The organism is Paraburkholderia sp. PREW-6R (assembly GCF_039621805.1).
In the GTDB taxonomy this organism is placed as follows: Bacteria; Pseudomonadota; Gammaproteobacteria; order Burkholderiales; family Burkholderiaceae; genus Paraburkholderia.
Map to the genome: position 1 here is coordinate 1,148,842 of NZ_CP155074.1, position 57,671 is coordinate 1,206,512.

43 protein-coding genes, 2 tRNA genes, 3 rRNA genes and 2 riboswitches (2 of these 50 only partly in view) are annotated in these 57,671 nt (G+C 63.2%); of the genes, 19 read left to right on the plus strand and 29 right to left on the minus strand.

The window, feature by feature from the left end:
• Window positions 1–1,645, plus strand: the 3' portion of a protein-coding gene (locus AAGS40_RS20290; protein WP_345814559.1) for an acyl-CoA dehydrogenase. Its footprint begins 161 nt before the window's first position; 1,645 of the gene's 1,806 nt are visible here — the last part of the coding sequence; its start codon lies beyond the left edge, outside the window; the stop codon is at window positions 1,643–1,645.
• A gap of 207 nt (window positions 1,646–1,852) precedes the next feature.
• Complete coding sequence (locus AAGS40_RS20295) at window positions 1,853–2,212, plus strand: BON domain-containing protein (RefSeq protein WP_345814560.1); 360 nt, start codon at window positions 1,853–1,855, stop codon at window positions 2,210–2,212.
• Between the two features lie 143 nt (window positions 2,213–2,355).
• On the opposite strand, the gene AAGS40_RS20300 is transcribed toward AAGS40_RS20295, so the two are convergent.
• From AAGS40_RS20300 to AAGS40_RS20330, 7 genes are all read right to left on the minus strand, one after another.
• Window positions 2,356–2,622, minus strand: coding sequence for a hypothetical protein (locus AAGS40_RS20300; RefSeq protein WP_345814561.1), 267 nt, complete (start codon window positions 2,620–2,622; stop codon window positions 2,356–2,358).
• Between the two features lie 119 nt (window positions 2,623–2,741).
• The gene (locus tag AAGS40_RS20305; RefSeq protein ID WP_345814562.1) at window positions 2,742–3,890 is read right to left on the minus strand and encodes a DUF1501 domain-containing protein; all 1,149 of its coding nucleotides are present in this window, start codon (window positions 3,888–3,890) and stop codon (window positions 2,742–2,744) included.
• A 5-nt stretch (window positions 3,891–3,895) separates the two neighbouring features.
• Window positions 3,896–5,497, minus strand: a complete 1,602-nt coding sequence (locus AAGS40_RS20310; protein ID WP_345814563.1) for a DUF1800 domain-containing protein — start codon at window positions 5,495–5,497, stop codon at window positions 3,896–3,898.
• Between the two features lie 73 nt (window positions 5,498–5,570).
• The gene (locus AAGS40_RS20315) at window positions 5,571–6,158 is read right to left on the minus strand and encodes a periplasmic heavy metal sensor (protein WP_345814564.1); all 588 of its coding nucleotides are present in this window, start codon (window positions 6,156–6,158) and stop codon (window positions 5,571–5,573) included.
• Window positions 6,155–6,574, minus strand: coding sequence for a hypothetical protein (locus AAGS40_RS20320; RefSeq protein WP_345814565.1), 420 nt, complete (start codon window positions 6,572–6,574; stop codon window positions 6,155–6,157). The genes AAGS40_RS20315 and AAGS40_RS20320 overlap by 4 nt, the downstream gene beginning before the upstream one ends.
• Window positions 6,571–7,131: an RNA polymerase sigma factor gene (locus AAGS40_RS20325; RefSeq protein WP_345816525.1), complete on the minus strand. Its 561-nt coding sequence runs from the start codon at window positions 7,129–7,131 to the stop codon at window positions 6,571–6,573. The genes AAGS40_RS20320 and AAGS40_RS20325 overlap by 4 nt, the downstream gene beginning before the upstream one ends.
• A 411-nt stretch (window positions 7,132–7,542) precedes the next feature.
• Complete coding sequence (locus tag AAGS40_RS20330) at window positions 7,543–7,863, minus strand: YXWGXW repeat-containing protein (RefSeq protein ID WP_345814566.1); 321 nt, start codon at window positions 7,861–7,863, stop codon at window positions 7,543–7,545.
• Window positions 7,864–8,186: 323 nt separating this feature from the next.
• On the opposite strand from AAGS40_RS20330, the gene AAGS40_RS20335 reads away from it, so the two are divergent.
• From AAGS40_RS20335 to AAGS40_RS20345, 3 genes are all read left to right on the plus strand, one after another.
• Window positions 8,187–9,983 (plus strand): alkaline phosphatase family protein, encoded by a 1,797-nt coding sequence (locus AAGS40_RS20335; RefSeq protein WP_345814567.1) that lies wholly within the window; start codon window positions 8,187–8,189, stop codon window positions 9,981–9,983.
• A gap of 121 nt (window positions 9,984–10,104) precedes the next feature.
• Window positions 10,105–11,553, plus strand: coding sequence for a cytochrome c peroxidase (locus AAGS40_RS20340; protein WP_345814568.1), 1,449 nt, complete (start codon window positions 10,105–10,107; stop codon window positions 11,551–11,553).
• A 145-nt stretch (window positions 11,554–11,698) separates the two neighbouring features.
• Complete coding sequence (locus AAGS40_RS20345; RefSeq protein ID WP_345814569.1) at window positions 11,699–12,391, plus strand: HAD family phosphatase; 693 nt, start codon at window positions 11,699–11,701, stop codon at window positions 12,389–12,391.
• Window positions 12,392–12,503: 112 nt separating this feature from the next.
• On the opposite strand, the gene AAGS40_RS20350 is transcribed toward AAGS40_RS20345, so the two are convergent.
• From AAGS40_RS20350 to AAGS40_RS20375, 6 genes are all read right to left on the minus strand, one after another.
• A complete protein-coding gene (locus tag AAGS40_RS20350) occupies window positions 12,504–13,934 on the minus strand; it encodes a mannose-1-phosphate guanylyltransferase/mannose-6-phosphate isomerase (RefSeq protein WP_345814570.1) in 1,431 nt (476 codons plus the stop codon).
• 371 nt (window positions 13,935–14,305) lie between these two features.
• On the minus strand, window positions 14,306–14,638 hold the full coding sequence (gene cyoD, locus AAGS40_RS20355) for a cytochrome o ubiquinol oxidase subunit IV (RefSeq protein ID WP_345814571.1): 333 nt from the start codon (window positions 14,636–14,638) through the stop codon (window positions 14,306–14,308).
• Complete coding sequence (gene cyoC / locus AAGS40_RS20360; protein WP_345814572.1) at window positions 14,639–15,256, minus strand: cytochrome o ubiquinol oxidase subunit III; 618 nt, start codon at window positions 15,254–15,256, stop codon at window positions 14,639–14,641.
• Window positions 15,256–17,241: a cytochrome o ubiquinol oxidase subunit I gene (cyoB, locus tag AAGS40_RS20365; protein WP_345814573.1), complete on the minus strand. Its 1,986-nt coding sequence runs from the start codon at window positions 17,239–17,241 to the stop codon at window positions 15,256–15,258. Before cyoB ends, cyoC begins: the two co-directional genes overlap by 1 nt.
• Window positions 17,242–17,244: 3 nt before the next feature.
• The gene (gene cyoA, locus AAGS40_RS20370) at window positions 17,245–18,144 is read right to left on the minus strand and encodes a ubiquinol oxidase subunit II (protein ID WP_345814574.1); all 900 of its coding nucleotides are present in this window, start codon (window positions 18,142–18,144) and stop codon (window positions 17,245–17,247) included.
• 401 nt (window positions 18,145–18,545) lie between these two features.
• A complete protein-coding gene (locus AAGS40_RS20375; RefSeq protein WP_345814575.1) occupies window positions 18,546–20,105 on the minus strand; it encodes an NADH-quinone oxidoreductase subunit M in 1,560 nt (519 codons plus the stop codon).
• A gap of 680 nt (window positions 20,106–20,785) precedes the next feature.
• Here AAGS40_RS20375 and AAGS40_RS20380 point away from each other — a divergent pair.
• From AAGS40_RS20380 to AAGS40_RS20390, 3 genes are read left to right on the plus strand one after another with little or no spacing between them, the layout of a single operon-like run.
• Window positions 20,786–21,535 (plus strand): ABC transporter ATP-binding protein, encoded by a 750-nt coding sequence (locus AAGS40_RS20380; RefSeq protein ID WP_345814576.1) that lies wholly within the window; start codon window positions 20,786–20,788, stop codon window positions 21,533–21,535.
• Window positions 21,522–24,089: an FtsX-like permease family protein gene (locus AAGS40_RS20385; protein WP_345814577.1), complete on the plus strand. Its 2,568-nt coding sequence runs from the start codon at window positions 21,522–21,524 to the stop codon at window positions 24,087–24,089. Before AAGS40_RS20380 ends, AAGS40_RS20385 begins: the two co-directional genes overlap by 14 nt.
• Window positions 24,089–25,222, plus strand: a complete 1,134-nt coding sequence (locus tag AAGS40_RS20390; RefSeq protein ID WP_345814578.1) for a carotenoid 1,2-hydratase — start codon at window positions 24,089–24,091, stop codon at window positions 25,220–25,222. Before AAGS40_RS20385 ends, AAGS40_RS20390 begins: the two co-directional genes overlap by 1 nt.
• A 73-nt stretch (window positions 25,223–25,295) precedes the next feature.
• On the opposite strand, the gene rrf is transcribed toward AAGS40_RS20390, so the two are convergent.
• The 5 genes from rrf to AAGS40_RS20415 form a co-directional block, all read right to left on the minus strand.
• Window positions 25,296–25,409, minus strand: a 5S ribosomal RNA gene (rrf, locus tag AAGS40_RS20395).
• Between the two features lie 218 nt (window positions 25,410–25,627).
• Window positions 25,628–28,511 (minus strand): 23S ribosomal RNA (locus AAGS40_RS20400).
• Between the two features lie 291 nt (window positions 28,512–28,802).
• Window positions 28,803–28,878, minus strand: a tRNA-Ala gene (locus AAGS40_RS20405).
• Between the two features lie 69 nt (window positions 28,879–28,947).
• Window positions 28,948–29,024 (minus strand) — tRNA-Ile (locus tag AAGS40_RS20410).
• A 95-nt stretch (window positions 29,025–29,119) separates the two neighbouring features.
• Window positions 29,120–30,652 (minus strand): 16S ribosomal RNA (locus AAGS40_RS20415).
• The 16S, 23S and 5S rRNA genes sit together here with 2 tRNA genes alongside, the layout of an rRNA operon.
• A gap of 618 nt (window positions 30,653–31,270) precedes the next feature.
• Here AAGS40_RS20415 and AAGS40_RS20420 point away from each other — a divergent pair.
• Entirely contained in the window at window positions 31,271–32,209 is a 939-nt protein-coding gene (locus tag AAGS40_RS20420) for a flagellar brake protein (protein ID WP_345814579.1), read from the plus strand.
• Window positions 32,210–32,312: 103 nt separating this feature from the next.
• On the opposite strand, the gene AAGS40_RS20425 is transcribed toward AAGS40_RS20420, so the two are convergent.
• From AAGS40_RS20425 to cobW, 4 genes are all read right to left on the minus strand, one after another.
• Window positions 32,313–32,861: a VWA domain-containing protein gene (locus AAGS40_RS20425; protein WP_345816526.1), complete on the minus strand. Its 549-nt coding sequence runs from the start codon at window positions 32,859–32,861 to the stop codon at window positions 32,313–32,315.
• A 122-nt stretch (window positions 32,862–32,983) separates the two neighbouring features.
• Window positions 32,984–34,039: an ATP-binding protein gene (locus AAGS40_RS20430; protein WP_345814581.1), complete on the minus strand. Its 1,056-nt coding sequence runs from the start codon at window positions 34,037–34,039 to the stop codon at window positions 32,984–32,986.
• Window positions 34,036–37,845, minus strand: a complete 3,810-nt coding sequence (gene cobN / locus AAGS40_RS20435) for a cobaltochelatase subunit CobN (RefSeq protein WP_345814582.1) — start codon at window positions 37,843–37,845, stop codon at window positions 34,036–34,038. The genes AAGS40_RS20430 and cobN overlap by 4 nt, the downstream gene beginning before the upstream one ends.
• A gap of 21 nt (window positions 37,846–37,866) precedes the next feature.
• A complete protein-coding gene (gene cobW, locus AAGS40_RS20440; protein ID WP_345814583.1) occupies window positions 37,867–38,967 on the minus strand; it encodes a cobalamin biosynthesis protein CobW in 1,101 nt (366 codons plus the stop codon).
• A gap of 110 nt (window positions 38,968–39,077) precedes the next feature.
• Window positions 39,078–39,357, minus strand: a riboswitch (cobalamin riboswitch).
• Between the two features lie 68 nt (window positions 39,358–39,425).
• A riboswitch (cobalamin riboswitch) is annotated at window positions 39,426–39,676 on the plus strand.
• Between the two features lie 288 nt (window positions 39,677–39,964).
• Between cobW and cobA the strand changes: the two genes are divergently transcribed.
• From cobA to AAGS40_RS20470, 6 genes are all read left to right on the plus strand, one after another.
• Complete coding sequence (cobA, locus tag AAGS40_RS20445; protein ID WP_345816527.1) at window positions 39,965–40,768, plus strand: uroporphyrinogen-III C-methyltransferase; 804 nt, start codon at window positions 39,965–39,967, stop codon at window positions 40,766–40,768.
• Window positions 40,765–41,205, plus strand: a complete 441-nt coding sequence (locus AAGS40_RS20450; protein ID WP_345814585.1) for a cobalamin biosynthesis protein — start codon at window positions 40,765–40,767, stop codon at window positions 41,203–41,205. Before cobA ends, AAGS40_RS20450 begins: the two co-directional genes overlap by 4 nt.
• A complete protein-coding gene (gene cobO, locus AAGS40_RS20455; protein WP_345814586.1) occupies window positions 41,202–41,804 on the plus strand; it encodes a cob(I)yrinic acid a,c-diamide adenosyltransferase in 603 nt (200 codons plus the stop codon). Before AAGS40_RS20450 ends, cobO begins: the two co-directional genes overlap by 4 nt.
• A 3-nt stretch (window positions 41,805–41,807) precedes the next feature.
• Complete coding sequence (locus tag AAGS40_RS20460; RefSeq protein ID WP_345814587.1) at window positions 41,808–43,130, plus strand: cobyrinate a,c-diamide synthase; 1,323 nt, start codon at window positions 41,808–41,810, stop codon at window positions 43,128–43,130.
• Window positions 43,114–43,779 (plus strand): 5,6-dimethylbenzimidazole synthase, encoded by a 666-nt coding sequence (bluB, locus tag AAGS40_RS20465; RefSeq protein WP_345814588.1) that lies wholly within the window; start codon window positions 43,114–43,116, stop codon window positions 43,777–43,779. The genes AAGS40_RS20460 and bluB overlap by 17 nt, the downstream gene beginning before the upstream one ends.
• A gap of 106 nt (window positions 43,780–43,885) precedes the next feature.
• On the plus strand, window positions 43,886–44,197 hold the full coding sequence (locus tag AAGS40_RS20470) for a hypothetical protein (protein WP_345814589.1): 312 nt from the start codon (window positions 43,886–43,888) through the stop codon (window positions 44,195–44,197).
• A gap of 68 nt (window positions 44,198–44,265) precedes the next feature.
• Here the strand turns inward: AAGS40_RS20470 and AAGS40_RS20475 are convergent, their stop codons facing one another.
• The 3 genes from AAGS40_RS20475 to AAGS40_RS20485 form a co-directional block, all read right to left on the minus strand.
• Complete coding sequence (locus tag AAGS40_RS20475) at window positions 44,266–44,826, minus strand: septal ring lytic transglycosylase RlpA family protein (protein WP_345814591.1); 561 nt, start codon at window positions 44,824–44,826, stop codon at window positions 44,266–44,268.
• Window positions 44,827–45,184: 358 nt separating this feature from the next.
• Window positions 45,185–48,694 (minus strand): DEAD/DEAH box helicase, encoded by a 3,510-nt coding sequence (locus AAGS40_RS20480; RefSeq protein ID WP_345814592.1) that lies wholly within the window; start codon window positions 48,692–48,694, stop codon window positions 45,185–45,187.
• A gap of 189 nt (window positions 48,695–48,883) precedes the next feature.
• Window positions 48,884–49,666, minus strand: coding sequence for a DeoR/GlpR family DNA-binding transcription regulator (locus AAGS40_RS20485; RefSeq protein WP_345814593.1), 783 nt, complete (start codon window positions 49,664–49,666; stop codon window positions 48,884–48,886).
• Between the two features lie 255 nt (window positions 49,667–49,921).
• On the opposite strand from AAGS40_RS20485, the gene AAGS40_RS20490 reads away from it, so the two are divergent.
• Entirely contained in the window at window positions 49,922–52,408 is a 2,487-nt protein-coding gene (locus AAGS40_RS20490) for an FAD-dependent oxidoreductase (RefSeq protein ID WP_345814594.1), read from the plus strand.
• Window positions 52,409–52,452: 44 nt separating this feature from the next.
• On the opposite strand, the gene AAGS40_RS20495 is transcribed toward AAGS40_RS20490, so the two are convergent.
• The 3 genes from AAGS40_RS20495 to AAGS40_RS20505 form a co-directional block, all read right to left on the minus strand.
• Window positions 52,453–52,995, minus strand: a complete 543-nt coding sequence (locus AAGS40_RS20495; RefSeq protein ID WP_345814595.1) for a cytochrome b — start codon at window positions 52,993–52,995, stop codon at window positions 52,453–52,455.
• The gene (locus AAGS40_RS20500) at window positions 52,992–54,068 is read right to left on the minus strand and encodes a catalase family peroxidase (protein WP_345814596.1); all 1,077 of its coding nucleotides are present in this window, start codon (window positions 54,066–54,068) and stop codon (window positions 52,992–52,994) included. The genes AAGS40_RS20495 and AAGS40_RS20500 overlap by 4 nt, the downstream gene beginning before the upstream one ends.
• Window positions 54,069–54,215: 147 nt before the next feature.
• A complete protein-coding gene (locus AAGS40_RS20505) occupies window positions 54,216–54,521 on the minus strand; it encodes a DUF4148 domain-containing protein (RefSeq protein WP_345814597.1) in 306 nt (101 codons plus the stop codon).
• Between the two features lie 267 nt (window positions 54,522–54,788).
• Here AAGS40_RS20505 and AAGS40_RS20510 point away from each other — a divergent pair, with 267 nt between their 5' ends.
• The 3 genes from AAGS40_RS20510 to AAGS40_RS20520 all read left to right on the plus strand — a co-directional run bounded on the left by AAGS40_RS20510 (window position 54,789) and on the right by AAGS40_RS20520 (window position 57,144).
• Window positions 54,789–55,532 carry a transcriptional regulator gene (locus AAGS40_RS20510; RefSeq protein ID WP_345814598.1) on the plus strand — a complete coding sequence of 248 codons (744 nt, stop codon included), beginning with the start codon at window positions 54,789–54,791 and terminating at the stop codon, window positions 55,530–55,532.
• A gap of 260 nt (window positions 55,533–55,792) precedes the next feature.
• Window positions 55,793–56,311, plus strand: coding sequence for an RNA polymerase sigma factor (locus tag AAGS40_RS20515; RefSeq protein ID WP_345814599.1), 519 nt, complete (start codon window positions 55,793–55,795; stop codon window positions 56,309–56,311).
• A complete protein-coding gene (locus AAGS40_RS20520; RefSeq protein WP_345814600.1) occupies window positions 56,308–57,144 on the plus strand; it encodes an anti-sigma factor in 837 nt (278 codons plus the stop codon). Before AAGS40_RS20515 ends, AAGS40_RS20520 begins: the two co-directional genes overlap by 4 nt.
• 135 nt (window positions 57,145–57,279) lie before the next feature.
• Here AAGS40_RS20520 and ribA read toward each other — a convergent pair whose 3' ends face one another.
• Window positions 57,280–57,671 carry the 3' portion of a GTP cyclohydrolase II gene (ribA, locus tag AAGS40_RS20525; protein ID WP_345816528.1) on the minus strand. Its footprint extends 259 nt past the window's final position, so only the last 392 of its 651 coding nucleotides appear in the window; its start codon lies off the right edge, out of view; it ends in the stop codon at window positions 57,280–57,282.

Consider the following 57,671-nt stretch of genomic DNA (forward strand, 5'->3'; position numbering starts at 1 on the left):
CGCCACGCACAACCGCTTGCTCGACGAAAACGAACCGCAGTTCGACGGCGAGCGTGTGATCCTGCCCGCGCAGGTGAAAGAGGCGCTCGACGCGTTGCGTGCTACCGGCTTTCTCGCCGCCGGCAAGGACTACGAATGGGGCGGCATGCAGTTGCCGTCGGTGATTGCGTTTGCGTGCCTGTCGCTGTTCAAGAGCGCGAACATGGCAACTGCGTCATACGCAATGTTGACCACGGCGAACGCCAATGTGATCGAACGTTTCGGCAGCGTTACGCAAAAGCGTAAGTACCTGCAGGCTTTATTCGAAGGCCGCGCATTCGGCACCATGGCGCTCACCGAACCACAGGCGGGTTCCAGTCTGTCCGATCTCGTCACCACGGCCACGCCGAATGAAGACGGCACCTACTCCATTCGCGGCAACAAGATTTTTATTTCGGGCGGCGACCATGAACTGAGCGAGAACATTGTCCACCTCGTGCTTGCGCGCATACCAGGCGGACCGGCTGGCGTGAAAGGCATCTCGCTTTTCACGGTGCCGAAGTTTCATGTCAACGAAGACGGCAGCCGCGGCGCGCGCAACGACGTCGCACTCGCGGGCCTGATTCACAAGATGGGCTGGCGCGGCACCACGTCCACCATGCTGTCGTTTGGCGAGCACGGCAAATGCATCGGCGAACTGGTGGGTGAACCGCATCAGGGCCTCGCCTACATGTTCCATATGATGAACGAGGCACGCATCGGCGTGGGTCTGGGCGCAGTGATGCTGGGCTATCGCGGATACCTGGCGTCGCTCGATTACGCACGCGAACGGCCTCAGGGGCGCCGGCCGGACAACAAGCGCCCGCTCGATCCGCAACTTCGCCTGATCGAGCATGCGGACGTGCGCCGGATGCTGCTCGCGCAGAAAGCGTACGTGGAAGGCGCCTATGCGCTTTGCCTATACGCCGCGCGTCTCGTCGACGAGCAGAACACCGGCGAAACCGAAGCCGCCCGCGCCAATGCAGGCCTGCTGCTCGACCTCCTGACGCCGGTCGTCAAGTCCTGGCCTTCGCAATGGTGTCTGGAAGCGAATAGCCTCGCCATCCAGATTCACGGCGGCTACGGCTACACGCGCGAATATCCGGTCGAACAGTTCTATCGCGACAACCGGCTGAACATGATCCACGAAGGCACACACGGTATTCAGGCGATCGACCTGCTTGGGCGCAAGGTCGCGATGAAACAGGGCGCTGCGCTGAAGCTGCTGGCGGGCGAAATGCAACACAGTATCGACAAGGCGCGTGCCGATCCCGCGTTGCATGTGTATGCGGACGCGCTCGGCGCCGCATGGCAGGACGTAGCGGCCACGGTCGAAGCGTTGCTGCCAACGCTCGCCGCCGAACCCGAACGCGCGCTCGCCAACGCGAACGCGTTTCTCGAAGCGTTCGGCCATCTCGTGCTTGCATGGACATGGCTGCGCCAGGCAAACGTGGCGAGCGCCGCGTTGCCACGCGCGAAGAGCGATGAGGATGCCGACTTCTATCGCGGCAAACTGCACGCTTGCCAGTGGTTCTTCCGTTGGGAACTGCCGCGCATCACGCAGATGCTGGCAAGCTTGCGCAAGCTCGACGACACCACCCTGACAATGAAGCCTCAATGGTTCTGACGCGCTGGCCTGCCGCATCTTTATGCGCGCCGCACCCTACTTTTTGAGCGCTCCGGCGTTTGCTGGAGTATTGTTTAAGCGCGCCGGGAGCCTCACAACGTCACTCTTCTACAAGACAGGGGCTCCTCGTGGGCGGCAACACGCTCGCAAGCGCGTGGTTTTTGCATGCAACGAAGCGACATCAACTTTTCGAGGAATGGAGAAAACGTGAAAACAGTCAATCTATTGAAGGCGCTCGGCATAGCATTGTGCGTGGCAACAGCGTCCAGTGCCTACGCCCAGTCGAGCGACGCAATGGCGTCCGCCCCGGCAGCGCCGAGCGCAAAGTCCATGAAGCAGGCCGACCGCAAGCTCGGCCTGAGCGTGCGCAAGGCGTTGTCAAGAGCACAAGGGTTCGACGTGTCCAACGTATTCGTGCGTGCGCGTGGCGGCGTGGTGACGTTGTCCGGCACGGTGCCGGACGGCGCGCAGATTCCGCAAGCTGAAGACGTGGCGAAGAATGTGGCGGGCGTGAAGTCCGTGAATAACAAGCTCACGATTGGCACACAAGGCGGCGGCGGAGGCTAAGCGCTCACGCGCTGCCAGAACCTGATCACTGGCGATGGGTGCCGCCGTTCGCAACACGTGAGCGGCGGCACCCAATTTTTTTTGCCCGCGGCTTTTCCCGTTATTTGAACAGCGCGGCGCCCTGCGGGATGATCGAACGAAGATCAGCCGGCCCAGTGACCCGGCACCCACGCCCAATGATTGCCTTCCCAACGGTAATGGCCTTTGACCCAGTGATAACCCGGGGCGGGCGAGGCGGGCACGACTTCGACGAGCGGCGCCGGTTGCGGCGGCCGCGCGGGTTCGACCACACAGGCGCACAGAAGCGCGGCGACGAGGCCGGCGGTAAATATCGCTCGCAGCGTCGACGCAGATCCCGGGTGCGTCGTCAGGGTTGATCCGGTGGTCGTCGTTTCTGTCTTGTTGGTCATTTCCTCTCCTTGAAGTTTTCTGGTTTGACCGGTTGATGAACCAAACCGGTTCTGTCGATGAAAGCGTGGCTGTTCGGACTGGCGCTTCACCTCCGTTCCTTGGGCTCTTTCGTTGACGGCTAGGCTCGCACGATGCCCGACAGCGGCCGGCTCGTGCCCGCCGCGCCGAACAACGCGGCAGCCGTGCGCTGCGGATCGAGCCCGAGGCTTTCACTCGCGGTGCCGCAGATCAGCGCGTCGAGCGAGGTCGTGGGTTTCAGGTCACGCGACTGATAAAGCTGGCCCGGCTTAAGCCCCGGCCAATCGGCCATGACGCGGCCACCCGCGACTGAACCGCCCAGTACCATCGCCACCGACCCCGTGCCGTGATCCGTGCCGCCCGTGCCGTTAGCGGCAGCGGTGCGGCCGAACTCGGTGGCGACGAGCACCGTGGTCTTGCTCCACGTCGCGCCCATTCCATCGCGCAACGCCGCGAGCATCGTATCGAGCGCCTTCAGCTGGTTGGCAAGGCGCGCGTTCTGCGCGCTATGCGTGTCCCAGCCGCCGGTTTCGATCATCGCGATGCGCGGACCGTCGTCGCGTGACAGAAAGCCCGCGGCAAGCTTGCCGAGGCTCGCCGGATCCTGGCGCGCGCCGGCGTCGCCAGCGAGGCCCCGCGCGGTCATTGCCGACTCCCATAGCGGACGCAACTGCGCGTCGCCGTCGTACAGTTGTGTGACGCGCGTGAGCAGATCGTCGGGCGCCTGCGGCAACGCCGACGGCGCATAGGATGTGACCGCCGCGTTCCCGCGCAGCGCCATCGGCACGGTGGGTGCGAACGCGATTGCGTTTTCGCGCGTGGCGGGCAACTGCGCGACCAGCCGGTTGAGCCAGCCGTCCCTTACCTGATACGGCGACGTGCCGCCCGTTTCGAGCACGTTCTGCCCGTCGAAATGCGAGCGGTCTCGATACGGTGACGCCACCGCGTGCACGAACAGCGCCTGGCGGTCGACGTACATGGCCGCTGTCTGTCTGAGCGACGGATGCAACGCGAAGGTGCCGTCCAGCTTCACGGCGCTCGACGTGTCGATCGCCAGCTCACCGCGCAGGCCGGCGTAAGCCGGATCGGCATAGGGCACGACGATGTTCAGTCCATCGGCAGCGCCGCGCTGGATCACGAAGACGAAACGATGGTCGCTCGCGACGCTCGCGAACGCGATGCGGGGCGACACGAGCATCGCGCCCGCGCCGGCGGCGGCGACGCTCAGGAACTGGCGGCGTGTGAACATGGCATTCATCTCCGTTGAAAATCGGGTGAAACGAGCAGCAGCGCAATCGCGGTGGACGCACTTTCCGCACGTGAGACGGCCGTGGCCGTCGGCGCGCTGAGCGACCCGGCGAACAGGCTCTGGCCGAGCGAGCGCGCGTCGAGCCGGTCGCCCACGCGTGAAGCGAAACGCTGCGCCATCTCGACCCGGCGCACTAGCGCATCGGGCGCGGCCCAGCTTGCGGCGATGTCGTCATAGCCGGCGGGCGAACCGGGTCGCCACACGGGCTGACCCAGTTGCGTGAGGATCGGCGCGCTCTGCAGGTTGCCGAGGTCTTGCCAGCCGAGCCCGCGCATCGACGAGATGGTCCATTCCCATGGCGTCTTGAACTTCGCGGGTGTGGGCGACCACGCTTGCGGCATGTCGATCAGCGCGCGGTACACGGTGGGCAGATCGCCGCCGCTGCGCTGGAACACGCTGGCAAGGCGCTCGCTGACGCCAGTCGGCGGGTTGTCGCCGACGAAGTGACGCGCGAGTTTGCCGCCAATGTGCTGCGCCGTAGCGGGCGAGCCGGCCAGATCATGCAGCACGGCGAGCGCCTGATCTTCGCCCGGCTGATCGTAAGTGCGTCCCATGATGGTTCGCGCGCCCGGCTCATGAAGCGCCGCGCGGAACACGAAACTGCCGGGCGCGGCGTTCGCCTGCAGGCCGGCGCGCGCCGCACCGCCACCATTGAGCGGGTTCGCCGCGAGACTCCAGCCGGTGAGCGCACGGGCGAATTCGGTGACGTCGTCCTGCGTGTAGCCGCTGCGTACGCCAAGCGTATGCAACTCCATGATCTCGCGCGCGAGGTTCTCGTTCAGGCCGCGTTTGCGCTCCGGATCGCGCTGCGAGGCGCGCATTGCGGCCACGCTGTCGGGACCGACCGAACGCGGCTGATCGAGAAAGAGTTGCATGGCCGGGTGACGCTCCACGGCCACCAGCATGTCCTCGAAACGGCCGAGCACATGCGGGCGGATCGCTTCGGCTTCGAACGAACCGGCAAGCGCCGCGACACCGGGCTTTTCCGTCGACACCGCGAAATGGTTGGCCCAGAAATGCACCAGCCGTTCGATGAATGGCGTCGGCGTGGTCAACGCGCTGGCGACGCGCGCGTTGACCGCCGAGCGGTATATGTCGAGAATCTCGCCGCGCATCGCTTTGCGCTCGGCCTGCTTCGCGGTTTGTGCGGCGCCGGGCGGCGGGGATGACTGCCCAAGTTGCTGCGCGGTTTGCGGCGTGCCTCGCTGTGCAACCTGCTGTGCGCGTTGCCCGGCGTTCAGTGCCTGCGCCGCGTTCTGATCGCCCGGCTGGTTGGCATTGCTAACGTTCGCGCGATCGCCAGCCTGCCCCGCTGCGGCGCTGTCTCTGTTCTGCTGCTTGAACTGCATGCGCTGCTGCAGCAGTTCGGTGGACAGTGCCACGGAATCCGGCTGGCCGGCCCACGCCGAGGGTCGCGGCTGGTACTGATCGAATTGCGCGAGCAGCCACGCCTTTGGATCGGCGGGCGGCGCCTCGTCGGCGCGCGCGCCCAGGCCGAAGCGGTTCAGCGCAATTGCCGCGGCGTTCAGGTTCGGTGAGTTAGCCATAGGGTCCTCGTCGGCCGGTATACAGTTCAAACGCACATCCCACGCAAATCCGTCGCATAGACTCGACTATTTTTTATTCGGCCGAAGACCCGCTCGACGCGTGTCCCCCGCTCGCATTCGCATCGGCTGCATTCGCATTGGCTGCATTCCCGTCTGCCGTATTTCCGTCTGCATTCCCAGGCTTTTGCGCATTCGCGGCCGGCGCAGGCTCGCGCCACTGGCCGCGCAACTTCAGGCTGTCGGCGAACTTGACGCGCTCCTCCGGTGTGAGCGTCGCCGCGAAATCGGCCACACTGCTTTCCACCAGCGCGCGCAGACTGCTGTCGGCGGCGCGCGTGCGAGCGAGCGCGGCGTCGAGCGCGCCGCGGTCGAATTGCGGCGCCGCCAGCAATCGCAGCACGTCGCGGCGCCCTTCGCGAGCCTCCCGCGCGAACTGCCGCCCTTCGCGGCGCGCGTTCTTCAGGCCGTCGACGAAAGCTTTCTGCTGCTGTGCCGACAACGGCTGCGCCGCGAATCGCAGCGCGCGTTGCTGTGCGAGCAACGGCACCGTGATGCCGCGCGCCGAGAACCATTGATAAGCACCGCCGACTATCGCACCCACCAGAAACACGTTGAGCACGAGCGACGCCGCCAGCACGAATTTCCACGACCTGCCGTTCATTCGTCGCTCCAATCGGCGGACGCGCCGCCGAAGCTCGATGTCAGGTATGAGGACTCGTGCGCAGGCGGCACGCTCCCCGTCAGTACAAAGAACGACACGGCGAGCGCGCCGGCCACACCGCCGAGCAAGCCGACGCCCGCCACTGCCGCGCCGGACCACCACAGCCGCCTGCGCGGCGCCGCCGGCTGCCGCAACGGCGCGCCCGCGATAATGCGTTGCTGCAACGCCGCGCCCGGCGGCTCGACCTTGTCGGCGGCAAGCAGCGCGTCGATGCCTGCCGCCTGCGCGAGCCAGCTGTCCGCTTCCGTGCGATGTGCGCGGGCCCACGCTTCGCCCGCCGCGCGCTCGTGCTGCGGCCAGCGGCGCGGGTCGGCGCCATAGGCTTGTACGATCTGATGGAATCTTTCGGGCGTCATGATGTGTCCTTGCTCAGGCCGCTGCCGGCCAGTTGTGCGCGCAGATTGCGGCGCGCGCGGGCCAGCAGGCTTTCCAGCGCATCGACCGTGATGCCCATCAGGGCAGCGGCGTCGATGTTCGACATCTCCTGGTAATAGTTCAGCACCAGCGCCTCGCGCTGCCGCGCCGGCAAGGCCGCGAGCGCTGCGCGTACCTGCTCGTGCTGGGCACGCGCTTCGAGACGGGCCTCCGGCGGCGCGGCGGGATCGATCTCGTCGGGCAGCTCGTCGCGCGGATCCTCGCGACGGCCACGCAGCCGGTCGTAACAGAGATTGAGCGCCACGCGATGCACCCACGTGTCGAGCTTCGCTTCGCCTTCGCGCCAGCGCGGCGCCTGCTTCCAGATACGGACGAAGACTTCCTGCGCGACGTCTTCGGCTTCCATGCGGTCGCCCAGCATGCGCGTGGCGAGCGCAAGCAGCCGCGGCAGTTTGCGCGCGACGAGCGAACGCACGGCGGCGGGCTCCGCGCGGCCCACCTGCGCGATCAGCTCCGCGTCGGGATCGCGATCGCTCAACGCGGGACGCTCCGGCAGCCGCGCCGCGCGCGGCGCGTCGCGCATTGCGCGAGCTGCGTCCAGGATCTGCACGCACTGACGTCTGTCACTTGCCCCCACTCCCTCTGACACCACTCATACCGGTTTCGATCTCACACGGATCGTTGCGCGCGCACCGTTTTCCGAAGGCACGCGCCAAAGGCGGATCATGGCGCGCGTCACCTACGCAATCGCACTCAATATACGACGACGGCCGGACGATAGTAGGCCGGCCGCGCCGGGTAGACCACACAACCGGCCAGCGTTGCCGCCAGCAGAATTATCACGAGCCTTTTCATAGCCTGTTCTCTCGTTGGATGACGCACACGATGCGAGCGCGGCGCGGATGCATGGGCACTGCGCCCACTGCTCGCGCGCCGCGACGCTCATCGCTCAGGCCCAATGCCCTTCGATCCAGCGATAGTTCGGTCCGCGCTGAACCCAATGGCCCGGCACCCAGTGATACCCGACGCGAACCGGCTGCCAGTGACCCGTCACCCATACATAACGGCCGTGCTCCCAGCGCCAGCGGCCCTGATCCCAGACATACCCCGGTCGCGGAGCAGGCGCCACTTCGACGCGCGGCGGCGGCGGCGCCATGGGCGCGACGATCACGGCTTGCGCGGAGGCCGGCAGCGATGTCATCGCGGCGGCGGACAGAAGCGTGGCGCTTAGCAAAGAAGTCAGCAGACGGACCGGTCGGGTTGATTTCATATTGGTTTCTCCGATAAGAGTCCGAAGCCGGAAGCGGCTCCGTTTCTTCTTGAACGCCGCTGTTGGAAAAATCCGTCGCCCGATCGAAAAAAAAATTTGATGTGACGGCTCCGTCAGCATAACGACAGCATGAGTTATGCAAATGAATGCGATTCGAGAGCCAACGTAATCTTCGCGCCGCGAAATCTTAATCAACGAATGGTCCAATCGCGCAGTTTTGAGCAGTAAGACGATCGGCTGTATTTCTAACAATATCCCAAGCGATTTTCCACCCGTACACGAGGGAATCGCTAAGCGGCGAAGTCGAAACTGGAGCCAGGCACATGTTGCGTAGAACCCTCTTACCCATCCCGTTTGCGGCGGCGCTCGCGCTCACGGCCTGCGGCAACAACAGCGTGAACTCGAACGCGTCGGCTCCGCCGGCCGCGTCGACGCCGGCTGCCACCGTGTCGGCACAGGACGCTGTTCCTACCGCTACGCCGATCAAGCACGTGGTGGTGATCTTCGGCGAGAACGTATCGTTCGACCACTACTTCGCTACCTATCCGCAAGCTTCCAATCCGGTCGGCGAGCCGCAGTTCACGGCTGCCGCCGGCACGCCCACCGTCAACAACCTGAGCACGAACAACCTGATTACGGCCAATCCGAACGCGCTGTCCACGTCGCCGAACACGGCTGGCCGCACGGTCGGCACGGTGGCGATCGCCGGCCTCGGTCTGCCGGCGGCCGACCTGCTGCCGTTCCGTCTCGACCGTTCGCAGGCGAATACGTCGAGCCAGAACCACGCGTACGCCGCCGAACAGCTTGCGTACAACAACGGCGCAATGGATTCGTTCCCGCTTTTCACGGCAGCCGGTTCGACGATTGCGGGCAGCACGGGCGCGTTCGCAACCAAGGGCCAGGTGCTCGGCTATTTCGACGGCAACACTGTCACGGCCATGTGGAACTACGCGCAGAACTTCGCGATGAACCAGAACGCGTACACGGACACGTATGGTCCGTCCACGCCGGGTGCGCTCGAAGTGGTGTCCGGCCAGAACAACGGCGTAGTGGTCACGGGCGGCACGACGGCCAATGCGATCCCCGACTCGGCCGGCGGCTTCACGATCATCGGCGACCTCGACCCGACCGGCGACGTCTGTACGATCAAGGCAGCCAGCTCGCCGACCGGCGCGATGTCGGCCAACAACAAGAACATCGGCGACCTGCTGAACGCGAAGAACCTGACGTGGGGCGGTTTCATGGGCGGCTTCAACCTGCAGACCGTCAATCCGAACGGCACGACGGGCTGCCTGCGCTCGACCTTCTCGCAGGTGCTGAACGCGACCAAGGCCGACTATGTGCAGCACCATGCATGGTTCCAGTACTACGCGAGCACGGCTAACCTCGCGCATACGCGTCCTTCGTCGACGGCGCTGATCGGCTACACCGATCCGCTCGACAACACCGCCACGCCGGTTCATCACCAGTACGACTCCGACGACTTCTTCACGGCGGTGAAGGCGGGCAACTATCCGTCGGTGAGCTTCCTGAAGGCGCCGGCAGTCAGCGACGCGCACCCGGGCAACTCCGACCCGATCGACGAGCAGGCATTCGTCACCAAGGTGATCAACTTCCTTGAGCAGCAACCCGACTGGAAGAACACCGCCGTGATCATCGCGTACGACGATTCGGACGGCTGGTACGACCACCGCTTCAAGGCGCCGACGAGCGCTTCATTCGATTCGACGACGGCTCAATCCGCCGGAGGCAAGACGGTGGCGGGCAGCGACAACCTGAGCGGCGTCGGCCAGTGTACGGCGGCCGGCGCGGTGCAGCCGCAAGGCGTGAATGGCGGCACGGTCAACGGCCGCTGCGGTCCGGGCACGCGTACGCCGTTCATCGTGGTGTCGCCGTGGGCGAAGGCTAACTTCGTCGACGATACGCCGATCACGCAGGCCTCGGTCGTGCGCTTCATCGAGGACAACTGGCTCGGCGGGCAACGCCTCGGCAACGGCTCGTTCGACGCAACAGCCGGCAGCATCCTGAACATGTTCAACTTCTCGGGCTCGGGCAACACCCCGGTGCTGTATCTCGATCAGAACCTGGGCACAAAGCTCAGCGCGGCGCCGGCCATCTGACCGGAACTCGCTTGAGCGCATCAAACGCCACAAGCTGTAGTTGGGCATCGAGCCAGCGCAATCGTGCTGGCTCGATTCTGCTTTTTGATCGCAACCGATCCGAATACCCGTCACTCACGCCATGAATCCTTCTTCAGACGCCGTGCTGTCGTCGCATTTGCCTGCGGGCGGCGAGCCGGGCCCCATGATTACCCGCCACTCGTGGCTCAGACTGCTCGCGTGGAGCGCCGGCGGCGTGGTGCTTGCCGCGATTCTGTACGGTGCCTGTGCGCTCGTGTACCCGGAGCGCATGCCGCCCGCGGTCGGCGCCATCGTTGAGGAAATCACCGGCGCGAATCCGCATCCGGTGCAACTGATGCGTCCGCCAGGCGCGCCGTTGAGCGCCGTCGCGCTGCTCGGCAAAGAGGTTTTCTTCGATCAGTCGCTGTCGGCTTCCGGCACGCAGTCGTGCGCATCGTGCCACTCGCCGCAACATTCGTACGGCCCTGATAACGCGTTTCCCGTGCAGCTTGGCGGCGCGCATATGAATCAGGCGGGCTACCGTCCGCCGCCTTCGCTCGCGTATCTGTATCGCCAGGCGCCGTTCAGCATCGGGCCGGACCAGGGCGACACCGACGTGCCGGTGGACATGACGCAACTCGCGTCGCAGGCCGCCGGCGTGCAGCGCGCGCAAAAGACCGCGCTCGCCGCGCCCGCCGCTCCTGCGATGGTCCCGCAAGGCGGCCTGTTCTGGGACGGCCGCGCGGATACTTTGCAGGACCAGGCATTGGGGCCGCTCACCAATCCCGTGGAGATGGCCAACGCGTCGCCGGAAGACGTCGCGCGCAAGCTGCTGCACACCCGGTATCTGGACCAGTTCAAGCAGATCTTCGGGCCTTCCATTGTCAATAATCCGAGCCTGCTGATCTCGGAGGCGATGTTCGCGGTGGGTCGCTATCAGATCGAAGATCCGTCGTTTCACGCGTTCACGAGCAAGTACGACTACTGGCTCGAAGGCAAGGCGCGGCTTACCCACGCCGAATTGCGCGGCCTGCAACTGTTCAACGACAAGGACAAGGCCAACTGCGCCGGTTGCCATCTGAGCCAGCCGAGCAAGGACGGCCTGCCGCCAGTGTTCACCGATACGCAATACGAAGCGCTGGGCGTGCCGCGCAACATGGCGATCCCGGCGAACAAGGATGCGAAGTTCTACGACATGGGCGTATGCGGGCCGTTTCGCGACGATCTCGCGAAGCAGACGCAGTACTGCGGGATGTTCCTCACGCCGACGCTGCGCAATGTCGGCGAGCGCAAGGTGTTCTTCCACAACGGCGTGTATCACGATCTGCAGCATGTGATGGACTTCTACAACTTGCGCAACACGTCGCCGGAAAAGATCTATCCGCGCGATGCGGCGGGCAAGGTTCAGAAGTACGACGATCTGCCGTCGCAATACCACGCGAACGTGGACGTGGTCGACGCGCCGTTCGACCGCAAATCCGGCGATCAGCCCGCCATGACCGATCAGGACATCCAGGACATCATCGCGTTCATGAAGACGCTGAGCGACGGGTATAAGGTCGGCGGTTGACGGAGCGCTGACGAGGCAGCGGTGAGTCGGCGTGAGATGAGATGAGGTGAAGCGAAGTGTGTCCTCGAACGCTGCCGCTGCCCGGCGTTGCGCGGGCCGGTGAGGTATGCTCTCCGGTTCCGCGACCCCTTCCCGTTCTCCCACCATGCCCGCTTTTCCTTTCGACGCCGTTCTTTTCGACTGTGACGGTGTGCTCGTCGATTCCGAACCTATTACCAGCCGCGTGCTTGCCGACATGCTCGGCGAACTGGGCTGGCCGTTGAGCGTGGAAGAGACGATGCAGATTTTTGTCGGCAAGGCCGTCAAGGACGAAGCCGCGCTGATCGAAGCGCGCACCGGCTTTGCGATCACCGCAGACTGGCTCACGCAGTTTCGCGCGCGCCGTAATGCGGCGCTCGATCTCGAACTACGCGCGATACCCGGCGCGGCGACAGCGGTGCGCGCATTGCACACGATGCTCGACGCGCGCATCGCGGTGGCTTCCGGCGCAGACCGGATCAAGGTGGAGTTGCAACTCGCGAAAGCGGGAATGCTCGACTGCTTCGCAGGACGCATTTATAGCGGCCACGAAACGCCGCGCAGCAAGCCGTTTCCCGACGTGTACCTCGCTGCTGCCGCGGGTCTGGGCGTGGACCCGGCGCGTTGCGCGGTGATCGAGGACACGGTGACAGGCGCAACGGCCGGCGTCGCCGCCGGTGCCACGGTGTTCGGCTACTGTCCGCAGGAATTGGGGCATAGCAACGCCACGGCGCTGCATGGCGCGGGCGCGGTGCAGGTGTTTCGCGACATGGCCGCGCTGCCTGAACTGCTGGCGCAGTGGCAACGCGCGGCGGGATGATTGGTGTAGCCGGAGCGGTCAATCGGCGCGACACTTATCGCGAACTAAGCAACCGGCATGAGAAGCGCACAGCCGGGCTAACGAGCGACGCTCACTAACCCGGTAAAAGCCATCAGGCCTTCGGCACGCGCCCATAAGTGTCTTCGAACCGCACGATGTCGTCTTCGCCGAGATACGTGCCCGATTGCACTTCGATCAGTTCGAGCGGAATCTTGCCCGGATTCAGCAACCGGTGCGTGACGCCGAGGGGAATGTAGGTCGACTGGTTTTCGGTCAGGACGATTTCCTTGTCGCCATTCGTGACCATGGCGGTGCCCTTCACGACAATCCAGTGCTCCGCGCGATGGTGGTGCATCTGCAAGCTCAGCTGCGCGCCCGGGCTCACGACGATGCGCTTGACCTGGAACCGGTCACCGCTGTCGATACCTTCATACGAGCCCCACGGCCGGACCACGCGGCGATGCGTGACCGATTCATGACGCCCCAGCGCATTCAGCTGTGCGACGATCTTCTTCACGTCCTGCGCCAGATCGCGACGCGTGACCAGAACCGCATCCGCCGTTTCGACGATCACCACGTTGTCCATGCCGATCGCCGCCACGAGGCGGTGCTCCGAGCGGATATACGAATTGGTCACTCCGTCCGTCAGCACGTCGCCGAGCAGCGCATTGCCTTGCGCGTCGCGCTCGGCGATGCCGGCGAGCGCCGTCCACGAGCCAATGTCGTTCCAGCCCAGATCCGACACTGCCACCACGGCGGCGCGCTGTGTCTTCTCCATCACTGCGTGATCGATCGAAATATTCGGTGACGCGGAGAAAGCATCGGCTTCGAGGCGCGTGAAGTCGTTATCACGCTGCGCTGCGTCCAGCGAAAGCTCGGCCTGGCGCGCGATGTCCGGCTCGTAGCGGCGCAATTCCTCCATAAACGTGGACGCCTTCAGCATGAACATGCCGCTGTTCCAGTAGTACCCGCCGTCGGCAAGAAAACGCTGTGCCGTGGCGGCGTCGGGCTTCTCGACGAACGCGTCGACCGCGAACGTCTGCGCATCGTCGATCAGATTCTGCCCCGCGCGAATATAGCCGTAGCCGGTGTGCGGCTCGGTGGGCGTGATGCCGAACGTCACCAGATAGCCGTCCTGCGCGATCTGTGCGGCGTCGGCCGCCGCCTTGATGAATGCCGCCTCGCCCGTGATCACGTGATCGGACGGCAGGACCAGCAACAGCGCCTCCGCCGACTCGCGCAGCGCGAGGAGCGCCGCGACGGCAATGGCCGGCGCCGTGTTGCGGCTGGCGGGTTCCAGCACGATTGCGGCGGACTTCACATCGACCTGGCGCAGCTGCTCGGCGACCAGAAACCGTTGATCATTGTTCGTGACGACGATGGGTGCGCAAATATCGGCAATGCCGTTAAGTCGCAGCGCGGTTTGCTGCACCAGCGTGTGCTCGCCGTTGAGCCTGAGATACTGCTTCGGATAGCCACCACGCGACATTGGCCACAGGCGTGTACCGCTGCCACCGCAAAGAATGACGGGATGAATATGCATGGTCTGATGCTTCTCCAGATTGTTTCGACGATCGCGGAACGCCCGGCCGCCACGTGGCAGCCGCCTGGCAATTCCGCATGAATTGCATTCGCGCGTTCGGGTTCGTGCGGCAAGCGCTCCGAACCCTGTCCCAGGCGCGCTCGCGCGCGGGTAAAGTCATGCGCGGCCATGCGCGCTCACGCGCGCCCGGGCCTTAGCGTATCCGAACCATAATTCGCTTGCATCGCGCCCGCAACTACTGAAATGCAACGTTTGGTGAATTTGCCCACACACCACAACCACTTGTGCGCGACCCGCCACACAGCAGAACCATAACAAAAAGCCCCGCAAGACTTTCATCCTACGGGGCTTTGAGCAGCGGCGCTACGGGTTCAACGTGACATCATATGCATACTCACGTTATGCATCACCCATAAGGTTCCGCCGATCACGATCACCGCGGTCAGCACGGTGAACGCAAACGCGGTCACGTTCCAGCGCTGCGCCGACGACGAGTTCATGTGCAGGAAGAACACCAGGTGAACGATGATCTGCACGAATGCGAGGCCCGCAATCGCGATCAACGCGTTCTCACCCGTCAGCATGCCGTTCATCACGAGAGCGAACGCCGCGACCGTCAGGACGACGGACAGAATGAAGCCGGTCGCGTAGCTGCCGAGGCTGCCGTGGCTCTCGCCGGAGTGTCCGTTATGGCTATGGTCCATTTAGATCACGCTCGCAAGATAGACAAAGGTGAAGACGCCGATCCACACGACGTCCAGAAAGTGCCAGAAAAGGCTCAGGCACGTCAGGCGAATCATGTCGCGCTCGGTGAGATCACGGTGCGTCATCACCTGGACCGCGAGTACGATCATCCAGATCAGGCCGCAGGTCACGTGCAGACCGTGCGTGCCGACCAGCGTGAAGAACGACGAGAGGAACGCGCTGCGATCCGGACCCGCGCCTTCGGCGATCAGATGCGAGAACTCGCGCAGTTCCAGCACGAGGAACGACAGACCCAGCAGGAACGTCACCGCGAGCCAGAACAGCAGCACGCCCTTGCGGTTCCGGTGCGCGCCGAGCATCGCGAAACCGTACGTGATACTGCTGAGCAGCAGCATGGTCGTTTCGAGCGCGACGCCCGGGATCTCGAACAGATCCTTGGCGGTCGGACCACCGGCGAACTGGTGGCTCATCACCGCGAACACTGCGAACAGCGACGCGAAGATGATGCAGTCGGTCATCAGGTACAGCCAGAAGCCGAACACCGAATGCGACGGCGGATGGTCGGCGTGATGCGCCTCGTGCTGATGCGCGTGGGCCGTAAGCGTGTTATTTGACATCAGTCCACCTCCAACGCGACCTGCGCACCGGCGCCGGAGCGTTTTTCTTCGATAGCCGCGACCGTGGCAGCCGGAATGTAAAAGCCTTCGTTCTTCTGGCAGCTATAGACGATCACCGTTGCAATCGATCCGACCAGGCCGACGATCGCGAGCCACCAGATATGCCACACCGCAGCGAAACCGAGCACCAGCGAGAACAGCGCGACCACGAGGCCCGCGGACGTGTTCGACGGCATGTGGATGTCGCTGTACACCGGCTTCGGCTGGTTCTTGCGCGACTTCATTTCAGAGAACGCGTCGAGCTGGCGCACGTCCGGAATGATCGCGAAGTTATACGACGCGGGCGGCGAACTCGTGGCCCATTCGAGCGTGTGAGCGTCCCACGGATCGCCCGTCACATCGCGGTTCTGCGGCAGATTGCGGTCGCGGATACTGACCACCAGTTGCAACACCTGGCAAACGATGCCGATCGCGATCAGAACCGCTCCAACCCACGCGAACATCAGCCACGGATGCCAATCGGGATTGTCGTAGTGATTGATACGGCGCGTCATGCCCATGAAGCCCAGCACGTACAGCGGGGTGAACGCGACCCAGAAGCCGATCTGCCAGAACCAGAATGCAGCCTTGCCCAGCTTCTCGTTCAGCTTGAAACCAAATGCCTTCGGGAACCAGTAGTTGAAGCCCGCGAGGTAGCCGAACAGCACGCCACCAATGATCACGTTGTGAAAGTGGGCGATCAGGAAGAGGCTGTTGTGCAGCACGAAGTCCGCGCCCGGAATCGCCATCATCACGCCGGTCATCCCGCCGATCGTGAACGTGACCATGAAGCCAAGCGTCCACAGGATCGGCGTGGTGAACTGCAAACGACCCTTGTAGATCGTGAACAGCCAGTTGAAGACCTTCACGCCGGTCGGAATCGCAATGACCATCGTTGCAATACCGAAGAACGCGTTGACGTCGGCGCCCGAACCCATCGTGAAGAAGTGATGCAGCCACACGAGGAACGACAGCACCATGATCGCGCACGTCGCCCACACCATCGTCTTGTAGCCGAACAGCGGCTTCTTCGCGAACGTCGCCACGACTTCCGAGAAAATACCGAACGCCGGCAGGATCAGGATGTACACCTCGGGGTGACCCCATGCCCAGATCAGGTTCAGGTACAACATCGCGTTGCCGCCGGCATCGTTCGTGAAGAAGTGCATGCCGAGGTAACGGTCGAGGCCGAGCAGCGCGAGCGTGACGGTCAGGATCGGAAACGCTGCCATGATCAGCACGTTCGTGCACAGCGCGGTCCACGTGAACACCGGCATCCTCATGAACGTCATGCCGGGCGCGCGCATCTTCACGATCGTCACGAAGAAGTTCACGCCGGTCAGCAACGTGCCGATACCGGAGAGCTGCAGGCTCCACAGGTAGTAGTCGACGCCGACGCCCGGGCTGAACTGCAACTCGGACAGCGGCGGATAGGCGAGCCAGCCCGTTTGCGCGAACTCACCCACCACCAGCGAGATATTGATCAGGATCGCGCTGATCGCCGTCATCCAGAAGCTCAGCGAGTTCAGGAACGGGAAAGCGACGTCGCGGGCACCGATCTGCAACGGCACGATGATGTTCATCAGGCCGACCATGAACGCCATCGCCATGAAGAAAATCATGATGACGCCGTGCGCGGTGAAGATCTGGTCGTAATGGTGCGGCGGCAGGAAGCCTGGCGCGTTATACGACAACGCAAGCTGGGTACGCATCATGATGGCGTCCGCGAAACCCCGGAACAGCATGATGAGCGCGACCACGATGTACATCACGCCGAGCTTCTTGTGGTCGACCGACGTGAACCATTCGGTCCACAGGTAGCGCCACTTGCCGAAATAGGTGATCAGACCCAGAACCAGCGCACCGCCGAGCGCGATCCCGGCCGCCGTCACCATGATGATCGGCTCGTGGTACGGAATGGAGTCTAGTGAGAGATTGCCGAACATGCGTTACCCCTTACCCTTTGGCGCACAGTTGGCGTCCTTCATGTTGTCGAGGACGTTACCGTTGTTGTATCGGGCAATGATGTTGTGAAAGAGCTTCGGATCGACCGACGAGAAATAGCGCACAGGTTCTTTCTCGCTCGGCGCCGATACCGTGTGGTAACGGTCCATGCTGAGGTTGTCCGACGAAGCGCGCACTTTCGCGACCCATGCATTGAACTCTTCCGGCGACGTCGCGAGCGTGCGGAACTTCATGTCCGAAAAGCCTTTGCCGCTGAAGTTCGCCGCGGTTCCCGCGTAATTGCCGGCTTCATCGGCGATCAGGTGCAGACGGGTTTGCATGCCCGCCATTGCGTAGATCTGGCCGCCGAGTTGCGGAATGAAGAACGAGTTCATCACCGTGTCGGACGTGATCGTGAAGTTCACCGGCGTGCCCACCGGAATCGCGAGCTGGTTCACCGACGCGATGCCGAGGTCCGGATAGATGAACAGCCACTTCCAGTCGAGTGCGACGACTTCGACGTTGATCGGCTTGACCTGCGACTCGAGCGGCTTGTACGGATCGAGTTCGTGCGTGGTTTTCCACGTCAGCACGGCGAGGAACAGAATGATCAGCGTCGGAATCGTCCAGATGGCGATTTCAATGCCGGTGGAATGTACCCAGCCCGGCTGGTAGTCAGCGTTCCGGTTCGACGCGCGGTAACGCCATGCGAACAGCAGCGTAAGCGCGATCACCGGAACCACCACGATCAGCATGGCCCAGGTGGACGTGGAAATCAGCTGGCGCTCGGCCAGCCCCACACTACCCTTCGGATTCAAAATATCGAGGTTGCTGCAACCCGAAAGCAACAACATGAGGCTTGTGGACGCGAAACTTATCGACCCACGCAGAGTCTTTCCTTTCATATCCTTTGCCTTTTCATTACGACTTCAACGAACGTCATCAGACCGCTCTCCATTAATAAGCGCTCGCATGGTAGGGGAACGGCATTTTGCAATAAACCCTTCATTTGGCAACGCATTATTGCGTCGCACCACCGTGCGACACGTTGCCGCATATGCGCACTCAAAGAAGATTTCGCAGTGCTCTTTAGCTTGTCACCAGAGAGTTCGCGACTCACAAAATGCCTTTAAACAAGCACTAAGACGCGACGCGGCCTGATCGGTCACGTCGCGTCGAAGACGCGCATCGGGGTTGTCGGCAAAGCGGCGCAAGGCTTGAACGCAGCAGCACACGCATGACGGATGCTGCACCTGCGCGAGCCTGGTAACGGCCTCTCCCGCAGCCCTTCTTGCGCGTCGGCCGGTTAGCCCGGCGTGCGCGTTGCCGTGGCAGCCGGTGCCGGCACTGCCGCCTGCAGATGGTCGCCGCCTTCGGCCGGCGCCGGGTCCGAGGGATGAACCGAGCGCTCCGACTGGGCGAGCAGCGTGCCGACCGACGGATCAATCGCATCGGTGAACGGCTTCGGATTGATACCAATCGCGAGCACGAGCACCGCCATCGCACCGAGCAGCACGAACTCACGCTTGCCGAGATCTTTCAGCTTCGCGACGCGCGCATTCGCGATCGCGCCGAAGATCACCCGCTTGTACATCCACAGCGTGTACGCGGCGCTCAGCACCAGCGTGGTCGCGGCCATCGCGCCGATCCAGAAGTTAAAGCGGATCGCGCCCATCAACACCATGAACTCGCCGACGAAACCCGACGTGCCCGGCAAGCCGATGTTGGCCATTGAGAACAGCATCACGAATGCGGCGAAGCGCGGCATCGTATTCGCGACGCCGCCATATTCGGTAATCGAGGCAGTCTTCGTGCGGTCGTAAAGCATGCCCGTGCACAACAGCATGGCGCCCGACACGATGCCGTACGACAACATCTGCACGATCGCGCCGGCCTGGCCGATGCGGTTGAACACGAACAGGCCGAGCGTCACGAGGCCCATGTGCGCGACCGTCGAATAGGCGAGCAGGCGGCGCATGTCGGTCTGCACGAGAGCAAGCAGGCTCGAATAGATCACGGCGATCAACGACAACGTGATGATCATCGGTGCAAAGAAGTGACTCGCCTGCGGCGCGATGGGCAGCGCGAAACGCAGCAGGCCGTAGCCGCCGAGCTTCAGCATGCCGATCATCACGGCGGCGCCGGTCGGGCCATCCAGATGGACGTCCGGCAGCCACGTATGCAGCGGCCACATCGGCACCTTGACGCCGAACGCCGCGAGAAACCCCAGGAAGATCAGCACCTGCGGCCACGTGCCGAGATGTGTCTCACGCCACGTCGCAAGATCGAAGCTGTGCGTCTGGCCGTACAGGTACAGCATCGACATCAGCATCATCAGCGAGCCAAGGAGCGACACGAAGAAGAATTTGACGGCCGCATACGAGCGGTTCGATTGGCCCCATGTGCCGATCAGCAGGTACAGCGGGATCAGCGTGGCTTCGAATGCGACGAAGAACAGCATGCCGTCGAGCGACGTGAACACGCCCTGCATGAAGCCCGACAGCATCAGGAACGCGCCGTAATACTGCGCGGTGCGCTGCGTGATCGATTCCCACGAAGCCACCACGATGATGATCGTGGTCAGCGCGGTCAACGCAACGAGCCACAGCGAAATCCCATCCACCCCCACGTGCCAGGCGATGTCGAATGTCGGCGACCAGCGCACGTTTTCGACGAACTGCATGGACGTGACGTCGTTACGGAAATTCGTAACCAGCGGAATGACCGGCAGGAACCCTGCAACCGCGCCGATGAGCGCGAGCCACCGGGTGCGACTTCGTGCCGCGTCCGATCCGGCACGCAACACCACCAGACCGGCGACAATAGGAATCCAGATAAGTAGGCTAAGAAGCGGAGGCAAGGGCATGTGCTCTGTCAAAACTTGAAGTACAAAACGCCGCATCGGCGCCTTCAAAAATTGAAAGCGTCGAAATGGAAATGTAAGCTGGAGTGGACTCAGACGGCGTGTTGTCGGGATTTCCGCTACACGTTTACCCGCAGTCGATTTCGCAAGGGTGGGAGATTACCAAGATAAGAAAACTTTTGCAGCGCAACAATGCAAAGTCCGCCGCAGTAATGCTTTGTTGCCACGCAGGCCCTTGCGCAATGGTTTCAAATATGCGTCTGCACAACAGGCCGGGCAAGCCACGCATGCCTGATTTTTTCGTAGACGTTCATAGCCGTTAGCGTGTAGTTCAATACTTTTATTCGAGGCTTTTCACGGGCGCTCGTTGGCGGGAATAGCATGTGCTCGGCCGAGCTGTCCGGTTGCGCCATTTTTTTCCCGAACGGTGAAACATGGGGACCCAACCAGGCTTTAAAAAATTTGTCCCGTCACTCTAGAGTTTTGCCGGTCGGGCCGCCGCCAGGTCGCCGAGCGGCCATCATCGATTGACTCGACTGGCCGATCTGAGCACACCTGCGCGCTGTTCGAAACTTACAACCCGCTAAACGTTTTTCGTCCTCATTGCGCGCCGTGGCCGCAGGCAAACGCCGGCCTTGCATGCAATCATGCTTCTTTCGTCGCCTATACCTTTCGGACCACGCATGGCGTTTCATGATGAAGTGGACGTTCCCGCGCTCGAGTGCCGCGGTTTGAGCAAGACGTATGGCGTGGCCCGTGTGGTGCTCGCAAGCCTCGATTTCACGCTGAGACCCGGCGAATTCATTGCGATCATGGGCGACTCCGGCGTCGGCAAATCGACGCTGCTGAACGTGATCGCCGGTCTCGACAGCGCGGACAGCGGCGACGTGGTCATCGACGGTCACGCGCTCGCCGGGCTGGACGACAACGCGGCCACGCGCCTGCGTCGCCAGAAACTCGGCTTTGTGTTCCAGGCTTTTCACGTGCTGCCGCACCTCACGCTCGCGCAGAATGTCGCATTGCCGCTGCTGCTCAATGAGATGCCGACAACGGCCGCACACGACATGCTCGCAGCCGTTGGCCTCGACGGAAGGGGCGACGATTTCCCGCGCCAGCTCTCCGGTGGCGAACTGCAGCGTGTCGCGATTGCGCGGGCGCTCGTGCATCGCCCGAAACTGATTCTCGCCGACGAACCCACCGGCAATCTCGACCCTGACACCGCGCACGAAGTGCTCGGCCTGTTCCGCGCGCAAAGCAAGGCGACCGGCGCGGCCACGATCATGGTGACGCATTCCGAAGCCGCCGCCGCAGTCGCCGACCGCATCCTGATTCTGCGCGACGGCGGCCTGCATGCGTCGCCGGGCAAACGCGTCGCGGTACCGCCCGCGACGACGCCCCACTCCACTGCCCGCTGCGTCGATGGCGACCGCTGACCCGCGCGCGTTGCGCCGCGCGCGCGGCTACCGCATCCTTGCCCGTTGGCTGCTGGCCGCGGAATGGCGCAGTCATCGCGGGCGCGCGATCGTTGCAATCACAACGATCGCACTCGGGGTCGCCCTTGGCTATGCAGTCCAGTTGATCAACAGCGCCGCCTTCAACGAGTTCTCGGCAGCCGCCCGCAGTCTGTCGGGCGAAGCCGATCTGCAGATACGCGGCGCCCGGCCATTATTCGACGAGTCGATCTATCCGCGCCTCGTTAATACGGCAGGCGTCGCACTGGCCAGTCCGGTGCTCGCACTCGACGTCGCCGTGCCCGCGCGCAATAGCGCGCTACCGGTACTGGGCATCGACGTCTTCAAGGCGAGCCGCATTGCGCCCGATCTGACCGGCGTGCCCGCGGCGGATCGACCATTCGATACGCTCGCGTCCGACACCATTTTCCTGTCGTCGGCCGCGCAGCAGTGGCTCAATGTCAAGACCGGCGACGATGTTGCGCTGCAAAGCGGCACCTCCATTGTTCATCTGCGCGTGGCGGGCGGCCTGGTGCGAACGCGTCCGGGTCAGCGGCTCGCGGTGATGGACATTGCTACCGCACAGTGGAAATTCGGCGCGTTGGGCAAGCTGTCGCGCGTCGATGTGCAACTCGAACGCGGCGTCGATCGGGAACGTTTCCGGCGCGATTTGCAGGCGCAACTGGGCGACACCTGGGTCGTCGCCGAGACGCGCGACGCGGAGAACCGCACCGACCGCCTCTCACGTGCGTACCGGATCAACATGAACGTGCTCGCGCTGGTCGCGCTATTCACCGGAGCCTTTCTCGTGTTTTCGACGCAGGCGCTCGGCGTCGTGCGACGTCGCGCGCAGTTCGCAATGCTGCGCGTGCTCGGGCTGACGCGTGGGCAGCTGTTGCGGCAGATTCTGCTGGAAGGCGCGCTGCTCGGCGTGCTCGGCTCGCTGTGCGGACTGGCGCTCGGCTATGCGATGGCGAGTGGCGCGCTGCGGTTTTTTGGCAGCGACCTGGGCGGCGGGTATTTTCCGGGCGTGCAACCGCAGGTCGGCTTTGAACCGCTTGCGACCGCGATATTTCTGTTGCTCGGCGTTGCCGTGTCCGTGCTCGGCAGTCTGGCGCCGGCGCTCGAGGCGGCGCGCGCACGACCCGCGGCGGCGCTGAAGGCCGGCGCGGAAGAAGGCGCGCTGGCGCGGCTCGCCACGCCGTGGCCCGCGCTTGTCTGTCTGCTCGTTGCAGCGCTGCTCACGCGTTTGCCGCCGGTTTTCGATGCGCCTATTGGCGGCTATCTGGCTGTCGCGTTGCTGCTCGTCGGCGGCATTGCGTTGATGCCGCGCGTGACCGCGCTGATATTCGGCGCGGCCAGCCGTGCATTCGCTCGACGCCGTGGTGCGACCCGCACGCTTGCGCTTGCGAGGCTCGCCAACGCGCCGGGGCATGCGTCGATTGCGATGGGCGGCGTGTTGTCGAGCTTTGCGCTGATCGTCGCGATGGCGATCATGGTGGCCAGCTTTCGCGTGTCCGTGGAAGACTGGCTCGTGCATCTGCTTTCCGCCGATCTGTATGTGCGTGTGGCGTCGAACGGCGACACCGGTGGCCTGCGTCCGGACGAACAGTCACGTCTTGCCGCCGTGCCCGGCATCAGCACGGCCGCGTTCGCTCGAACCTCCCACCTCACGCTCGACCCGGCACGGCCGGACGTCGGGGTGCTCGCGAGAGAGATCGACGCAGCCGATCCCGGCGCGAATCTGCAAATGACGGGGCCTGTGCTGCCTCCGAACGGCTGGCATGGCAGCGAGATACCTGTTTGGGTGTCCGAAGCAATGGTCGACCTGTACGGGTACAAGCTCGGACAACGTGTGCGCCTTCCGCTTGGCGACCACGCACAGGTCTTCGTCGTTGCCGGCATCTGGCGCGATTACGTGCGGCAGACCGGCGCGATTCAACTGCGGCTCGCCGACTACCGACGTCTTACCGGTGACACGGCCGCCACCGACGTCGCCGTGACCGTTCAACGGGGCGTGAGTGTCGATCACGTCATTGCAGGATTGCGCGCGTTGCCGTTTGGCGCGTCGCTGGATCTATCGCAGCCTGGCGAAATCCGGGCGCGCACGCTCGTCATTTTCGACCGGAGTTTTGCGATCACTTACCTGCTCGAAGCGGTGGCAATCGTCATCGGATTATTTGGCGTGGCCGCAACGTTTTCTGCGCAGACACTTGCGCGCGCGCGTGAGTTCGGCATGTTGCGCCATGTCGGCGTAACCCGTTCGCAGATACTGTCGATCCTCGCACTCGAAGGCGGCATGCTCACTGCCTGCGGCATTTTCATGGGCTTCGTGCTGGGATTCGCGATCAGTCTGATCCTGGTGTTCGTGGTGAATCCACAGTCGTTTCACTGGAGCATGTCTTTGCATATTCCGTGGAGTGTTCTGTCGACGGTCGCGCTGGTGATGCTCGTGTCGTCGTGCTCGACGGCGGTCGTCGCAGGGCGTGGCGCCGTGTCGGTGAATGCAGTGCGCGCGGTGAAGGAGGATTGGTGATGCGGCGCCTCGCCTCTTGCTCGCGACTCGTCGCTCATATCGGCGTACTGCTGTGCAGCGGCCCGCTGACCCTCGGCGGTGCTTTTGCGGCAGCGCCGGAATTCGCGGTGGTGACGCCGGCGCATTCAATTACGCTGCCGCAGGACACGGGCTCCCATCCCGCGTTCCGAACCGAATGGTGGTACGCGACCGGGTGGCTGACCACGCCGGATAACCAGCCGCTCGGATTTCAGATCACGTTTTTCCGCTCGGCAACCGGGCACGATACCGCCGACCCGAGCGCGTTCGCGCCGTCGCAATTGATCATTGCGCATGCCGCGCTGAGCGATCCGGCGCTCGGTCACCTTGCCCATGACCAGCGCATTGAACGCCAGGGCTTGGGCCTCGCTTACGCGCGAGCGGGCAACACCGGCGTCAAACTCGACAAGTGGACAATCGCGCGCGCCGTGGATGGTCACTATGACGTCGCCGTAGACGCCAGCGGCTTCTCCCTGCATCTCTCGCTGACACCCACGCAGGCGCCGCTCATCCAGGGCGATGGCGGCTATTCACGCAAGGGACCTCGACCGGAGCAAGCGAGCTATTACTACAGCGAGCCGCAGTTACGCGTAACGGGCAGCGTGATCCGGCCGACAGCGGCGGGCGCGAAATCGCCGGGCGGTACCGTTGTCACGGGTAAGGCCTGGCTCGATCACGAGTGGTCCAGCACGCTGCTCGACAAGGATGCCGTGGGCTGGGACTGGATTGGCGCGAACCTGAACGATGGGTCGGCGTTGATGGCCTTCAAGGTTCGTGCGCGTGACGGACACGCCGTGTGGGCACACGCGGCACTTCGGCAACGCAATGGACAGGTGACCGCTTTCGGCCCCGGGCAGGTCGAGTTCACTCCGGTCCGGGTATGGCGCTCGCCTCGAACGAATACACCTTATCCCGTCTCCATGATCGTGAAGACGGGAACCTCGACATGGCGGATCGACCCACTCATGGACGACCAGGAACTCGATTCGCGGCAATCGACCGGCGCGGTCTATTGGGAAGGCGCTGCGTGCGTGAGTCGCGGCGGTGTCGACGTAGGACAGGCGTATCTTGAACTGACGGGCTACGCGAATGCGTTGCGGCTTGGAAAGCAGTGACAGTGTGTTATACGCACGCCGTAAACGCAGAAACCCCACCTTTTTGGGGTGGGGTTTCTGACACTGCTGGGGAGCCTGACGATGACCTACTTTCACACGGGTAATCCGCACTATCATCGGCGTGGCGTCGTTTCACGGTCCTGTTCGGGATGGGAAGGGGTGGGACCGACGCACTATGGTCATCAGGCATGACTTGCTGTTGCGCTGTCCTGTGGGGGACAGCCCAACCAATCGGGGAAGAAGTAGTGTCTGGTGAGGCTCACCAGAGAAGTTTTGGGTTGTGCTGTTTCTGGCACAACACTGATCTCAACCGTGTGTGGTCTGCACAAGACCCTGCGCGGTGGCGCAGGGTGGGGCCGCCATGAGTGCTTGCGCACTGACGGCTGGCCGTCACACACCTGTTATAGGATCAAGCCTTACGGGCAATTAGTATCAGTTAGCTTAACGCATTACTGCGCTTCCACACCTGACCTATCAACGTCCTGGTCTTGAACGACCCTTCAAGGGGCTCGAAGCCCCGGGGATATCTCATCTTAAGGCGAGTTTCCCGCTTAGATGCTTTCAGCGGTTATCTCTTCCGAACATAGCTACCCGGCGATGCCACTGGCGTGACAACCGGTACACCAGAGGTTCGTCCACTCCGGTCCTCTCGTACTAGGAGCAGCCCCCTTCAAATATCCAGCGCCCACGGCAGATAGGGACCAAACTGTCTCACGACGTTTTAAACCCAGCTCACGTACCTCTTTAAATGGCGAACAGCCATACCCTTGGGACCGGCTACAGCCCCAGGATGAGATGAGCCGACATCGAGGTGCCAAACACCGCCGTCGATATGAACTCTTGGGCGGTATCAGCCTGTTATCCCCAGAGTACCTTTTATCCGTTGAGCGATGGCCCTTCCATACAGAACCACCGGATCACTATGACCTGCTTTCGCACCTGTTCGACTTGTCAGTCTCACAGTCAAGCACGCTTATGCCATTGCACTATCAGCACGATTTCCGACCGTACCTAGCGTACCTTCGTACTCCTCCGTTACACTTTGGGAGGAGACCGCCCCAGTCAAACTGCCTACCATGCACTGTCCCCGGTCCGGATAACGGACCCAGGTTAGAACCTCAAACAGATCAGGGTGGTATTTCAAGGTTGGCTCCACGCAAACTGGCGTTCACGCTTCAAAGCCTCCCACCTATCCTACACAGACCGGTTCAAAGTCCAATGCAAAGCTACAGTAAAGGTTCATGGGGTCTTTCCGTCTAGCCGCGGGGAGATTGCATCATCACAAACACTTCAACTTCGCTGAGTCTCGGGAGGAGACAGTGTGGCCATCGTTACGCCATTCGTGCAGGTCGGAACTTACCCGACAAGGAATTTCGCTACCTTAGGACCGTTATAGTTACGGCCGCCGTTTACCGGGACTTCAATCAGGAGCTTGCACCCCATCATTTAATCTTCCGGCACCGGGCAGGCGTCACACCCTATACGTCCACTTTCGTGTTTGCAGAGTGCTGTGTTTTTATTAAACAGTCGCAGCCACCAGTTTATTGCAACCCCTTCACCCTCTGCCCGCAGGGGCATCAAGCTACAGGGGCGTACCTTATCCCGAAGTTACGGTACCAATTTGCCGAGTTCCTTCTCCCGAGTTCTCTCAAGCGCCTTAGAATACTCATCTCGCCCACCTGTGTCGGTTTGCGGTACGGTCACTGTCAAACTGAAGCTTAGAGGCTTTTCCTGGAACCACTTCCGATTGCTTCTTCACCGAAGTGAATGGCCTCGCACCCTTGAATTCCGCGCCCGGATTTGCCAAAGCGCCTTCTCCAATGCAAGGACCGGGACGTCCAACACCCGGACAACCTTCCGCGATCCGTCCCCCCATCGCATTTGACAATGGTGCAGGAATATTGACCTGCTTCCCATCAGCTACGCATTTCTGCCTCGCCTTAGGGGCCGACTCACCCTACGCCGATGAACGTTGCGTAGGAAACCTTGGGCTTACGGCGAGGGGGCTTTTCACCCCCTTTATCGCTACTCATGTCAGCATTCGCACTTCCGATACCTCCAGCACACTTTCCAGTGCACCTTCGCAGGCTTACGGAACGCTCTCCTACCATGCATATAAATATGCATCCGCAGCTTCGGTATATTGCTTAGCCCCGTTACATCTTCCGCGCAGGACGACTCGATCAGTGAGCTATTACGCTTTCTTTAAAGGATGGCTGCTTCTAAGCCAACCTCCTGACTGTTTTAGCCTTCCCACTTCGTTTCCCACTTAGCAATATTTGGGGACCTTAGCTGGCGGTCTGGGTTGTTTCCCTCTTGACACCGGACGTTAGCACCCGATGTCTGTCTCCCGTGATTGCACTCTTCGGTATTCGGAGTTTGCTATGGCGTAGTAATCCGCAATGGACCCCACAACCATGACAGTGCTCTACCCCCGAAGGTGATACACGAGGCACTACCTAAATAGTTTTCGGAGAGAACCAGCTATTTCCAGGTTTGTTTAGCCTTTCACCCCTATCCACAGCTCATCCCCTAACTTTTCAACGTTAGTGGGTTCGGACCTCCAGTACGTGTTACCGCACCTTCATCCTGGCCATGGATAGATCACCTGGTTTCGGGTCTACACCCAGCGACTGAAATCGCCCTGTTCGGACTCGCTTTCGCTACGCCTGCCCTAATCGGTTAAGCTTGCCACTGAATGTAAGTCGCTGACCCATTATACAAAAGGTACGCCGTCACCCCCTTGCGAAGGCTCCGACTGTTTGTATGCATGCGGTTTCAGGATCTGTTTCACTCCCCTCCCGGGGTTCTTTTCGCCTTTCCCTCACGGTACTGGTTCACTATCGGTCGATCACGAGTATTTAGCCTTGGAGGATGGTCCCCCCATCTTCAGACAGGATTTCACGTGTCCCGCCCTACTTCTCGTACACCCAGTTCTTCCTCGCTGTTTTCGTCTACAGGGCTATCACCTGCTATGGCCGCACTTTCCAGAGCGTTCGACTAACAATGAAGATAAAGAGTACAGGCTGCTCCCATTTCGCTCGCCACTACTCTGGGAATCTCGGTTGATTTCTTTTCCTGCGGCTACTTAGATGTTTCAGTTCGCCGCGTTCGCTTCGCGTAACCTATGTATTCAGTTACGGATGACCCATTCGGGCCGGGTTTCCCCATTCGGACATCTACGGATCAAAGCTCGTTTGCCAGCTCCCCGTAGCTTTTCGCAGGCTACCGCGTCCTTCATCGCCTGTGATCGCCAAGGCATCCACCACATGCACTTGTTCGCTTGACCCTATAACGGGTGCGTCTTCCGACCCACTCGCTACAGGTTGAGTATTCGTGTTGCGCCGTATTCCAAAGCAATCTTTCGATCACTTAAAAATACATCGATACAATCACAACCCTGATTCACCTACTCGATCACCCATCTCTAAGTGATCTTTCGTGAATCTCTTTACTACTTCTTCCTGATTGTTAAAGAACGACAGCCGATAGCGCAGTTACCATCACCACGTATCGCTCTGACTGGCTCAATCGCCAATGCATAACGCTCGGTGAATACCGAACACTAGGCATTGAGGATTGGTGGAGGATGACGGGATCGAACCGACGACCCCCTGCTTGCAAAGCAGGTGCTCTCCCAGCTGAGCTAATCCCCCCGGTCATGCACAGAACAGCATCTGCTTTCCATCCCCGGGGGTCTCACCGGTCAGCCACCGCAGAATCAGTGGTGGGTCTGGATGGATTCGAACCATCGACCCCCGCCTTATCAAGACGGTGCTCTAACCGGCTGAGCTACAGACCCCTGAGTCTGTCTGCGTATGCTGTGCATGTGTGTCTTCAAAGTTCACAGCCGATAAGCGTGAGCGCTTGGTGCGTCGCCTGACGCATAAGCTCTGGAAAGGAGGTGATCCAGCCGCACCTTCCGATACGGCTACCTTGTTACGACTTCACCCCAGTCATGAATCCTACCGTGGTGACCGTCCTCCTTGCGGTTAGACTAGCCACTTCTGGTAAAACCCACTCCCATGGTGTGACGGGCGGTGTGTACAAGACCCGGGAACGTATTCACCGCGGCATGCTGATCCGCGATTACTAGCGATTCCAGCTTCACGCACCCGAGTTGCAGAGTGCGATCCGGACTACGATCGGTTTTCTGGGATTGGCTCCACCTCGCGGCTTGGCAACCCTCTGTTCCGACCATTGTATGACGTGTGAAGCCCTACCCATAAGGGCCATGAGGACTTGACGTCATCCCCACCTTCCTCCGGTTTGTCACCGGCAGTCTCCCTGGAGTGCTCTTGCGTAGCAACTAGGGACAAGGGTTGCGCTCGTTGCGGGACTTAACCCAACATCTCACGACACGAGCTGACGACAGCCATGCAGCACCTGTGTTATGGCTCCCTTTCGGGCACATCCACCTCTCGGCAGACTTCCATACATGTCAAGGGTAGGTAAGGTTTTTCGCGTTGCATCGAATTAATCCACATCATCCACCGCTTGTGCGGGTCCCCGTCAATTCCTTTGAGTTTTAATCTTGCGACCGTACTCCCCAGGCGGTCAACTTCACGCGTTAGCTACGTTACCAAGCCAATGAAGGCCCGACAACCAGTTGACATCGTTTAGGGCGTGGACTACCAGGGTATCTAATCCTGTTTGCTCCCCACGCTTTCGTGCATGAGCGTCAGTATTGGCCCAGGGGGCTGCCTTCGCCATCGGTATTCCTCCACATCTCTACGCATTTCACTGCTACACGTGGAATTCTACCCCCCTCTGCCATACTCTAGCCCGCCAGTCACAAATGCAGTTCCCAGGTTAAGCCCGGGGATTTCACATCTGTCTTAGCGAACCGCCTGCGCACGCTTTACGCCCAGTAATTCCGATTAACGCTTGCACCCTACGTATTACCGCGGCTGCTGGCACGTAGTTAGCCGGTGCTTATTCTTCCGGTACCGTCATCCGCCACAGGTATTAACCACAGCGTTTTCTTTCCGGACAAAAGTGCTTTACAACCCGAAGGCCTTCTTCACACACGCGGCATTGCTGGATCAGGCTTGCGCCCATTGTCCAAAATTCCCCACTGCTGCCTCCCGTAGGAGTCTGGGCCGTGTCTCAGTCCCAGTGTGGCTGGTCGTCCTCTCAGACCAGCTACAGATCGTCGCCTTGGTAGGCCTTTACCCCACCAACTAGCTAATCTGCCATCGGCCGCCCCTGTAGCACGAGGTCCCGAAGGATCCCCCGCTTTCCTCCGCAGAGCGTATGCGGTATTAATCCGGCTTTCGCCGGGCTATCCCCCACTACAGGACACGTTCCGATGTATTACTCACCCGTTCGCCACTCGCCACCAGGGTTGCCCCCGTGCTGCCGTTCGACTTGCATGTGTAAGGCATGCCGCCAGCGTTCAATCTGAGCCAGGATCAAACTCTTCAGTTCAAACCTGTTACTGTTTCTCGGGCTCTCTCGAACCCGGTCGCTCACTCAACGTACTGACGAATGATCCTTCCATCTCTCGACAGAAAAACCTTCCTTTCATTACTGTGTGAGACCTGATACTTTCGCTTCACCCGGCCCCGTAAGACCCGGTGTGCGCCAGCGCATCAAGCGCCCACACTTATCGGCTGTTAGTTTTTAAAGAACTCTCGCTTGGAAGCTCTGCTTTCTTCGCGTCCGTCATCAAACGGGAGGCGAATTATGCGATGCAGCCCCCACCCCGTCAACCCCTTCTCGCAATTATTTTCAAAAAGTTCTCCGGCGATGAAAAGAGTCGCCACAGCGCTGCTCGAATAATAGTTAGTTATCCAATGCAATTTGACGGCATCCAGATGCGCGAGGATAAGTTCGAAAAGCGCATTGCACACTTACGTCGATCTTCTCCATCACATGCACACTGACTGAATACAGACATCGTGCATTGACCGAAGCCACGCCGACCTCATGCGCAAGTCGCGCCCCCGCAACCAGAAATAAATACCGGATTCGCATAAATCCCTTAAAGTATTTCCGATTGACGCCGTCAACCGAGATATCCCGCCACTCACACAGCCGCCGACCATGGACGATTCTGTTGAGGAACACGCTGAAAAGGCCTCATCCGCCCCATCGCCCGTCCTTACCCGGGACGCGGTGCCGGTCGGCACCCCGCTCGAATGGCCGATTGTCGATGCCGACGGCTCGCTGCTGTTCGCGCGAGGCGCTGCGCTCGCGAGCACCGCTGAGCGCACTTTCCTGTTTGCGCATTTCCACCCACACCGTGGCGATCTGCTCGACGAGCTTGCGCAGCCGCAGCCTCCGGCAGCGAAGGCCGATCACGAAACGCCGTTGACGCTCAAGGACATGCACCTCGAAATCGGCGCACTGATCGGCGTGCGCTCTCAGCTTGGCAGCGGTGCGCCCATGCATCCTTGCCGCATCATCGGCTTTGCGCCCAACCACGCGCTCTTCGTCACGCCGCCATTACAGGACGGCCGCAAGCTGGATCTGAGAGCAGGCGAAAACATCGAAATTGTCGCGATAGCGAGTCATGCCGTGTTCCGCTTTGTCTGCACGATCGAGGCGATCTGCCGCGCGCCGTTCGATTATGTCGTGCTGTCGCGGCCGGGCGTAATTCGCCGTCTGCGTGAGCGCAAGTCGATTCGCGTTCGCGCGCATCTGCCGGTGCGCTTCGGCATTAGAGAAAGCGGCGACACGTACGACGGCCTCGGACTCGCGAAGAGCATCAGCGCGCTCGGCATGTCGCTGACGTCCTCATGGGCGCTCGGTGCGGTCGGCGAGCGTCTACGCATTGCGTTCCGCCTGAAATGCACCGACACGGACACCCGCATCGAGACCACTGCCGTCATCCGGAACGTGCAGAAGGGCAATACGCCCGACGAGCCGACCACGCACGGACTCGAACTCGATCAACTCGACACCACCCAGCAGATGGCGATGAAAGTCTTCGTCTTCGACCGGCAGGACGACGTGCTGTATTGGTCGAACAGTTTGAAGTAGGCGCAGATCGAAGCCCATCGACTGACCGTGCTGCTCATGGGCTGCTCATGGGCTGCTCATGGACGACTGATGCACGCCCAAGCAAACGGTGCATGCAGGCCGCTCACCCGATCAGCTCTTCCGGCGTGAACCGCCGCGCGCCCCACGCCTGCGCGAGCGCCTCGCAGCGTCCCAACCGGACCTGATCGCGCTCGAAATCGACGAACACCACTTCGTCCGCATCCGCCGGGCGCACGGGCTGATCGCGACTGCGGCCGTCGGTCAGAATCCACAACCAGCGCTGCTGCGCGGGCCTGCGTCGCGCGCTTTGCTCCAGCAGCCTGCTGGCACGCCCGACCCCCGCTGCCAGCGGCGAACCGCCGCCGCCGCCGACCGGCTCGAGCCAGCGCTCGTTCCACCAGCGCGGCACTGCGGGCCCGAACCACAGATCCACACCGCTTCCGCCGAAGCACACCAGCGCCGCCTCGGCGCGCGTCGCGCCAGCACGGTCGAAGAGCGCGATCAGCAGCCCTTTCGCGAGCGCGAGACGCCGCCCCGCGAGCATGGACCCCGAGCAGTCGAGCACGAAGCAATGCAGCACGCCTGCGCGCGGGGTCTGCTGCACGTATCGCAGATGGTCGGCGCGCAACGCCGCGCGGCGCTTTGCTGCCAGCGTGAGCGGCCACGCTATGCGTCCGCCCGGCTGCGCAGCGAGCCGGCCGCGCGATTGCCCGCCAGCGCCTTGCGGCCATCGAAAACCGCTGCGCGAGTCAGCGGCGGCGTCTTTCCGATGGCTCAGCGCTTTTTTACGTTGAGCGCGATCACGCCCTTCACGCCCTTCACGGGCGTCGTGGCAGCCGGCTCCGGCGGCAAATATCCCCAGTCGCCCTGCACCGCACCCGAGGCCGTCTGCTCGCGTCCTTCTGAGGACGCAGAAGAAGGCGAATCGCCGGCCCCACGTTCCTGCGCACCGCCACTCCGATTTGTGTCGCGCTGATGCCGCCGATGAACCAGCACAGCTTCAGCAACCCGCTCCACATGCTCCACGCTTACGGCGGCGGCCTGCTCCAGCGCGGCCAGCGCGCGCGCCGCACGCAGCATCACGAGGTCGGCGCGCAAGCCATCGACGGCTGCCTCGATGCAGCGCGCGCTGACATGCGCATGCACGGTGTCGTCGAATGAAAGTCGTGACAACGCCATACGTGCAGCGCCGATCCGCTGCACATAGTCATTCTGTTGCGAAGCGTAAGCCGCGCGGAAACCCTGCGGGTCGACATCGAACGCCAGACGCGCCTTCACGATGGCCTGCCGCACGTCCGGGTCGAAACAGTTCTGCAACTCGACCATGAGCCCAAAACGATCGATCAACTGCGGCCGCAACTCGCCTTCTTCGGGATTCATTGTGCCGATCAGCACGAAGCTCGCGTCGTGACTGTGCGACACGCCATCGCGCTCGATCGTATTCACGCCGCTCGCCGCGGCGTCGAGCAATGCATCGACCAACGCGTCGGGCAGCAGGTTGACTTCGTCGACATAAAGTACGCCGCGATGCGCTTTCGCGAGCAGTCCCGGCGAGAAACGCACCTCGCCGTCGCGCAACACCGCTTCGATGTCGAGCGTGCCGATCAACCGGTCTTCGCTCGCGCCGAGCGGCAGCGTCACCAGTTGCCCTTGCGGCAGCAATTCGGCAAGCGCACGCGCAGCCGTGGATTTCGCGGTGCCGCGCGGCCCGCTCACCAGCACGCCGCCGAGGCCGGGATCGATCGCGGCCAGCAGCAGCGCCTGCTGCAAGGGCGCCTGGCCGATCAGCGCGGCGAACGGAAACGCGGGCCGTGACGTGGCTGCACTCATGTTTGCATTCCTTCGATCTGTTGTTCGCTCGCGAGCAGATGGTGTTCGACCTGCGCGCGATAGTCGCCGGGCGCTTGCCACAAGCCGCGCTGCATTGCTTCGAGCAAACGCTCACAGATTGCATGCAGCGCGTGCGGATTGTGACGTTGCAGGAATTCGCGTGTGTCGGCGTCGTTCAGATATGCGTCGGTGACGAGCGCGTATTGATGATCGGCAATCACGCGCGCCGTCGCGTCGTAGCCGTACAGGTAGTCCACGGTCGCGGCAATTTCAGCGGCGCCCTTGTAACCGTGACGCTTCACGCCGTCGAGCCACTTTGGATTCACCACGCGCGAGCGAATCACGCGCACGATTTCCTCATGCAGCGTTCGCACGCGCGGCGCGGCCGGATTGCTGTGATCCGCGTGATAGATGCTCGGCTGGTGACCGCCTAGATGCCGGACCGCCGCCACCATGCCGCCCTGGAACTGGTAGTAGTCGTTCGAATCGAGCACGTCGTGTTCGCGGTTGTCCTGATTCTGCAGCACCACGTCCATGGCTGCCAGACGCGTGCCGAATGCGTGGCGCGCGTCCTCGCCCGCGCGCTTTTGCGTGTACGCATAACCACCCCAGGCCTGATACGCGTCCGCGAGATCGGCGTCGGACTGCCACTGCTGCGAGTCGATCATGTCCTGCAAACCCGCGCCATACGATCCGGGCCGCGCGCTGAACACCCGAAAGCCGGCTTGCCTGCGTGCTTCGGCGGCGTCCATGCCGCGCGCGATCAGCGCGTCACGCTCACGCTGCACGCGCGCGCGGATCGGATTGAGCGCTTCGGGTTCGTCCAGTTCGGCGACGGCCTGCACGGCGGCGTCGAACAGATGCATTACATTGGCGAACGCATCGCGGAAAAAGCCGGACACGCGCAACGTCACGTCGATACGCGGACGATCGAACGCCTCGATCGGCATGATCTCGAAGTCCGTCACGCGGTGACTGCCAGGCGCCCATTTAGGCCGCACGCCGAGCAGCGCGAGCGCCTGTGCGATATCGTCGCCGCCGGTTCGCATCGTCGCGGTGCCCCAGACCGAGAGGCCGATCGCGCGCGGATAGTCGCCCTTGTCCTGCAGATGCCGTTCAATCAGTTGTTGCGCGGACTTCAACCCGAGCGACCACGCGGCCTGGGTCGGAATCGCGCGCGTATCGACCGAATAAAAGTTGCGCCCGGTGGGCAGCACGTCGGGTCTGCCACGCGAAGGCGAGCCGCTAGGTCCGGGCGGAACAAAGCGCCCTTCGAGGCCGCGTTTCAGATTGCGCATTTCCTGCGGGCCGCATGCGTCCAGACGCGGCAATACATCGTTGCGCAGACGCTCGATCACCTGTCCGGCTTGTGGGAAGTTCCCGGCGGCGGCCACGGGAACGGTCGCCGCCGGCGAATCATCGTTGCATACGCCGCGCAGCAGTTGCGCCGCCAACAGTTCCAGACGTTCGCGCGTGTCACCGGCATGCCGCCACGGCGCGTCGCTCACACGCAGCAACACGTCGGGATGCGGGCCCTCCCATGTCGCCGACCAGTCCACCGACAGCGGATCGAAGTAATGATCGATCTTCAGGTCGCGCGCCAGCGCATCGACGAGCCCGGCATTGCCGCGTTGCCCGTCTCCGACCGGAAAACGTCCCAACGCAAGCAACGTATCGCGCCGCTGCACACCCGCCGGCGACTGCCCGAACGTGTGCAGGCCGTCGCGAATCTGCGCTTCTTTCAACTCGCAAAGCCATGCGTCCACGCGTGTGAGCAACGCGTTTTCGTCGTCCTCGCCGTCCGGTTCGGCGACACTCAGTTCCTCGTGCAAGCGGTGCTCGACGATGGTCGACAGAATCGACCGCCGCAGCAGTTTCGAGCGACGCGGATCGACCATCAACGCTTCATAGTATTCGTCGACCTGACGTTCGAGATCCTGCAGCGGCCCGTAACTTTCGGCGCGCGTGAGCGGCGGCATCAGGTGATCAATGATCACCGCCTGCGCACGCCGCTTCGCCTGACTGCCTTCGCCCGGATCGTTGACGATGAACGGATAGAGATGCGGCATTGGCCCGAGGATCAGGTCGGGCCAGCACGCGCCGCTCAACGCGACGCTCTTGCCCGGCAGCCATTCGAGATTGCCGTGCTTGCCGACATGCACGACCGCGTCGATACCGAACTGGTGACGCAGCCAGAAATAGAACGCGAGATAGGCATGCGGAGGTACGAGTTCGGCGTCGTGATAACTCGCATAATCGCGCTCGCCGCGCGAACGCGAGGGCTGAATGCCGACGAACACCTGCCCGCAGCGCCAGCCCGCGATCATGAAGCGACCGCGCCGCAGCGTCGGATCGTGCTCCGGTGCGCCCCAGCGCGCGTTCAGCGCCTCGCGCACGTCGGCGGGCAACGCATTGAAGTGCAGCAGATAGTCGTCGAGCGCAAAACTCTGCAGCGCGGGCCGTAAATCCCGCACGACCGGGTCGTTGGTCACGCCTTTGGTGAGTTTCGCCAGCAACGCGTCGCCGTTCGCAGGCAGATCGGCGACGCGATAGCCTTCGTCGCGCAGCATCGAAAGAATGCCGACTACCGACGCCGGCGTATCGAGCCCCACGCCATTGCCGATGCGGCCTTCGCTCATCGGATAGTTGGCGAGAATCAGCGCGAGCCTCTTATCTGCATGCTGCGCAGTCCGCAGGCGGCACCAGCGGCGGCTCAACTCTGCGATGAACGTCACACGTTCATGATCCGGCTGATAACGCACCACATCCACCTGCGTGTGCGGACATCGGTAAGCGAGGCCTTTGAAACTGATCGCGCGCGTGATGATGCGGCCGTCCACCTCGGGCAGCGCGATATGCATGGCGATGTCGCGCGAATTGAGGCCCTGATTGTCCTTTAACCAGTCTTCGCGATTGCCGCCGCTCAGAATCACCTGCAACACCGGCGCGTCGCCAGCGAGTGCGAGCGGGTCGGGGTCGTCGATCGCGGACGCGGCGAATGCCGTCGTGTTCAGCACGAGCGAAACGCCGTGCTGCTCGCAGAGCGTTTGCACCACGTCGCGGCTCATCGCATCTTTCAGCGACGTAATCGCGATCGGCAGCGGATTAACGCGTTGCGCTTCGAGCGCGTCGATCAGTGCATCGAACACCGCGGTATTGGCCGCCTGCAAATGCGCCTTGTAAAAGAGGATCGCCGCGACGGGCGCGCCGTGCTGCCAGCGCGCCTGCCAGTCGGCGATCGTGGGCGTGTCGTGCGCGGGATGATAGAGCGTCGCGGCCGGCAGCACGCGCGGCGGCGCGGGCTCATGTCCCCAGCCGAACGTGCGATGCGCGATGCAGCGTAAAAACGCCTCCGCGTTTTGTGAACCGCCCTCGCGCAAATAGCGCCATAGCTGATGACAGAGGTCGGCGCTTGCGGTGCTGCGCGCGAGCAGGTTCGGGTCTTCCTGCAAGTCGCCGGAAAACATCGCGAGCGTCTGCTGTTTGCGCTGCGCGAGCGCGACCACCTGTTCGATGCCGTAAGGCCAGTACGCTTCGCCGCCGAGATGATCGACCACGACGACACGCGCGTGCTGCAGCACGTCTTCGACATAAAAATCGACGGACGCCGGCTGCCGCAAGTACGTGACGTTCGCGAGCCGCACGCTCGGAAAGCCGTTGCCGAGTCGCGGGACCACGCTCGCGAGCAGCGAGAGCGTGGTGTCGGCGGAACTGAGCACCACGATCGCGGCCGGCTGCTGATCGATCCGGATCACGCCTTGCGTATCGTCGACAAAACCGCCCGGCGTGGTGCGCAGCAGATGCATGGCGAGCCCTTGCGCGTGTGTTCAGGCCTGCTGCGCGCTGACGTTCGACGGCGCGCCCAGCGCCGCTTCGAACGCGCGCTGCAGCGCCGACTGATCGAGGTCTTCACCGATCAGCACGAAACGGCTTTGCGCCGACGCGTCGAGTTCGCCTGCCTGCCAGCGCCGGTCGAAATAGCTGTCGAAGCGGCGGCCCACGCCTTGAATCACGAGCCGCATCGGCGCACCCGGCAGCGCGGCGAAGCCCTTCACGCGATAAATCGTGCTGCTCTCCACGAGCGATTGCAACGCCGCGATCACCGCCTCGCGCGACGGCGCGTGCGCATGCACGACCACCGAGTCGAATTCATCGTGATGATGGTCGGCGTCTTCAGCCGAACCGTGATGGTCGTGGCGCAGGTGGATCGTTTCCTCCGACGCCGCTTCGAGACCCAGCAGCGCATGCAGATCGAGCTGACCCATGTGGGCGCGCACGATCTTCACCTGCGGCGGAATGTCCTCGCGAATCAGCGTCTCCACCGCGCTTAGGCGCGCGTCGTCGAGCAGGTCCGTCTTGTTCAGGATCACCAGATCCGCCGCGGACAACTGGTCTTCGAAAAGTTCATGCAGTGGCGATTCGTGGTCGAGATTCGGGTCGGCTTTGCGCTGTGCGTCTACCGCGACCGGGTTGTCCGCGAACTGCCCGCTTGCGGCAGCCGGACCGTCGACGACCGTGATCACCGCGTCGACGGTAAAGCTGTTCCTGATCTGCGGCCAGTTGAACGCCTGCACGAGCGGCTTGGGCAACGCGAGGCCGGACGTTTCGATCAGCACGTGGTCGATCTGGTCGCGCCGCTCGACGAGCCGCTCCATCACCGGGAAGAACTCTTCCTGCACGGTGCAGCACAGGCAGCCGTTCGCGAGTTCGTACAGTTGGCCTTCGGTTTCGACGCCGTCTTCATCGCAGCCGATCCCGCAACCCTTGAGGATTTCACCGTCGATACCGAGCTCGCCGAACTCGTTGACGATCACCGCAATGCGCTTGCCGCCCGCATGCTGAAGAATGTGCCGCAACAGCGTGGTCTTGCCGCTGCCGAGGAAGCCGGTGACGACGGTGACGGGAATCTTGCGCAGCTGAGTTTGCATGTGAGGTCCATCCATAGGCGTAGCAGGTGCGCGCCGAACGGCGTTACCGCGACAGCCAGGAAACAGAAAACGGCAATGAGGTCATGAACGCGACGCCGCATCCCCGCGGCGTTCGTTCTGCTTGCTCTGGCCGGTATCCGGGCTGGCGAAAGCGCCGCTTCCCCTTCCCGGACGAGTGGTTTCTCGCCCAGTGGTGATATGCCGACGCGGCCTTGCGCGTAGACATCGAAGCCGGCTCCGCGGCGCTGGACGAACGTTCCAGACACCGCTTTTCGCTTACCGTTGCGGGGGCAGCACAGGTTGACCCTAACCGGAAGGCGGGCACCCTGTTTCCCGTTTAACTGCATGCGCACGAACGCGCACACGAGCACCAAAGTGCGTGCGAGTGTAGGCCGCCAGTCCCGCGCCGTCAAGGAAGCTCGGCCCCGCGAAGGCTTATCGGACGGGCCTTCCTGTGCTATCGTATGCGCGCGTTTGGTGCCCGCACATGCGTTCGCGTGTGCAGTTAAACGGGAAACAGGCAGCGCGCTCATGCGCTCAACCTGTGCTGTCCCCGCAACGGTAAGCGACCAGCGGCGCAGCGCTCATCGGGCCGCGCCGCACATGCGTTTCAGAAGCCACTGTCCGGCACATTGCAACGATTGCGGACGGGAAGGCAAAGCGCGTGAGGCCGCCAGCCCGGATACCGGCCAGACGCGCAGGCGGCGGCCTCGTTCATCGTGTCCACCACGCCGCCCGACGCCGGAATCCGCGAGGGACGGATGCGAAGGCGCTTGAAGCACGACGCGGCGCAGCCGTTTGCCTAGTGATTCGTCATGAGACAAGTGACGGTGGGCATTTTTCGTTTGCGTTCATCGTCGTGTGCAAACCTGTCTGATTGCATGACCCCGCGCCTGACTCCAGATTCCACGCTGCCGGCCCAGAACCGTCCCGGCTTCTCCATGTCGCGTTGCGTCGCTGCATCGACGGTTGCATGGCCCGTGCCATGCATGCCGCGATGAGCCGCGCCTGGCTGATCGGCGCGGGCCCCGGCGACGTCGAACTGATGACGCTGAAGGCAACCCGCGCGCTCGCGCAAGCCGACGTGGTGCTCGTCGACGATCTGGTGAATCCGGACGTGCTGCAGTTCGCGCGCGCCGACGCGCTCGTCGTGTATGTCGGCAAACGCGGCGGCCATCCGTCCACGCCGCAGGCGGGCATCGTCGCGCAGATGCTGGAGCATGTGCGGGCCGGGCGCAGCGTCGCGCGTCTGAAGGGCGGCGATCCGTTCGTATTCGGCCGCGGCGGCGAGGAACAGCAGGCGCTGCACGAAGCGGGCATTGAAGTCCAGGTCATCAACGGCATTACGGCAGGCATCGCGGCGCCCGCGGCGATCGGCATTCCCGTCACGCACCGAGATCACGCACAAGGCGTGGTGTTCGTGACCGGGCACGGCGCAGGCAGCGAGGAACCGGACTGGGCCGCGCTCGTCGCCACCCGCATGACGCTGGTGATCTACATGGGCATGCGGCGGCTCGACGATATCGTTGCCGCGCTGCGAGCAGCCGGCCTGCGCGGCGACACGCCGTGCGCGGCGATCGAATCGGCGACGCGGCCGCAGCAGCGGCATGTGGTCGCGCCGCTCGCCGACTTCGCCGATGCGGTTTCGCAGGCCGCATTGGGGTCGCCCGCGATCGTGGTGATCGGCGGTGTGGTGTCGCTTGCGTTGGCGCGGGCCGTGGCTACCGTCGAGACGAATGCGATACTAGCCGCGCCCGCGCCGGACGCCGGTGCAGTGAGCGGCCCGGCAGGTGAGCCATGAAAACGCTGAGCGTGGGCATCGGCTGCCGCTCGGGCAGCACGTCGGCTCAAATCGAGCGCGCGGTGCGCGCCGCGCTCGGTCCCCGCGCGTTCGGGCAGATCGGCGTGGTCGCCTCCCTTAGCGCCAAAGCCCGCGAGCCCGGCCTGCTCGCTTTCTGCGAACAGCATGCTTTGCCGCTGCGATGCTTCACGAGCGAGCAGATCGCGGCGATCGCTCTCGACAACCCTTCTGCGGCCGTACGCAAACACGTCGGCGTGGACGGAGTGTGCGAACCGTGCGCGTTGCTGGCGGCGGCTGCGCCATCCAGCGAAGCCGCTGCGGGCCTCGTGGTTCGCAAGCTGGCGCTCGACGGCGTGACCGTGGCCATCGCGTCGATCCGCGACAGCGCCCCGCCCGCCTCCTTACATCACGACACCCGGCATCAGGACCTTTCATGAAAACCGATCCAGAATCCCATCAACGCATGACCGAGCGCCGGCGCGAGGGCCACGAAAAGAAGCAGGCTGCCGCCACCGTCGAAAAGGGTCTGCTGATCGTCAATACCGGCACCGGCAAGGGCAAGACCACCGCCGCGTTCGGCATGGCCGTGCGTGTGCTCGGCCACGGGATGCGGCTCGGCGTCGTGCAGTTCATCAAGGGCGCGCTGCACACGTCCGAGCGCGACTTTCTCGGCGCAATCGCTCATTGCGATTTCGTCACGATGGGCGACGGCTACACCTGGAACACGCAGAATCGCGACGCCGACATCGCCACGGCGCGCAAGGGCTGGGACGAGGCGCGGCGCATGATCGAAAGCGGCGATTACCAGATGGTGATCCTCGACGAACTGAACACCGTGCTCAAGTACGAATACCTGCCGCTCGACGAAGTGCTCGCCGTGATCAACGCGCGTGCGCCGATGCTGCACGTCGTCGTAACCGGCCGCCACGCGCCGGACGCGCTGATCGAAGCCGCCGACCTCGTCACTGAAATGCGCATCGTCAAGCACCCGTATCGCGAGCAGGGCGTGAAGGCGCAGCGCGGCGTGGAGTTCTGAATCATGTCCGCCGTCACTGCGATTGCGCCGCATGCGTGCCCCGCGCTCTTCATCAGCGCGCCCGCATCGGGTCAGGGCAAGACCACGATCACGGCGGGGCTCGCGCGCTATCACCGTCGGTTGGGACGGCGTGTGCGCGTCTTCAAGACCGGCCCCGATTTTCTCGATCCGATGATTCTCGCGCAGGCAAGCGGTGAGCCGGTGCTGTCGCTCGATCTGTGGATGGTTGGTGAAACCGCGTGCCGCACGCTGCTCGCGCAGGCGGCGGCCGAGGCCGATCTGATCCTGATCGAAGGCGTGATGGGTCTTTTCGACGGCACGCCGAGCAGCGCCGATCTCGCCGCGAGATTCGGCATACCGGTGCTCGCGGTGATCTCGGCGAAGTCGATGGCGCAGACCTTCGGCGCACTCGCGTTCGGCCTTGCGCGCTTGCGGCCCGACGTGCCCTTTTATGGCGTGCTCGCCAATCGCACCGGCTCGGCGCGACATGCGCAGATGCTTCAGGAAAGGTTGCCCGGCGATCTGCGGTGGTGCGGCCACATCCCGGCCGACGCCGCGCTCGAGCTGCCCGATCGCCATCTCGGCCTGCATCAGGCCGCCGAAATCGACGACCTGGACGCCCGTCTCGAACGCGCCGCCGATGCGCTCCACCAGACCGCGCTCGCGCAACTGCCGCCGCCGGTCGCGTTCGGTGCACCGCGTGACATCGCGCTGCCGCGGCGGCTGGACGGCAAGCGGATCGCCGTCGCGCGCGACGCTGCCTTCTCGTTCATCTATCCGGCCAATCTTGCGCTGCTCGCGGCGCTGGGCGCGCAAATCGAGTACTTCTCGCCGCTCGCCGACGAGCGCGTGTCGCCCGAGGCCGACGCGCTGTACCTGCCCGGCGGTTATCCCGAACTGCACGCGGCCACCCTCGCGCGCAACGCACGCACGGCGCAGTCGGTTCGCGCGCACGTGGCGTCGGCCAAACCGCTCGTCGCCGAATGCGGCGGCATGCTGTACCTGCTCGACGAACTCACCGACACGCAGGGCACCAGCACGCCGATGCTCGGCTTGCTGCCCGGCCGCGCCGTCATGCAGACACGCTTCACCGCGCTCGGCATGCAGCAGATCGACGGTCGGCACGGACCGATGACCGGCCACACGTTCCATTATTCGAAGCTGACCACTCCGCTTGCGCCGCGCTGCCACGCCACCCGGCCGCAAGGCGGCGCGCCCGGCGAGGCCGTGTACCGCGTGGGGCCGATCGTCGCGACGTACATGCACGCTTACTGGCCTTCCAACCCGGCCTTCGCGGCCGCATTGTTCAATGGCGAAACCTTTTAACGACGCAGAGCGCGACGCCGTCTATCGCGCCATTTATGAGCGGCGCGATATGCGCCATTTCGTGAGCGATCCGGTCGACCCTGCCGTGCTCGAACGCCTGCTTGACGCTGGACATCACGCACCGAGCGTCGGTTACATGCAGCCGTGGCGCATTGCGCGCATTACCGATCCGGCGTTGCGTCGAGCCGTGCATGCGACGGTCGAAAGCGAGCGCGTGGCGACCGCGGACGCGCTCGGCGAACGGCGCGATGCATTCATGAAACTCAAGGTGGAAGGCATGCTGGAATGTGCCGAGTTGCTGGTGATGGCGCTGATGGACGGTCGCGAGCGCCACATCTTTGGCCGCCGCACGTTGCCCGAGATGGACCTCGCGTCCGTGGCGTGCGCGATCCAGAACATGTGGCTGGCTGCCCGCGCCGAAGGTCTCGGCATGGGCTGGGTATCGCTGTTCGATGTCGAGCGCGTGCGCCAGTTGCTGCAGATGCCGAACGGCGCGCGGCCGGTCGCGATTCTGTGTCTGGGCCACGTCGACGAGTTCTATCGCGAACCGATGCTGGAAACCGAGCGTTGGGCGAAACGGATGCCGCTCGCGGAGTGCGTTTTTGAAAATCGCTGGCCGGCTGGTGAGGCGAAGAAGCTGGCAGATTAGTCTGATCGCGCCGCGCTCAGGCGCTCAGTCGCCATGCTGTGTTTTTTACGCAGCGCATTGGTTTGCGGCCCAAACTGCTGCAAAGGGCCGCCGGTGACGCTCACGGATGACAAAAAAAAGCGGCGCCGCGTTCGCGAAGAAGACTGACGCCGCTAAAAAACATCACACGCTCGCGGGGATTAACCACACGAGTGAAAGCAAAATAATGGGCGAATCTGGCAGCTACAAGATGAAAGAAGTGCCCTTTGTAACGTTGCAGAAGGTAGCTCTTACGTATGCCTCCACGGGCCCCTGCGTGATCAGCTTTCGCGCCAAGCGAACACACGTGCGATTTTTCGTAGCCCTCATTGTTATTTACATATTCAGACCTTTGTTACAGCCTGATAAATCAGAAACAATGCCGTTGCGCGCGCAATGATCGTCGCTTGCCGTTTAGCAACCCAGAACGTTTCGACGTTTCATCAAAGACCCTCAAACACCGCACCATTAACAATGCGCGGCAGCGTGTCCATCGCGCGTCGCCGTCAAACGCTCGAGCCAGACCTGCGCGTTCCCGGCTGCGCCCATACCTAGCGCCACCGCCGCGGCATGCGACAGGTCGATCACCCGGCCGCGCACGAACGGCCCACGATCGTTGATACGCACAACTACCGAGTGCGCGCTGCCGACGGACGTCACCCGCACGCACGCGCCAAGTGGCAGCGTGCGATGCGCGGCGGTGAGCGCGTTCATGTCGTAGCGCTCGCCGCTCGCGGTGCGTCGGCCGTTGAACGCGCTGCCGTACCACGATGCCAGTCCGGTTTGCTCGACCTGGGTTGCGGGTCGCGCCCCGGCAGCGTCGGATAACCCGCTGTCGTCCGCCTGCTCGCTGGATCGCAGCAGCGCACTCGCCATCTGCGCGACGGCGGGTTGCGTTGCGTCGTGATCGACTGTCAGTGGGCGATCCGCGGCCTGCACCGCGGCCGCGTTGATGTCGTGCAAGCCGGCTGACGCATCTGGAAGCGCGCATCCGGACAGCGTCAACGACGCGCCGAAAAACGGCACCATGAGCAGGCAGCAGCGCAGGGATCGCACATAGGCAAATAGGATGAAACATCCCATGTTCAGGCGTGGGAACAAAAGCATCTCCGTCCGGGGGGTGATCGAGGTAGGCCAGACAGTCCTGATTGGCCGGCTGCGCATGGTGCAACAGCAGCTCATTGCGAGCTATAGGACCTGTCTTAAGCTTGCCGATCCAGACTAAGAAATCGGAATCAGACTTCCCGAACCGCCCGACCTGACGACCCGATTCACGACGCGCACCCAAATCCATTCAGCGTGATGGCGCGGACGCTACCACGTCTAGTAGTTATCCTGAATAAATTGCCACTCGTTCCGCTCGTGCGGACACCGCTGACGATGCACGTCAGCGACCGCCTTCGATTTCCGGCATCGGCGCGAAGAGCGCCTCGATATCGTCGTCAGAAAACTTGGCCGCGCCGGCGACATCTTCGGAAAGAATGCTGTCCGCAAGCCCGGCCTTCTGCTCCTGCAGCTCGACTATTTTTTCTTCGATGCTGCCCGCCGCGATCAGCTTGTAGACGAACACCGGCTTGTCCTGACCCAGCCGATGCGCGCGGTCAGTCGCCTGATTTTCGGCGGCGGGATTCCACCACGGATCGTAGTGGATCACGGTGTCGGCGGCAGTCAGATTCAGGCCGACGCCGCCCGCCTTCAGGCTGATCAGGAATAGCGGCACCTCGCCCTGCTGGAAACGTTCGACCGGCGTCACACGATCCGCCGTGTCGCCGGTCAGGATCACATACGGAATCGCAGCATCCTGGAGCGCCTCGGCGATCAGCGCCAACATGCCGGTGAACTGCGAAAACAGCAGTACGCGACGACCTTCTTCGATCAGCTCGGGCAGCATCGAAAGCAGCAGATCGAGCTTGGCCGAGCGCATGGCGCGCGCGCCCTTCTCCGGCTTGTCGACCTTCTCCGGCGTCAGCGGCACATCCCGCGTCGCGGCGATGCCGGATGCGCGATCGGTTCCGGCCGCCACGCCTGCGGCGTTGATCGTTCTGACGAGGCGCGGGTCGCAGCACACCTGACGCAGCTTCAGCAATGCATCGAGCACGATGATATGACTGCGCGCGAGGCCCTGCGCGCTGACCGCGGCCCGCACCTTTTCCTGCATCGCCGTCCGCACGGTTTCGTAGAGATCGCGCTGCGCGCCTTCCAGATCGACCGAGCATACGATGGTTGTCTTGGCCGGCAACTCTTTCGCGACCTCGTCCTTGCGACGCCGCAGCATGAACGGACGGATGCGGCGCGCGAGCAACGCACGCCGCACGTTATCGCCGTTTTTTTCGATCGGATTGCGCCAGCGCCTCGTAAAGTCCTTCTGGCTGCCGAGAAAACCCGGCAGCAGAAAATCGAATTGCGACCACAACTCGCCGAGATGGTTTTCCAGCGGCGTGCCCGTCAGACATAACCGATGCCGCGCGCGCAGACCGCGAATGGCCTGTGCCGCTTTGGTGGTCGCGTTCTTGACGTACTGCGCCTCGTCCAGAATCAGCAGGTGGTAGTCATGCCCGGCAAGCACTTTCTGGTCTCGCCACAGCAGCGCGTACGTGGTGAGGATCAGCTCATGCGCGCCGATCTGCTCGAAACGCTCCTTGCGCTGCGGGCCGTTGAGCACCAGCACTTTCAGATCGGGCGCGAAGCGCCGCGCTTCCTCGCGCCAGTTATGCACGAGCGTGGTGGGCACGACGATCAGCGCGGGACGCGTGAGCCGTCCGGCCTCTTTTTCAGCGAGGATGTGCGCGAGCGTCTGCACGGTCTTGCCGAGACCCATGTCGTCGGCCAGTACGCCCGCCAGATCCTGCTCGCGCAGGAACTGCATCCAGTTGAGACCTTGATGCTGATAGGCCCGCAACTCCGCTTTCAGCCCGCGCGGCAGCGGCACTTCGCGCAAGCCGGGCCCGGCTTGCAGGCGCTGCGCCAGTTGCCGGATCGACGCTTCGCCGCTAAATTGCCAGCGGCCCGTGCTGTTCAGCGCTTCGAGCCGTCCCGCGTCGACGGACGCCACGCGCAGCGGCGCACCCTCCGCGAGCGACGCGCCCAGCGCGTCGAACAGATCGACCAGCACCCGGACCACCGGCTTGAGCCGGTCGGCGCGCAAGCGCAGACGCTTGTTTTCTTCGGTCTTGAGCTCGATAGGTTCGTCGTCGCGGATCGATTCGAGCGCGCCGCTCAGCCAGCGACGGTCACGCCGGAACAGATCGGCGAGAAGCGGCTCGAGCCGCACATTGCGCTCGCCGATCTGAATACCCATTTCCAGGTCGAACCAGCCGTCGCCGGACTGATGCGCGGTGCCGTCGATCGCGTCGATTTCGATGATGTTGTAGCGGAACTCCGGCGCCATCGTCACGCGCCAGCCTTTGCCGACGAGTTCCGGCACGGCCTCGTTGACGAACGCCGACCACGCGTCCGAATCCGGCAATCCGAGCATCGTATCGGGCAACAGGCGCGACGCGTACAGCCGGCTTGTCGGGACTTTCTGCAGGCCCGTCTTGCGCAGTTCCAGGAGGCGCTTCTTTTCGGCTTCGTAACGGCGCCGGATGTGGATCACGTCGCCGCCCGGCATGGGCACCAGGGTCACGCTGCTGTCCACGTTGATGCTGACGCCGTCGTAATCGAAGCTCACGCCCGCGAGTTCGACCGTTGCGTTATCGCGCATGCCCGCCCTGCTCGCCGACGAAGGCAGCGCGTGACTGTTCAGCGTGAGCACCGGCACCGGCTCGACATCGATCACGCGGATCGCGGACGCGTCGTGGGTGGGCGGCAGCGGCAGGCCGGGTGCGATCTCGCGCAGCACGGAGGCGACCAGCGGCGCTTCGGCAAGCGAGATTGGCGGCATGGCCAGGTAGTCGGGCAGTTGCTGGAACGGCAGCGACGATTGCACGATGCCGGCCTCGTTCGCTACGCCGTCCACATACCAGACCGGTTCGGTGGGCAGGACCATGCTCGCGCGCGGCTCGGTGCAAAGCACGGGGCGCAGCCGCTCATCGGCGAGCGGCTCCCATTCGATGCGGCCAGGCCGGTCCGCGCCGCGCGACAGCGGCGCCGGCCCGGCGTCGCCCGGCTGCTGACGGAAGTCGCTGAACAGGCGGCCGGTGGCGATCAGTTTTTGCAGCATCTCGGCGCCGCTCGCGCCGCGCAGGATGAACTGACCGAAATCTTCTCGCGAGCGGCCGAGCCACAGCCCGCGAAGAATCGACAGGTCTTCGTCGGACACGAATCTGGGCTGCTTGACGAGCGCGGCTTCGACGTTGCCCCACGGTTCATCCACGGCGAAGATTGCGCCTTCCGGATTGCAGCGCGCCCGGTACAGCACGACCTCGTGGCGCATGTGGAAATCGGACCAGTTGAGCCGGTAGGCGAGCGTCTGCGTGCGCGCGGCGCCGGTTTTCTGCGCATCGGCGTCCGCGGCCTCGGCTCGCGCACGAAAACGCTCCAGCCAGCTCACCAGCTCCGGGCGCACGCCGGAGGCGGCCCCGGGCTGTTGCGCCGGACTCTCTCCCGCCGGATAGTCCGGATCATCGCGCACGACCGCGTCGCTCTCCGTCTCGACGTGCGTGATATGGTCCATTTCGTCGTGATAGTCGAGCTCGGCGAGCAGCAGCGCGGCCACGTGCTTGCAGTTGCGGCCGACCGGGCAGGAGCAGTCGCTTTGCGCCCACGGCGTTGCGCCATCGGTGCGGAAACGCACGCGCGTTTTGTACGGCACGGGCTGCGTGCCCTGCACATCGCCGCTCAGCGTCGTGCCGTGCCATTTCATTTGAGTGACCGGGCCGACCATGCGCGCCTTCGCGACGGTGTGGTCCCCGAGCCATTCAACAATTCTTTCCCGGTCAAAGAAAACTGACGACATCAGGATCCATCCCCATTCGAGCCTGCGAAGGCGGCCGCGCACGGGCGAAACTGGTGCGGACGGCGCGTCATGCGTGACGCGCGCCTGCCGGCAGCTTTCCCCGCGGCATCGATTGCCTGTGACAACCGGCCATTTTACGCGTTGCGCGGGATTGGCTGCGGGCGGGGAGCGGCAGGCACGTCAAGACGGTCAAGCGACGCGTGCGTGCGCCGTCCGGGCCACCGCGACGTCCAGTCCGGCGGCCGCGAACACTTGCGCGAGCGCCGGCGCGGGCGGCTCGTCGGTGACGAGCAGATTGACGGCCCCTGCCTCGAACGCATGCACCAGCGCGCTGTGACCGAATTTCGCATGATCGGCGGCAACCACGCGCTGCTCGGCCTGAGCGAACGCCGCGAGTGAAAACGCAACGTCGGCGGGAAGTGCGTCCATGAAACGGCCTTGCAGATCGATCGCGGTGACCGAGACGATTGCGTAGCGCACGTGAAACTGGCGCAAAAACGCGAGCGCAGTTTCGCCGACGGCCGCGCAATCGTCCGCGCGCAGCTCGCCACCGGCAACGAGAACGCGGTTCCCATTGCGCGGCGCGAGCACGCGCGCGACTTCAATCGAATTCGTGACGACGGTGAGCCGCGATCGGGCCGCCAGCGCCTGCGCGACATGCACACAGGTAGTGCCGCCTTCGAGAATCAGCGAATCGCCGTCGCGCACCAGTTCGGCGACGCGCGCGCCGATTGCCTGCTTGCCTGGGCGGCTCACCTCCATGCGGCGCTGGAACGGCGGCTCGTCGAGCCGCTCGGGGAGCATCACGCCGCCGTGGACCTTGATTAGCAGGCCATCCGCGATCAAAGGCTTGATGTTGCGCCGGATGGTTTCGTCGGACACGTCGAAGTGGCTCGCCAGATCCGTGATCGCGCAGGTGCGCCGATCGCGCACGAGCTTGAGGATTTCGGTCTGCCGTTCGGTGGAAAACATAGGGTGACGTCGAGTGGAGGCGTTCAGGAGTTTAACAAATACCACGAAACAAGTCGTCTATTACCACATACTCCAAAGCACTCCCACAATTTGCGCGCAGTGTTTTTAGACACCGTTTGGGCCTTGGCATGCGTACAAAAACAGCCGGACGTGACTGTTTGATGACGCACTAGGAATTCAAGCTTTAAAATCTACCGTTGCATTTTGTGTTATTTTTCGGCACTCTAACCCCACCTAATCCACGCATTTCCACATATGCCCACATCCATTCCTGCTCATACGCGCGTCGTTATCGTCGGCGGCGGCATTATTGGCTGCTCGGTTGCGTATCACCTGACCAGGCTCGGCTGGACCGATGTCGTGCTGCTCGAACAAGGGCAACTGTCGTGCGGCACAACCTGGCACGCCGCGGGGCTCGTGGGCCAGTTGCGCGCGCAGGAAAGCATGACGAAGCTGATCCGCTATTCCACCGCGCTGTATGCGGAACTCGAAGCCGACACGGGCCTCGCGACCGGCTGGAAAGCATGCGGCTCGCTTTCCGTCGCTCGCACCGCCGAACGCATGACGCAACTAAAGCGCACCGCGGCTGTCGCCCGCGCGTACGGTGTGGCGTGTGACGTGATCAGTCCGCGTGAAGCCGGCGACCTGTGGCCTGTGATGCGCACCGACGATCTGCTCGGCGCGGTCTGGCTGCCAGGCGACGGCAAAGCCAATCCCACCGACCTCACCCAGGCGCTCGCGCGGGGCGCGCGCCAACGCGGCGCGCGCGTGTTCGAAAACACACGGGTGAGCGCCATTCATACCCGCACCGCGCGCGACGGCCGGGGTCGCGAAGTCAGCGGTCTCGCCTGGCGCAACAAGGACGGCGACGAAGGCACGCTCGAAGCGGAGATCGTCGTGAACTGCGCGGGACAGTGGGCCAAGGCGGTAGGCCGCCTGTGCGGCGTGACCGTGCCACTGCATTCGGCCGAGCACTACTACATCGTCACCGAGCGGATCGCCGGCGTGCATCCCGATCTGCCCGTCATGCGCGATCCGGACGGCTTCATCTATTTCAAGGAAGAAGTGGGCGGCCTCGTCATGGGCGGTTTCGAACCGGACGCGAAACCGTGGGGCATGAACGGCATTCCCGATAATTTCGAATTCCAGTTGCTTCCCGACGACTGGGATCAGTTCGAGATCCTGATGAAAAATGCACTTCAGCGCGTGCCCGCGCTCGAAACCGCGCAGGTTCGGCAGTTCTACAACGGCCCCGAATCGTTCACGCCGGACAACAATTTCATGCTCGGCGAGGCGCCCGAACTGTGGCGCTTTTTCGTAGGCGCGGGTTTCAATTCGATGGGCATTGCATCGGCGGGCGGTGCAGGGATGGCGCTCGCCGAATGGATCGTCGCGGGCGAGCCGACCATGGACTTGTGGCCGGTCGACATTCGCCGCTTTGCGCGCTTTAACGGCAACGACACGTGGTTGCATGATCGCGTGAAGGAAACACTCGGCCTGCACTACGCGATGCCGTGGCCGAATCGCGAACTGGACAGCGCCCGCCCGTTCCGCCGCTCGCCGCTTTATGCGTTGCTGCGCGAGAACGGCGCGTGCTTCGGCAGCAAGATGGGCTGGGAGCGCGCCAACTTTTTCGCGCCCACGTCAGCACAGGCGAAGATCGACTATGCGTTTGGTCAGCAGAACTGGCTGCCTTGGAGCGGCGCGGAACACCGCGCGTGCCGCGAAGGTGTGGCGCTGTTCGACATGACGTCGTTTTCCAAATTCCTCGTGAAAGGACGCGACGCGCAAGCGGTGCTGCAACGGATCGTCACCAATGACGTGGCGGTGCCGCCCGGCACCGCGGTGTACACGGGCATGCTCAACGAACGCGGCGGGTACGAATCGGACTTCACGCTCACGCGTATTGCCGACGATCAGTATCTGCTCGTCACCGGCAGCGCGCAGACCACGCGCGACTTCGACATGATCGAGCGCGCCATTCCTGCGGACAGCCATTGCGTACTCGTCGACGTAACCGGTCAGTATGCGGTGCTCGCTGTGATGGGACCGCGTTCGCGTGAGTTGCTGCAAAGCGTGTCGAAGGCCGACTGGAGCAATGCGGGCTTTCCGTTCGGCCAGAGCCGCGAGGTGGACCTGGGCTATGCGACGGTGCGCGCCACCCGCCTGACGTACGTCGGCGAACTTGGATGGGAGCTGTACGTGCCGGTCGAATTCGCAGTCGGCGTCTATGAAACGCTGCATGAAGCAGGCAAAGCATTCGGCCTCGTGAACGCGGGCTACTACGCGATCGACTCCTTGCGGATCGAAAAGGGTTATCGCGCGTGGGGCCGCGAACTGACGCCCGATACGAATCCGTTCGAAGCGGGTTTGTCGTTCGCGTGCAAACTCGACCAGGACATACCGTTTCGCGGCCGCGACGCGCTCATCCGGCTACGCGACGAACCGCTGCGCCGGCGCATGGTCGTGCTGACCATCGACGGCGCCGCCGAGCGCATGCTCTGGGGCGGCGAAGCGATTCTCCGCGACGGCGAGCCCGTCGGCTCCGTCAGTTCGGCAGCATTCGGACACACGCTCGGTTGCCCGGTCGCGATGGGCTACGTGAGCCATCCCAACGGCGCGGCCGACGCCGCCTATCTCGGCGCCGGACGGTATGCGGTCGATGTCGCCGGTGAATTACTGCCAGCCAGTGTGCATCTGAAGGCGCCGTATGATCCGCGGTCCGAGCGGGTAAAAGGCTGAGGTGCCGAAGGTTTGAATATCTGGTGGTTGACGCGCCAACAACCTCACCCACGTTCGCCCCGCGCCATGCTTCCAAACACGCCGTCGCGCCGGATCAACCCATGAAACAGCGCGGCGGCGAGATGCAGCAGTACGGTCGCGAACAACGCCAACGCGAGCCACGTGTGCAAAGCGCGCAACGCCGCAAACAGTTCGACGTTGTGCGGCGCAATCGGCGGCAGATGCACTGGACCGTAGAGCGTGACCGGATAACCTGCGGCCGAAAGCATCGCCCAGCCGATCAACGGCATGGCGGCCATCAGCGCATACAGCACGACGTGCGACGCCTGAGCGGCGGCACGCTGCAGCGTAGGCATATCGCGTGGCAACGGCGGGCTGCCGCGCTTGACACGCACACTTGCCCGCAGCACGACCAGCAGCAGCAACGCGATGCCAAGCGGCCGATGAATCGCAATCAGCGTGTCATGCGCACGTGAAACCGTCGACACCATGCCCACACCGATAAACAACATCGCGATGATCAGTGGCGCCATCACCCAATGCAACAGCCTTGCGAGTGGACTGAAGTGAGATTGCGTGCGCGTCATGAATGGTCTTCCCTGGTTCGCGTGAAGGTTGGCGTTGGCGTATGCGTCGGTGGCTGTGTCCCGGCTTGGGTTTGCGTATCGTGGATCGCCGGATGCAGCGCCTCCTCGCGCGTGCGTCGCTGATACGACAGCGCGTAAGCTGCGGAGCGCGCGGCGAGCAGCGGGTCGTCCGAGGGTTCGATGCCTGCCGGCAAAATGGTCGGATCGAAATTGACGTCGCGGCACGTGCCGTTTTCCTGCGACGCCGTCCGTTCGAGCACGAGGGTGCCCGCGTCGATCTGCTGACGATCGGCCGGCCACTGCAACGTCGCGTCATCGGTTGGGTCGCCGGGTTGGGCGACCGTCAGGATCAGATGCCAGCGCAGCGGAGCACTCTGCAGACGCTCGTCGAGATCGGCTTGCAGGAAGTTCTTTTCGGCTTTCTGCGCGTCCGTGATTGGTGTGTAGACCGCGTCGGGCACCATTGCCCAGCGCACGGCGCGTGTCGTGCCGGCACTGTCGGTGAAGCGAAACGCGTTGATGCTGTAATACGCCGCGTTAGCGAGGCTCGATGACGGCGGATGGGCCTTCACCCACGCCTGGAACGGTTGCGTTTCCGGGTTCGTCGCGTAGAAAGCCTTGAGTCTCGCGGGGTCGGGCTTGCCCGTCGCGGGATCGGGCGTTGCAGCAAGCAACTGCCGATAGAACTGCTCGGGTGTGTGCACGGCAAAGACGGGCGTCGAATTCATGCCGGTGCGCCATTGCTCGCCGTCCTGCAACTGGAACAGCAACGCGAGGCTTCGCACGGGCGAGCTTGTATCGGGTGCGGACGGGTTGCCGCCTGGCACCGCGAAGCGCCCTGTCACCGGCGTGCGGCCCGGCGCAAACACGGCGGCATGCGAGAGCACGGCGCCGTCACCGTTGCTGTCGAAATAGCCCTCAACGCACAGGCCTTTTGCATGATTGCGCCGGAAACCGGGATGCGGCTTGCCGGCCACGGTTTCGAACGTATCGACGATACGCGGCGCGCTCAACCTCGCCGGCGTGAGCCACCCGGCGGTGAACGCAAAGCCGCCCGCGAGCACGGCAACCACAGCTCCGATAGCAGCGAGACGACATGGTACGCAGACGGCATCAGCCTTTGGAACGGGTGCTGGTGTCACAAAAACTCCATTGAAAGGGATGCGCTGATCAACAGCGAACACGCGATGGCGCAATCCGTGGCGCGACAGTTTCGTCCGTTATCCGGCACGCTGCGCCCTTCGCCGTGACGAATCGCAGTCAATTCGTAGTCCCGACCATTGCGCACGGTTGGCAAAACGGCTTGCGGCCGCCTCCGTGGCTAACGCCTGCTTGTGCTGCTGGACCTGTTGCGCGAATACCGGGCTGACGTCGGGATAAGATGCGTCCGTGACATAGTTCAGGCCATTCTGTTGCGCTTCGATCAGTTCCTGATAGACCTCGGCGCGCGTCTTGCCTTGAGCGAATGCGCTCGACGAAGCGGCGGCAATGACGACGGACAAGGCAATGAAAGCGGTCTTCTTCATGATCAACTCCAGAGAGTGTTGGTGCGGGCTTGCATGAAGGAGAACCACCGCTTGCACGCTTTTATTCCTCGGCACGAAGCGAGGAAAAAACAAATTTCACGGCGGGAATAAACGGACGCAAAAAGCGGTTTGCTCGCGGCCATCCAGCACGACTGCGCCTGTACGCCCGTGCCTGAAAATAACCGGGAATAAAGCCGCGCCTGCAGGTGTTCGCCTCACGATAGCCGACACTCACCGTCACTTGACGAACGCGATTAACATCACACCATGACTTCCTCCGACGCCCCGTCCGACTCGCCGCTTTCCGAAGCCGACATCCAGGCCTACGCCGACGGTACGCTGACGCCGGAGCGCACCGCGTTTCTGCGCGACTACCTCGGCAAAGATCCGGCGGAAGCCCGCCGCGTGGCGTTCTACGGACGACTGAACGCGCAGATCCAGCAGGCTTTCCAGGCGAGCGACGAACCGCTCGACACCGCGCACCGCTCTGCCGCACCCCGCCGCGCGGGCGCGAGCCGCCATACGCTCGCGCCGCGCAGCAGCCGGTTCGTGCGCATGCTGATCGTGCTCGTCCTGTCGCTCGTGACGTTAAGCGGCTGGCTCGCCGCGACTCAGGTCTCCAGGCAGGCGTTGAACAATGCGGCGGTCATGGCGCTGGCGGAATCGGCCACCCGCCAGTTTTCTGCCGCCTCGCCCACGCGGATGGACCCGTCCGCGCCGGATCTGTCGACCATCGGCCTGCGCCTGATCGATCAGCGCGTGCTCGCGCTCGGCCCGTTCCAGCGCGCCCGCGAATACGTCTATCTGAACGGCGACAATCTGCCGGTGGTGGTGCTGTCGTCGCTTGCGCCGCTGGCGCCCGCCCAGCCGCAATGGTCCGCGCGACGCATCGGCGAAATCCGGCTGCTGACGTGGACCGCGCAACAGCAGCGCTTCGTCGTGGCGGGCGACGCCCACACGCACGGCCTGATGCGCGCCGCCGATGCCATGACCATCGCGCATCAGGAATGAGAGATGTCGCCCGACGCAGGCCGCCGTTTGAGCGGCGGCAGTGCATCCGACCGCGCCTGGCCGTTGCCTGACCGCGCCTGGCCGTTGCCTGACCGCGCCTGAGCGCGCCTTGCCGTTGCCTGACGGGCGCCTCTGGCGCCGCTCGTGCATTTGCTGCGGAATAAAATGCACCGATGCGTGTTCGCCGTGTAGTGCGTATGGCGGCCCGCTCGCCCGCAGCCAACCCCGTCTCTGAACGGCGGGCCTAACCGGGATGAAAAATGGACGTTCGTAACGAGCTGATGGAGCATGTACCGCGCTTGCGGCGCTATGCCCGCGCGCTCATCAACAATCGCGATCTCGCCGATGACCTGGTGCAGGACACCCTCGAACGCGCGCTTGGCCGCACCGAAATGTTCCAGCAAGGCACCGATCTGCGCGCGTGGCTTTTCACGATCATGCATAACGTGTTCGCCAATCAGGCGCGCAAGGCGTCGTCACGGGCGATCCACGTGGCTGTCGACGACGAAAGCGTGCCGGAGAGCGAATTCGCCGTGCCGTCCGACCAGACGCGCTCGCTGGAAATGCGTGATCTCGATTACGCGCTGCAGCGCCTGCCGACGGACCAGCGCGAGGTGGTGCTGCTCGTCGGTCTCGAGGAAATGAGTTATGCCGATGTAGCGCTCGCGCTTAACATTCCGATCGGCACGGTCATGTCGCGGCTTTCACGCGGACGCGAGCGGCTTCGGGCATTGATGGCGGGCGCGCAGCCCGGTGCAAAATTACAGGTGGTGCGATGAGCGATCAACAACACATGCCGGTCAGCGAAGAAGATCTGCACGCTTATGTGGACGGCACGCTGTCCGACGAGCGCCGTGCAGTGGTGGAAGACGCACTCGAACATCACCCGGAACTGGCCGCGCGCGTCAGCGATTATTTTTCGCTGAACAACCTCTTTCACGAGCGCTACGACCGCGTGCTGAGCGAGCCCGTGCCCCAGCGGCTGCAACCTGCTGCGCCGCGTCGCTGGCGTATTGCCGCCAACTGGCCGCAATTCGCCGGGATGGCCGCGGCACTCGTGCTCGGCGTGGGCATTGGCGTGGGAACGCATATGGGGCAGGACGTCGTCGCGCCGGTGAGTGGCCATGCCGACTCCACCGCGCAGACGCGGCCGGTGAGCGCCGACAGTTCCGAGATGTTCGCGCATCGGGCCGCGGTGGCGCACGTGGTCTACATGCCCGCGATCGACCGTCCGTCGGAGATGAACGCGGATCACGAGCAGGATTTCGTGCAATGGCTGTCGAACCGGCTGGGGACGAATGTGCATCCGCCGATCCTGTCGAAGAGCGGTTTTGCGCTGTCGGGTGGCCGCTTGTTGCCCGGCACCGATGGACCCACCGCGCAGTTCATGTATCGCGGCCCGAACGGCGAGCGCGTGACGTTGTGCATTTCGCGGCGCAATGTGAATTCGAACACCACCGCGTTCAAGCTCTACCAGGACGGCCCGGTCAACGTGTTTTACTGGGTCGACGGGGATTTTGGTTATGCGGTGTCAGGCGGGATCGATCGCAAGCAGTTGTTGCAACTCTCGCACGACGTGTATGCGCAGTTGACGCAGGCGGCACCGGGGTGATGCGGGCGGGGTATGACGGCCCGCGTGAGGGACGTTGGAGCCAGGCGGCAGGAAGGCCGCCACCTGCTTCAGCGCGCCACCACCTGCCGCACACTGTGAAAGGCCGCTGGCGGCTTTATACCAGGCGCGCCACGCTCATTCATTCTCATCAAAATAATGCCCGAACTTCAACTGCTTGGTTCGGATATAGCGCTCGTTTTCTTCGCGCATCGGAATAGCCAGCGCCACACGCTCGCATACCGGGATGCCATGTTTGGACAGCGTGTCGAATTTCTCGGGATTATTACTCATCAACCGGACGGACGTGACCTTCAGCGTGCGCAAAATCCCGGCGGCCGAGTCGTATTCGCGTGAATCGTCGGGCAGGCCCAAGTCCAGGTTGGCCTCGACGGTATCGCGGCCCTGCTCCTGCAACGCGTACGCGCGGATCTTGTTCGAAAGGCCAATGCCCCGCCCTTCGTGACCGCGCAGATACAGCAGTACGCCGCAGCCTTCGGCCGCGATGTAGCGCAGCGCGAGGTCGAGCT

Coding starts and splice junctions, on each gene's coding strand:
- AAGS40_RS20300 (WP_345814561.1), bottom strand. CDS start 2,622: ATGACCAACAAGACAGAAACGACGACCACCGGATCAACCCTGACGACG.
- AAGS40_RS20305 (WP_345814562.1), bottom strand. CDS start 3,890: ATGTTCACACGCCGCCAGTTCCTGAGCGTCGCCGCCGCCGGCGCGGGC.
- AAGS40_RS20310 (WP_345814563.1), bottom strand. CDS start 5,497: ATGGCTAACTCACCGAACCTGAACGCCGCGGCAATTGCGCTGAACCGC.
- AAGS40_RS20315 (WP_345814564.1), bottom strand. CDS start 6,158: ATGAACGGCAGGTCGTGGAAATTCGTGCTGGCGGCGTCGCTCGTGCTC.
- AAGS40_RS20320 (WP_345814565.1), bottom strand. CDS start 6,574: ATGACGCCCGAAAGATTCCATCAGATCGTACAAGCCTATGGCGCCGAC.
- AAGS40_RS20330 (WP_345814566.1), bottom strand. CDS start 7,863: ATGAAATCAACCCGACCGGTCCGTCTGCTGACTTCTTTGCTAAGCGCC.
- AAGS40_RS20335 (WP_345814567.1), top strand. CDS start 8,187: ATGTTGCGTAGAACCCTCTTACCCATCCCGTTTGCGGCGGCGCTCGCG.
- AAGS40_RS20340 (WP_345814568.1), top strand. CDS start 10,105: ATGAATCCTTCTTCAGACGCCGTGCTGTCGTCGCATTTGCCTGCGGGC.
- AAGS40_RS20345 (WP_345814569.1), top strand. CDS start 11,699: ATGCCCGCTTTTCCTTTCGACGCCGTTCTTTTCGACTGTGACGGTGTG.
- AAGS40_RS20350 (WP_345814570.1), bottom strand. CDS start 13,934: ATGCATATTCATCCCGTCATTCTTTGCGGTGGCAGCGGTACACGCCTG.
- cyoD (WP_345814571.1), bottom strand. CDS start 14,638: ATGGACCATAGCCATAACGGACACTCCGGCGAGAGCCACGGCAGCCTC.
- cyoC (WP_345814572.1), bottom strand. CDS start 15,256: ATGTCAAATAACACGCTTACGGCCCACGCGCATCAGCACGAGGCGCAT.
- cyoB (WP_345814573.1), bottom strand. CDS start 17,241: ATGTTCGGCAATCTCTCACTAGACTCCATTCCGTACCACGAGCCGATC.
- cyoA (WP_345814574.1), bottom strand. CDS start 18,144: ATGAAAGGAAAGACTCTGCGTGGGTCGATAAGTTTCGCGTCCACAAGC.
- AAGS40_RS20375 (WP_345814575.1), bottom strand. CDS start 20,105: ATGCCCTTGCCTCCGCTTCTTAGCCTACTTATCTGGATTCCTATTGTC.
- AAGS40_RS20380 (WP_345814576.1), top strand. CDS start 20,786: ATGGCGTTTCATGATGAAGTGGACGTTCCCGCGCTCGAGTGCCGCGGT.
- AAGS40_RS20385 (WP_345814577.1), top strand. CDS start 21,522: ATGGCGACCGCTGACCCGCGCGCGTTGCGCCGCGCGCGCGGCTACCGC.
- AAGS40_RS20390 (WP_345814578.1), top strand. CDS start 24,089: ATGCGGCGCCTCGCCTCTTGCTCGCGACTCGTCGCTCATATCGGCGTA.
- AAGS40_RS20420 (WP_345814579.1), top strand. CDS start 31,271: ATGGACGATTCTGTTGAGGAACACGCTGAAAAGGCCTCATCCGCCCCA.
- AAGS40_RS20430 (WP_345814581.1), bottom strand. CDS start 34,039: ATGAGTGCAGCCACGTCACGGCCCGCGTTTCCGTTCGCCGCGCTGATC.
- cobN (WP_345814582.1), bottom strand. CDS start 37,845: ATGCATCTGCTGCGCACCACGCCGGGCGGTTTTGTCGACGATACGCAA.
- cobW (WP_345814583.1), bottom strand. CDS start 38,967: ATGCAAACTCAGCTGCGCAAGATTCCCGTCACCGTCGTCACCGGCTTC.
- cobA (WP_345816527.1), top strand. CDS start 39,965: ATGAGCCGCGCCTGGCTGATCGGCGCGGGCCCCGGCGACGTCGAACTG.
- AAGS40_RS20450 (WP_345814585.1), top strand. CDS start 40,765: ATGAAAACGCTGAGCGTGGGCATCGGCTGCCGCTCGGGCAGCACGTCG.
- cobO (WP_345814586.1), top strand. CDS start 41,202: ATGAAAACCGATCCAGAATCCCATCAACGCATGACCGAGCGCCGGCGC.
- AAGS40_RS20460 (WP_345814587.1), top strand. CDS start 41,808: ATGTCCGCCGTCACTGCGATTGCGCCGCATGCGTGCCCCGCGCTCTTC.
- bluB (WP_345814588.1), top strand. CDS start 43,114: ATGGCGAAACCTTTTAACGACGCAGAGCGCGACGCCGTCTATCGCGCC.
- AAGS40_RS20470 (WP_345814589.1), top strand. CDS start 43,886: ATGACAAAAAAAAGCGGCGCCGCGTTCGCGAAGAAGACTGACGCCGCT.
- AAGS40_RS20475 (WP_345814591.1), bottom strand. CDS start 44,826: ATGGTGCCGTTTTTCGGCGCGTCGTTGACGCTGTCCGGATGCGCGCTT.
- AAGS40_RS20480 (WP_345814592.1), bottom strand. CDS start 48,694: ATGTCGTCAGTTTTCTTTGACCGGGAAAGAATTGTTGAATGGCTCGGG.
- AAGS40_RS20485 (WP_345814593.1), bottom strand. CDS start 49,666: ATGTTTTCCACCGAACGGCAGACCGAAATCCTCAAGCTCGTGCGCGAT.
- AAGS40_RS20490 (WP_345814594.1), top strand. CDS start 49,922: ATGCCCACATCCATTCCTGCTCATACGCGCGTCGTTATCGTCGGCGGC.
- AAGS40_RS20495 (WP_345814595.1), bottom strand. CDS start 52,995: ATGACGCGCACGCAATCTCACTTCAGTCCACTCGCAAGGCTGTTGCAT.
- AAGS40_RS20505 (WP_345814597.1), bottom strand. CDS start 54,521: ATGAAGAAGACCGCTTTCATTGCCTTGTCCGTCGTCATTGCCGCCGCT.
- AAGS40_RS20510 (WP_345814598.1), top strand. CDS start 54,789: ATGACTTCCTCCGACGCCCCGTCCGACTCGCCGCTTTCCGAAGCCGAC.
- AAGS40_RS20515 (WP_345814599.1), top strand. CDS start 55,793: ATGGACGTTCGTAACGAGCTGATGGAGCATGTACCGCGCTTGCGGCGC.
- AAGS40_RS20520 (WP_345814600.1), top strand. CDS start 56,308: ATGAGCGATCAACAACACATGCCGGTCAGCGAAGAAGATCTGCACGCT.